Below are 57,671 nucleotides of genomic sequence, written 5' to 3'. Positions count from 1 at the left end.
GTCGCATCGTTGCCGTGGCCGAACCGGCATATGCCGCAAACGGAATACCTCTGCAGGTCGGGCAGCGGGTGGTCTGGTCGGTCACGGTGAGCTGCGGAACCTGCCAGCGCTGCCGTCGCGGCCTGCCCCAGAAATGCCTGGAGCTGGCCAAATACGGCCATGAGCGGATGCGGCGGGGCTGGGAACTCAGCGGCGGATTCGCCACCCACGTGCAGGTGCGTACTGGCACGGCCGTCGTGGTCGTCGACGAACAGGTTCCGGCGACGGTCCTGGCGCCGGCGTCCTGCGCGACGGCCACCGTCGTCGCCGCGCTGGGGGCGGCATCCGCTCTCGTGCCGCTGGCCGGCGCGACCGTGCTGGTGGCCGGCGCCGGAATGCTCGGCGTCACGGCCTGCGCGATGGCGACGGATGCCGGCGCTTTCGTCGTCGTCAGCGACCCGGATGCCGCTCGCCGGCAGCGTGCGCTGGCCTTCGGGGCCGCGGCCGTGGCTGACCCGGGTGCCCCGTATGATTCACCGACCGGGGTGGCGAGCGTGCTCACCGCGCTGCAGCAGGCCGGTGCCGCCGAGCCGACCATCGCCCTCGAACTGAGCGGCGCCCGACCGGCCGTGCGCACCGCTCTCGACGTGATCGGCGTCGGCGGGGTGATCGTGCTCGTTGGAACGGTCTCGCCGGGAGAGGCCGTGCCGCTCGACCCGGAGTTGATCGTGCGACGCCTGCTCACCGTGCGTGGTGTGCACAACTACACCCCGGACGACCTGGCGCAGGCCGTGACCTATCTGAGCGGAGCCTGGCACCGGTATCCGTTCTCGGCCCTGGTCGGTGCGACCTTCGACCTCACACAAGCGGATGCCGCCCTCGCACTGGCCGCCACGGCCCGCCACCCCCGCGTCGGCCTCACCCCGCAACTGCCGGCGACCCTCGGCTGACCGCCCCGGAGTCTCGCTCTACCTCTTCGGACGGGGCCCAGGCCCCGTCCACGGGCCCAGCTTATAAACTGGGCCTAGGGCCCGGGCCCGGGCCCCGTCCGCATTGAGTCCGCATTGAGTCCGCATTGCGGGGGAGGCTAGCTGGCACCGCCGGGCGGGCCGATCGTGAGCAGCGTGGCCATGATCGATACCAGAGCGACGCCCATGATTGCGGCGAGCAGCGCCGGGCGAGCCAGCATCCAGCGGAGCACGGCACTCACCCGGGTGTGATCGCGGGGATCGTCGGTGCGGGCATGCCGCCAGCCACCGTCGAGCAGCCCGTTCTTTTCGAGCCGGCGGTCGAGCGGGACCGTGCCGAACGGAATGATCGCGGTGACCATGGCGATCAGGGTGAGGCGCACGCTCCAGTGCTGGTTCACGCCCACGAGCAGGGCCGTGATGCCGAAGGCGATGAAGACGAGGCCGTGCACGAAGCCACCGATCTGCACCCCGAGCTCACCGACCTCGAGCACATATTTCATCACCATTCCGGCGATCAACAGCGCCCAGGTGATGGCTTCGGCAATGGCAACGGAACGAAACAGCAGGCGCGGGGTCATGGTGACTTTCGACTCATGGCGGGGCAGGGAAACTTCATCCTCGCAGCCCCACCTGAACAAACTCCGCTGGCCTGAACAAACCCCGCTGGCCTGAACGTTCGCCGAGAAAACTGCATCACTGTAAGTTTGCAGTTGCGCAAAAACGCAGTGTGCGCAAGAATTGGCGTTGTGATAGTCGAACCGAACCTGGGCCTGCGTGACCGCAAACGCCTCGAAACTCGCCTGCGGCTCGAAGATGCCGCGGTCACCCTCGTGCTTCAGGAGGGACTCGAGCACACCACGATCGATGCGATCAGCGAACTCGCCGACGTGTCGCCGCGCACCTTCTTCAACTACTTTGAGAGCAAGGATGCCGCGATCCTCGGCCTGCGTCAGGCCAGGATCGAGGCTGTCGAGCTCGCCGCGCACTGCGACCGCGTCGCCGCGCACGGACTGATCGACTCGGTTATTCACCTGCTGTTGACCGTCATCGGTCCGCCGTCGACCCGTCCGACCATGCGCGAGGACCGGCTGGAGATTTTGCGCCGACACCCGCAGCTGCTCACCACCCAGCTCGCCCAGTTCACCCAGCTCACCACGGAGGTCACCGAAGCCGTCGCGGCGCTGGCGGCGCGGGACGTGCGCTTCGCGAGCGACGCACCGGCCGAGCTTGCGGCATCCGCTGAACTGGTGCTTGCCCTCTGCGGCGGCGCGGTGCGGGTGGCCGTCAAGGAATGGGCCGAAATGAACCCGACCGACGCCGACGGTGCGGCCGAACAACTTGAATCACGAGCAATTTCGCTCGCCAGAGAGGTAACCGAAAAACTTTCATGACCACCACACTTTCCCCGCGCGAGGCCCCGGCCGAAGCCATCCCCGGCAAGCGTCACATTTTGTTGGTCTTCGCCGGGCTCATGGTCACCATGCTGCTCGCCTCGCTCGACCAGACCATCTTCAGTACCGCCCTGCCGACAATCGTCGGCGAGCTCAACGGCGTCGACCACATGCTGTGGGTGACGACCGCGTATATTCTGGCGTCGACCATCATGCTGCCGGTCTACGGCAAACTCGGCGACCTGATCGGCCGTAAGGGCCTGTTCATCGGCGCCATCAGCATCTTCATTCTCGGCTCGATCGTCGGCGGCCTCGCCCCCGACATGACCTGGCTCATCATCGGTCGCGCCGTGCAGGGCCTCGGCGGCGGCGGGCTGATGATCCTCTCGCAGGCCATCATCGCCGACGTCGTTCCGGCCCGCGAGCGTGGCAAGTACATGGGCATCATGGGTGGCGTGTTTGCACTGTCCTCCGTGGCCGGCCCGCTTCTCGGCGGCTGGTTCACCGAAGGCATCGGCTGGCGCTGGGCGTTCTGGATGAACATCCCCCTCGGCGCCCTCGCCATCGTCACCGCGCTATTCTTCTTGCGCCTGCCCAAGGTCGACCATGCCGTACCGAAGCTCGATGTGGCCGGCATGGGGCTGCTCGCCCTGGCCTCCACCGGGCTCGTACTCACGACCACCTGGGGCGGCACCACCTACGACTGGGATTCCCTGCTGATCCTGTCGCTGATTACCGCGACCATCGTCGCTGCCGTAGCCTTCGTCGCGGTCGAGCGCCGAGCCGCCGAGCCGATCATGCCGCTGCACCTGTTCACAGACCGCAACTTCAACCTCACCACCATCGCCGGCCTGATCACCGGTATCGCGATGTTCGGCGCCCTCGCCTACCTGCCCACCTACCTGCAGATGGTGACCGGCGCGAACGCCACGGAGGCGGGGTTCCTGATGATCCCGATGATGGCCGCGCTGCTGATCAGCTCGATCGGTTCCGGCTGGCTGGTCAGCAAATTCGGCCGCTACAAGTGGATGCCCATCGCCGGCACGGTCATCGTCGGCGTCGCCCTCATGCTGCTCTCGACCATGACGCCCACCCTGGCAATCTGGGTACTCTGCAGCTACCTCGCCGTCATGGGCGTCGGTCTGGGACTCAGCATGCAGATCCTCATTCTGATCGTGCAAAACTCCTTTCCGAACTCGCAGGTCGGAACGGCCACTGCCTCGAACAACTACTTCCGCCAGATCGGGGCCTCGATCGGCTCCGCCGTGGTCGGCAGCCTGTTCGCCGCCCGCCTGACCGAGCTGCTCAGCGAGCGGATGCCCGCCGGCGGAGCCGGCGCCGCGAACTCCTTCACCCCGGCCATGGTGCGCGATCTGCCAGAGGCCGCCCGCCAGGTCATCATCAGCGGCTACAACGACGCGCTCACCCCGGTGTTCCTCTATATGGTGCCGCTCGTGATCGTGGCCGTCATCCTGCTCTGCTTCGTGACCGAGAAGCCGCTCGCCACCACAATCGAGCGCGATATCCTTCCCGAAACCCTCGAAACGGATGGTGCCACCTACGTTCGCCTCGAGAGCTTCCCCGGCCGCGCAACGAACACTCCGGCTGAGACGAACAGGCAGGCGGAGCCGGCAGCATCCGCTCGACCGGCCGCCGCGAACTGATGCGCGTACGGTCGATCTGACCTGGCCTCCGCGGATCATGGGTGCTTTGCCACCCGTAACCCGCGGGGCCATCTGGGCACTAGGGGGCTAGGTAGCGACGGTCGAGCAGTCGCTGCTGGGCGATCGAGCCGGTGAGGCCGCGCGCTCGAGCCGCGGCGACCGCAGCCTCTGGCTCGCGACCGAGGCGGCGCAGAAGTTCGGCCAGGGTGGCGTGCAGCCAGAAGTAGTCGTCGAGACCCTCGAGCGTCTCAACCGCGTCGAGGGCCGCACGAACGTCGCCACGCTCGGCCAGCGCCGCCGCCCGGTTGAGCAGCACGACCGGGCTCGGATCCAGCCGCGCCAGCACGTCATACCAGGCCACGATGGCGTCCCAGTCGGTGTTTTGTGCCGTGCCAGCGATCGCGTGGCAGGCGGCGATCGCCGCGACGACCGCGAAGCGTTCGGGGCTGTTCTGGCTGCGGCGAATGGCACTCGCCGCCAGCTCAACGCCCTCGGTGGCCAGCACGTGGTCCCAGCGTGCGCGGTCCTGGTCGGCGAGCAGAACGATGTCGCCGGCGGCGTCGAAGCGCGCGTGGCGCCGCGAATGTTGCAGCAGCATGGTCGCGAGCAGGCCTTCCAGTACGGCTTCACCGGGTAACAACTGCACCAGCAGCCGGCCGAGCCGCACGGCTTCTTCGGCGAGGGACCGCCTCTCGTGCGTCCCCGCGGAGCGTGAGGCGTACCCCTCGGTGAACAGCAGAAAAACGGTCGTCGCGACCACGCGCATCCGATCGGGCAGGTCGGCGTCGTCGGGTACCCGATAGTGGACGCCAGCGGCCGCGATTTTCTGCCGCGCCCGGGTGAGGCGCTTGGCCATCGTGGCCTCGGGCACGAGCAGGGCCCGAGCCACCTCGGCCACGCTGAGGCCGCACAGCACCCGCAGACTGAGCGCGACCTGTGCCTCGGCGGCGAGTGCCGGATGGCAGCAGGTGAAGATGAGGCGCAGTTGGTCGTCGCGCAGCACGCCGACCGTAAAGTCGTCGGGAGCCTGGTGAAGTTGCATCAGGGCCGCCTCCCTCTCTTTGGCCCAGCGCGACCCCTCACGGCGCAGCACGTCGATCGCTCGGTGTTTCGCCGTCACGATCAGCCAGGCCCGGGGGTTTTGCGGAATGCCGGTGCGCGGCCACGCCTGCAGGGCGCTGATCGCGGCGTCCTGCACGGCGTCCTCGGCGATGCCGAGGTCGCCCGTCAGCCGGGTGAGCGAGGCCAGGACCTGGCGCCGTTCCGCCAGCAGAATATCGGTGAGCGCCACGGTGAGCTCGGCAGAGGCCGCGCGGGGCACAGCCGCGCGGTCTCCGCCGAACCCGCCCTGGCTCATTGCGTGACGGTGTCTGCCGTCTCGAGCGTGGGAATCTTCACGGTCATCGGCAGCGCTGGACGAATCTCGACGGCCCCGTTCCATGCCCCCGGAATCATGGACGCGACCCGGATCGCTTCGTCGAGGTCGGTGCATTCGAGCAGGTAGAAGCCGGTGAGGGCTTCCTTCGTCTCGGCGTACGGTCCGTCGCTGAGCACGACATCACCACCCTTGCCACCGGTCACCCGCACGGTGGTCGCCGTGGGCGTGTGGTACAGCGCGGCGCCTCCGCGGATGACGCTCGCGGCGTCCTCACCGAACTTCTGATACTCGGCCATGCCGTCGGCGAACTCGGGCTGGCTCCAATCGACATCGGGCGAGTAGATCAATGCGACATAGCTGGTCATGGTGCGCTCCTTCTCGGTATGAACCCATCCGTTGATGGATCTACCTTAGGAACGAACCCGCTGCCGTGAATAGGACAGCCGCAGAAAAACTCGTGAAGAATTTTCCGGAATTCTTCGACAGCGCGGGCGTTTGGGGCTGGCGCGCCCGGCCGGTCAGGCACGCCAGCAGAACAGCTCCGCGCGTGCAGCAAACGGCAGCGCAGTGGCACCACGACGAGGGCGTCCCGGCGGATGCCGACGCTGCTACCGAGCGATGAGCGCCTGGGTGATGACCGAGGTGAAGAAGGTAAGGCCGTCGGTGCCGCTGGCCATGGCGTCGTCGGTATCGGGTCCGAAACCGGCCTCGACGGCGTGCTCCGGGTGCGGCATGAGGCCGACGACGTTGCCGCGCGCGTTGGTGACGCCGGCGATATCGTTTAGCGAACCGTTCGGGTTGCCGCCGATGTAGCGAGCCGCAACGCGGCCTTCACCCTCAAGCGCCTTGAGCGTCTCGGCGGAGGCCATGAACGAGCCCTCACCGTTCTTGAGCGGAATGACGATCTCGGCATTCGGAGCGAACCCGCTGGTCCAGGCGCTCGCGTTGTTCTCGATGCGCAGGCCCTGGTCACGGCAGATGAAGCGGCCCTGGTCGTTTCGAATGAGGCCGCCCTCGAGCAGGTGGGCCTCGGTGAGCATCTGGAATCCGTTGCAGATGCCGAGCACGGGCATGCCCTGATTCGCCGCGTCGATGACCTCGGTCATAATCGGCGAGAGGCTCGCGATGGCGCCGGCGCGCAGGTAGTCGCCGTAGCTGAACCCGCCGGGCAGTACGAGGGCGTCGACGCCGTGCAGGTCGTGGTCGCCGTGCCAGAGGGCTACGGCGTCGGCGCCGGCCAGGCGGATCGCGCGTGCAGCGTCACGATCGTCGAGCGAGCCAGGAAAGGTAACGACGCCGATGCGCATCAGACGACCGCTGACGAGGGAGCATCCTGCACGTGGATGCCAACGACATCCTCGATCACGGAGTTCGACAACACGGTGTCGGCGAGTTCGCGCACTGCGGTTAAGACGTCGGCATCCGCTTCACCATCGATGGCGATCTCGAATCGCTTGCCGACGCGCACGCCGGTCACGTTGGCCAGCGCTGACCGGGTCTGACCGAGGCGACCGAGGGCGCCGGCGACGGCCTTTCCCTGGGGGTCAAGCAACTCGGCCTTGGGCATTACTTCGACGACGATCGTTGGCACAGGGCACTCCGCATACAGTCTGGGGCTTATAGTCGTGGCAAATCACTGTAATTCTACAGGCCGGGTGCGGCCCTGCCCGCCGTTCTACCGGCTCACGCCGTTCTGGCCGAGCAGGATGCCGCGCAGCACGTCGCGCACGGCGGCGACGCCGTCGTAGGTCTCGACGAAACTGGTACTCAGCGGGGCCAGGCCGAGCCGCAGCCCGCTCGGTGCTCGAAAATCGGGAATCACGTCGTTGTCCCACAGAATTTTCGTCACCTGCCGCATGAGCGGATGGTTGATGGTCACGTGCCCGCCGCGATGGGTTTGTTCCCGCGGCGAGGCCACGGTGACCCCCATTGGCGCGAGCCACTCATCAACGAGGGTGATCGCGAACTCGGTCAGCGCGACCGACTTGGCGCGCACCGATTCGATGGTGGCTTCATTCAGCATGGCGATCGTGTCCTGCACGGCGAGCATGCCCAGCACGGCGGGGGTGCCGCTCATGAAACGACGGATGCCGGTGGCCGGCTGATACCCCGGTCCCATCTCGAAGATGGCCTGGGCTCCCATCCAGCCCTGGATCGGCTGGGTGAGCGCCTCGTGCAGGTCGCTCCTGACGTAGCCGAATGCCGGCGCGCCCGGCCCGCCGCTGAGATATTTGTACGAGCAGCCGACCGCGAGGTCCACGTCGCAGCGGTCGAGATTGATCGGAACCGACCCCACCGAGTGGCTCAAATCCCACAGCACGAGGGCGTCGTGCTCGTGGGCGGCAGCGGTGATGGCCTGCATATCGGCGAGGTAGCCAGAGCGGTAGGCCACGTGGCTCAGCAGCACGAGGGAGGTCTCTGGGCCGACCACCTGGCGCACCTGCTCGGCGGATACCCCACCTTCGGTGTCGGAGTCAATCCAGCGCAGGGTCAGACCGCGCTCCCGCGCGATGCCCTCCAGGATGTACCGGTCGGTGGGAAAATTATCGCTGTCGAGCACGATCTCGGTGCGCTGCGGACGTGAATCCACGGCGGCGCGGGCCAGCTTGTAGAGCAGCACGCTGGTGGAGTCGCCGACGAACACCTGGCCGGGAGCGGCGCCGAGGCACGTGCGGCCGAGGTCATCGCCGATCTGCAGCGGCAGTTCCATCCACTGCTCATCCCAGCCGCGAATGAGCCGGGTGCCCCAGTCGTGTTGCAGAAAATTGGCGATGCGGTCGGCGCTCGCCCGCAGCGGACGCCCGAGCGAGTTGCCGTCGAGATAGGAGCGCGGGTTGGCCGTGTCGGCGTCGGCGTCAGTACCGAGAAACCGGGCGCGATAGTGGGCCAGGCCGTCGATGCGGTCCATCCGGCGGGCGAAGGCGAGGTGCGCGTCCAGGCCGATCGTGTTGTCTATGGTGGGCGTCATGCGAGTACCTCAAGTTCGGGTCGGGTGAGGGCGCGAGCGGCGACGAGCCAGTCGGCAAAATCTTCGGGGTCACGTGGCCGTTCGCCCGGAACAAAAGTAACCCGGGTGTCGGCCACGGTCAGTTTGAGCGGTGTCGAAGAGCAGAGGGCCGCCAGCACGTCGTCGGGGGTCAGGCCGGCGCCGAGCAGCGCCACGATTTCGCGGTGGTTGACGCCGAGGGGCAGCGGCCCATTGCCGAGGTCGGTGCCGTACAACACCCGACCGCCGTTGCGGTGAAACCGGCGCAGGTTGTCGCTCGCGATCTCGAAGGCAGCGGTGGGGTAGCCCCAGCCGTGAATATCGAGGGTGCTGATCCAGGTCATTCGGGCCGCCATCGCGGTGAGCAGCCCGTCGGGGAGGCGTTCCGAAAACGGAGTGTGGGCGAAGGCATCGACCCCGGCCGTGAACGCGCGCTCGGCCTGGCCGGCGCCCTCGGCGTGCGCAACGACGGGCAGGCCACGGTTGTGGGCCCGACCAACCAGTGCCACCAGAGCGTCCGCACCGAGCACCGGTCCGGCCACCGCGTTCAGTGTGATCTTCAAAACGGATGCCCCAGCCGCGACCTGCAGGTCCACCGCCCTGGCGGCATCCGCTGCGGAGTCGACCGGGCAGCTCCACCCCGGCTCGGCCCAGACGGCACGGCTGGGATAGCCGCCGGGGGCGGTAACAAATTGATACGCATATGCCAGATCAGGCATGGACGGGCTTGGGTCGCGGGGAAGCCAGCCGCCAAGGTCGAGTATCCGGGCGATGCCGCCGCGGTGCAGCATGGTCGGGTCGATCAGGGCGAGGTGAACGTGCGCGTCCAGAAATCCCGGATAGACGGTGCCGCGCCCGTGAAGAAAGTGGGAAGTCACGTTCCGATCTCCGTGCGCACCGCAAACAGCTCCGGAAAGAAGGTCAGCTCGAGGGCTTTCTGCAGAAAGGCTGCACCGCTCGACCCGCCGGTGCCGTGCTTCATGCCGATGATGCGTTGCACGGTCTTGAGGTGGCGAAAACGCCACAGTTGAAAGTTGTCTTCGAGGTCGACGAGTTCTTCGCAGGCCTCGTAGGCGGCCCAGTGCTCACTGGCATTCTCGTATATCCCCCGGAAGGTATGCACGAGTTCTGGGTGGAACGTCCAGGCTTCGGTCACGTCGCGCTCGAGCACCGCGGTCGGAATGTCGTAGCCGGCTCGGTGCAGGTGGCGCAGGAATTCGTCGTAGAGGCTGGGCGCTTCAAACGTAGCGGTGAGCAGGCCGTGGGCTGTGGCATCCGCTTCGAAGACGGTGAGCATGCGGCGGTTCTTGTTGCCGAGCGCGAACTCGACCGCACGGTATTGGTACGACTGAAACCCGCTCGAATTGCCCAGAAAATGGCGGAACTGGGCGTACTCGGTGGGGGTGAGCGTGGCGAGCACCGACCACTGCTCGGTGAGGGTGCGCTGGATGTGTTTAACCCGGGCGATGCCTTTCAGGGCCGGCGCGAGCTGGTCTTGGCGCAGGGCTTCGCTGGCGGCCTGTAGCTCGTGCAGTACGAGTTTGAGCCAGAGTTCGGTGGTCTGGTGCTGAATGATGAAGAGCAGCTCATCGTGGTGTTCGGGAACACTCACCGGCTTCTGCGCGTCGAGCAGGGTGGGCAGATCAAGGTAGGCACCGTAGCTCATCTTCTCGCGAAAATCGGTGACGATCTCGGGGTCGAATTCGCGGGTGTTGTTCTTGAGGGTCATCGGGTTCCGTTCGGCTTGTTCAAATTGTGCGCAGGTTGCGGCTGTGGGCGCAACACCGCACTCTGGGTGCAGGTCAAAGTTCTAGACTGGAGCGTATGACCTCGCCGACCCGAAAGCCCCAGGATGGCGTGCCGGCTCCGTCTGTTCTGCAGAAAACCGCGGCCGACCGCGCCGCGCCGGTGCCGCCCCGTCGCCGCGACGCCAGACTTAACCGCGATCGCCTGATCCGAAGCGCACGCACCCTGCTCGCTCAGCACGGCGTGGACGCATCCCTCGAGGCCATCGCCCGTCAGGCCGACGTCGGCGTGGCCACCCTGTATCGCAACTTTCCGACCCGCGACGACCTGGTGCGCGCGCTCTACGACATCGCCCTCGCGCAGCTGCATGCCGTGCGCGGGGAGATCGAGGCCGCGCCCACCCCGTGGGACGCGCTCGTCGTCTACACCGAACGGGTCGCTGAATGGCTCGTCGCTGACCCCTCGCTGCCGCCGATCCTGCGGCGCATGGCTCAGCTCGACCCGTCGGCGCGGCCGGCGGCGGAGTTCGATGGTTTCATCGCGAGCCTCGTGGCCCGCGCAAAAAAAGACGGCACGCTGCGCCGCGATGTTGACGCGATCGACCTCGCCGTACTAGTTACCATGGTCGGGTCGCTCGGCAGCCTCGGCACCGGCTATGCCGGCCAATGGCGACGTCAGCTCTCGATCGTGCTCGACGGCCTGCGTGCGGCCGATGCGCCGCGGCCCAAGCTGCCCGGCCGGCCGCTCGACGTGAAGGACTATCAGGCCACCGTGCACGGCCTCACCCGCCGGGCGGCTCGCGCGGCGCGCTGAGCCGCCCGGCGGCGCCGTGCGCTGCTAAATCGTTTGGACCGGGTCCGCAGCGCTCACCTGGATGCGGTTGGCCCACGGGTCGTCGAAGCTGAGGGTCTGCCCGTCGTGACGGGTGTCGACGTTGTAGTGGCTCATCCGTTCGCCCAGGGCGCCGACATCGTCGGTGCTCGGCACGATAATGCTGACTTCGCCGAGGCCCAGCGCCAGGCGGCGTTTGCCGCTGCCCGAACTCTCCCAGGTGTTCATGGCCATGTGGTGGTGGTAGCCGCCGGCCGAGACGAACAGGGCCGAGGGACCGAAGTTCGCGGTGGCCTCGAAGCCGAGACGGTTCACGTAGAACTCGCGGGCGCTCGCAACGTCACCAACCGAGAGGTGCACGTGGCCGACGACGGCGTGGCCGGCGCTGGGTTCCTGCGACATATGCTCAGAAATGAATGCGTTCGGGTCGAGGTAGAGCGTGGCCATTTCGACCTGGCCGTGGGTCCAGCTCCACAGCGTGCGATCACGGTCCCAGTACAGCTCGATGCCGTTGCCCTCTGGGTCGGTGAAGTAGAAGGCCTGGCTGACCAGGTGATCGGCGCTGCCGGTGAAGGTCCCCGGTGATTTCGTGCCGATCGAATAGACGGCGGCGGCGAGGTCGGCCTGCGTGTCGAACAGAATGGCGGTGTGGTACAACCCGGCCGAGCGCGGTTCGGCGGCCGCGAGCTCGGGGGCGTGCTGCAAAATTACGAGCGGTACCTGGCCGCGGCCGAGCACGGCGATCGGCCCATCATGGCTTTGCAGTTCGAGCGTCACGATGTCGCGGTAGTAGGCGATCATGGCGTCGAGGTTGCCCACGCGCAGGGTCACCGCGCCCATTCCGGTGTCGGCGGCCAGCAGGTCTTTCGCAGTTAGAGTCACAGCAGGCACAACTCGGGGGCCGCCCCGGCTATTCCGCGATTCACCGGGATGCGCTCCCCCCGTTTGCGCGCCGCGGTGTTGTTGTGCTCAGGCGCTGGTGAGGCGCTCAAGCAGTTCGCGGTAACGGGCAGCGGTCTGCTCGACGATCTCGGTCGGCAGCTCGGGCGGGATGCCAGCGCCGTCCCAGTGTGCGGAGAGCCAGTTGCGCACGATCTGCTTGTCGAAGCTCGCCATGCGGGTCTCCGGGGTGGTGCCGGTACGCCAGGCTTCGGCATCCCAGTAGCGGCTGGAATCGCTCGTGAGCACCTCGTCGGCGAGCACGGTCACGCCGGTCTGCCGGTCGGCGCCGAACTCGAACTTGGTGTCGGCGAGAATGACGCCGGCCTGCTCGGCGATCGCGCCGGCGGCCTGGAACAGAGCGAGGGAAAGACTGCGCAGTTCGGCGGCGATGGTCGGCCCGACCAGTTCGACCGTGCGCTCGAACGAGATGTTCTCGTCGTGCTGGCCCATCGGGGCCTTCCACGCCGGGGTGTAGATGGGTTCGGGCAGCCGGTCGCCATTCTGCAGCCCGGCGGGCAGTTTGAGGCCGCACACCGACTGGGATTCGAGGTATTCCTTCCAGCCGCTGCCGGTCAGGTATCCGCGCACCACGCACTCGATCGGGAACATGTCCAGGGTGCGGCAGAGCATCGCCCGCCCGGAGACGCTTGCCGGAATGATCTCCCGTACGGTGCCGCCGACCTGTTCGTGGTCGGCGACGAGGTGGTTGGGAACGTCGGTCAACCGGTCGAACCACCACAGGCTCAGGGTGGTGAGCAGCTCGCCCTTTCCGGGAATGCCGGGCTCGAGTACGTGGTCGAACGCGCTGACCCGGTCGCTCGCGACCACGAGTACGCGGGCCGCGGTGGCGAGGGAGGGGGCGGCATCCGTTCTCTCGACGTAGAGGTCGCGCACCTTGCCCGAGTAGACGGGCGTCCACCCGTCGAGGGGGGCGGCGGATGCGGGGGACTCGTGCTCAGATTGGCTCACCCTTGTATTCTCCCGCATCAGCACCGTGCATAACTCCTGCAAAAAAACTGCTCGACACGAAGTGCCCGCGAATTCACGGGGAAGCTCTGGCGCGAGTGAGCAGATTGCAGGAGTTATGCGCAGGGAGATGCCGGTGCCGGCCTGGGGCGAGAGAGGTCAGGCGACCCGGGCGGCGATGTCGCTGCGAAAGTGGGCGCCGGCCAGAGAAACGTGCCCGAGGGCCTTGTAGGCGCGAGCGCGGGCCTCGGCGAAGGAGTCGCCGACGGCGACGACGCTGAGCACGCGCCCGCCGGTCGACACCAGCCTGCCGCCGTCAACCCGGGTCGCGGCATGGGCGATCGTCACGCCGTCCACGGTGAGGGCAGCGTCGAGCCCGGTGATCTCGCGGCCCACGAGCGGTTCTTGCGGGTAGTTCTCGCTCGCCAGCACGACGGTGACCGCCACCTCGGCGGAGAAGACCGGGCGGGGCAGCCCGCCGAGCGCTCCCGTCGCGGCGGCGACTAGCAGGCCGGACAGCGGCGTGACCAGGCGGGGCAGCACGACCTGCGTCTCTGGGTCTCCGAAGCGCGCGTTGAATTCGATGACGCGGATGCCGGCATCCGTCAGAATGAGCCCGCAGTAGAGCAGCCCGACGAACGGGGTGCCCTCGGCGGCGAGCCGGCGAACCGTGGGGAGGGCGACGGTCTCGATGATCTCGTCGACGAACGCGTTCTCGCTGCCGAACTGAGCGTCGAGCCACGGCAACGGTGAGTAGGCACCCATGCCGCCGGTGTTGGGGCCAGCGTCATTGTCAAGGGCCCGCTTGTAGTCCTGGGCGGGCGAGAGCGGCAGCACGTGCTCGCCGTCGCTGAGCAGAAAGAGCGAGATCTCCTGGCCGTCGAGGAATTCTTCGATCAACACGCTGCCGTGTTCAAGCCAGAAGGCGGCGTGGCCGACGGCGGCAACGCGGTCCGTGGTCACCAGCACGCCCTTGCCGGCGGCGAGGCCGTCAGCCTTGACCACGTAGGGGGCGCCGAACTCGTCGAGGGCGGCTTCAGCCTCTGCAAGGTTGCCGGCGCGCACGGCGCGGCCGGTGGGAACCCCGGCCTCATCCATGATGCGTTTGGCGAAGGTTTTGCTGCCCTCGAGCGCGGCGGCGGCTTTATCCGGTCCGAAAACGGCCACGCCGCGCGTGCGCAGGGCGTCGGCGACGCCGGCTACGAGCGGTGCCTCTGGCCCGATCACGACGAGCTCGATGTCGTGCAGCATCGCGTAGTCGGTTACGGCCACCGGGTCGTTCGGATCGAGCGCGACGACGGGAACCTCGGCGGCGATGCCGGCATTGCCGGGGGCGCACTCCACGCTCGGGCGCGGTTCCTCACGAAGCAGCGCGGTGATGATGGCGTGCTCGCGGGCACCGGAACCAAGGACCAGAATTTTCACCGTTTCAGGCTACCCGATGCCTCGGGCCCGGCCGATCGGGCAGACTGGAACAATGGCCAGAGCACGCATCGACGACGGAGCCGGGCGGGTTGCCGTGCGGGCGGCGCTGGCCGCGTTCGAAGGCGGAACCACCGCGAGCCGAGATATCCGCGCGCAGGCGGTGCGCTACACCCTTCAGCTGCTCGCTGAACAAGCCGAGGGAAACACCCTCGAAGTGCGCGTGCCCCCATTCGGCGCCGTGCAGTGCGTCGCCGGTCCGCGTCACACCCGCGGCACCCCGCCGAACGTCATCGAAACGGATGCCGCCACCTGGCTCGCACTCGCGACCGGTGCCCTTCCGTGGGCGGACGGCCTGGCGAGCGGCGCCATCCACGCCTCCGGCGCCCGTGCCGATCTCACCGGGCATGTGCCGGTGCTGCTCCTGCACTAGGGAGTACCGAACTGCGGAGATGCCGGACAACTCCTCCGAATTCAGCTGTTGAGAACACGGTTTTCCTGTCATCTCCGCAGTTATGAGCCGCACCTCGCGTACGCAGGAGTGATTCGCTGCAGCCCCGTTCGTTCACCGGGAAGTCACAGGCCAGACCTTCGACGCCCCTAACTTGAGCGAGACCGCCCATGAAACAAAGGCCTGCTCAGTGCGCATTCTCTCCCGTTCCTTTCGTAATTCTCTGACCGCACTCGGCCTCGTGCTGCTGATCGGCGCAGCGGGTGTCATCGCACCGGCATATTCGGCCACGGCAGCCATCGAGGTTTCGATGCCGCCACTTCTGGTCACCGAAACCGCTGATACCTCCACGGCGACCCCCTCGGCTCCTTCCAACGCCGACACCGCCCCGCTGCAGATCACGGAGATCACGCCCGACACGACCAATGTCGGGTCGGCCGACGGCTACGAGTTCATCGAGGTCTACAACGCCACCGCCAGCCCTATCAATTTCGCGGACTACACGCTCAATTACCTGTATCCGCTCGCCGACCTCACCAACAGCGGGGCGGTGCGCTGGCCGAGCACCCCGACCGACGCGGTCATCACCCCCGGCGGCAGCCTCGTGTTATGGATTAAGAATGGTCAAAATGACGCTCTGACCGCTACCGAATTCAACGCAGAATTCGGGTCCAGCCTGGCCATCGGCACCGACCTGATCGAGGTCTTCAGCGGCGGAATGGCCAACGGCCCGGCCCGAGGCATCGAGATTCTGACCAACACCGGTTTCAGCGTCAACACGGCGTACTACAACCTCGCCGGCGCTGACGACGTCGATCGGAAGCTGGGTATCCAGTTTGGAAACGACAGCAGCAACCCAGGGCGCCAGCTCAACCTCGCCAAGGTCGCGGCCACGCCCGGTACGGTCTTCGCGGCGCAGGTTGCCGGCGACCTCAAGAGCGTCAGCAGCGACACGACACCGCCGGTGATAGTCGATCACACCCTGGCCGAAATTGATCCCGCACAAGACTTCGCCCTGTTCGCCACCATCACCGACGACGTACAGGCGCGCACCGTCGAGGTGCACCTCAAGAGCAATATCGACACCGAATTCATGACGACAAACCTGTCGACGGACGGCGCTGACGGCTACCAGTACAACCTGCAAAGGGTCGACCTGACCGGCAAACGCTGGTACGAGTATTACTTCACGGCCAGCGACGGCAGCAGCGACGGCAGCACCGACGCCAGCAGCCCGGTCGTGCGGGTCGAGCTCATCGGGGTCGACAATTCGCCGGTGCGGCTGAACGTCACCGATGACCAGTTCGTCGCTGGCAGCACCATGCTGTCGGCCGCCGGCGACAGCAGCGCCGAGGGCATGACCCTCAGCATCGACGACCAGACCGTGCCGACGAACCCCGAGCTGGAATTCGCCCCCCAGTTCGTGTTCGAAGTCACCGCGGTGAACACCTTCTTTCAGAACGGTGTGTTGGTGGGCACCGACGTACTGCGCATCTTCGACGACGGCATCCCCGAGGGCTGGGAGACCCTCGCGACGCCGGTGCCGCTTACCTATCTGACCCAGGGGGAGAACCTCGTCGTCAGCGTCTGGGCGGGCTCCAAGGTTGCCCCCGAAATCAACCAGAGCGAGAACAACGACGACTTCCAGATTCGTAACCCGCGCCTCGTGCTCCCCGACGGCCGCAGCCTGCAGCCTGACGGGTACAGCGACCCGGCTGAAGTGCTGAACATGGGGGACAGCGCCGGCAAGCTCGACTTTTACGCCGCGACCTTCACCATTCCGATCGACGCATACATGGCCGTCGCCCATTCCTGGGACACCACCGCGGTCGCCGACGGCTCGCACACCGTACTGGCGAGCAACGGCGTCGCCTCGGCGACCCGCACGGTGAGGGTCGACAACACGGCTCCCGCCGTCACGACATCCGCCATCGCCGGAGCGCTCTACCAGGGCGAGTTCATGATCGAAGGTGCGGCGACGGATGCCGGCGCCGGCTTCGACACGCTCGTCGCGACCCTCGACGGCCAGCCCATCGAACTGCCCTATGCCACCTCGTCGATCACGCTGGCTGACGGCGAGCACACCCTGCTGCTGACTGCCAGGGATAACGTCGCCAACGTCACAGAACTCAGAACCGTCTTCTCCACCCCGGTCGAGGAACCCGGCAACGAACTGATCACGCCGCTTGACGGTGCGGTGGTCGAGGAGGGACCGCTCGACCTCACCGCCCGGGCGACCGACCCGACCGGTGACCAGTTGGAGGTCACCCTGCGGCGGGGATTCACGGCATCCGCTGCCGAGAGCAGTGTGCGCGGGTATTCGGGCAGTGCCGCCATCGCCAACGGCACCGATCGGGCCGCCAAAACGCTGCTGACCGGCGAACAGGTCACCGCCATGGCGCGACTGGACGGCGCGACCGAGCCGGTCGCATCCGACTCGCAGTTTCCCTACCAACTGTTCGAGGTGGACGTTCCGGCCGAGGCCGGCGCCGATTTCACCGCGCGGGTGCGCTGGGACGGCACGGCGAACGCCGACGCCAAGGTGCTGCTCTACGTGCAGAACGTGGCGACGGGAGTGTGGGAAGAATTCGACCGGCACGTGACCATCGGCGAGGGTGAGACCGAGTTCACCCTCGACGCCATGGTGCCCGCCCTGGATCACGTGCAGAACCAGGTCATCACGGTACTGATCCAGCACTCAGAAGGCTTCGCCGGCGCCGACCTCTCCGACCGGTCGAGCACGCTGCCGGTCAACAACGTGAACGACACCGCCCGGGCGAACTACGACTTCACGCTCGCCGTGGAATCCGACACGCAGTACTACAACGACACGTTCTACCAGCGCCAGCTCGACATCCACGACTACCTGCTCGAGCAGCGCGCCGCCGTCAACCTGCAGTACCTGTTCCACACCGGAGATATCGTCGACAACTTCGAAGACGGTCGCCAGTGGTCCAATGCCAACGAGGCCTACAGCATGCTCGACGACGCCCAGCTGCCCTACGGTGTGCTGGCCGGCAACCACGATGTCGGCCAGAAGGACGCCGACTACGCCGCGTACAAGGCCAATTTCGGAGCCGAACGCTACGAAGCCAACCCGTGGTACGGCGGCAGCTTCGAAGACAACCGCGGCCACTACGACCTGATCACGGCCGGCGGCATCGACTTCATCATGCTTTATCTAGGCTGGGCGCCGAGCACCGAGGGCATCGCCTGGCTCAACGAGGTTCTCGCCCAGTACCCCGAGCGCACAGCCATCCTCAACCTGCACGAATACATGCTCACCACCGGCGGTCTCGGGGCGGTGCCGCAGCAGATCTACGATGAGGTCATCGCACCTAACGCCAACGTGGCGATGATCTTCTCAGGGCACTACCACGACGCGTTCACCCGCATCGATCAGTTCGACGACAACGGTGATGGCACCCCCGACCGCTCGGTCTACCAGATGCTGTTCGACTATCAGGGCCTGCCGGAAGGCGGCCAGTCCTTTCTACGGCTGCTGCACTTTGACAACGCCGCCGAGCAGATCAGCGTGCGTACCTACTCGCCCTATCTCGATGTCTACAACTCCGACGACCCCACCCTCGAGCTGGAGCACCAGGAATTCACGGTTCCCTACGCCGCGTTCGGTTTGACGTCGATGCAGAAATCGCTCGCAACGGATGCCTTCACCGTCGACATCTTAACGACCACCACGATCGCCGCCTTCGACACGGTGACCAGCGGCGCGACGGTGAGCGCCAGCTGGAACCCCGGCGTCGGCACCCACGGCTGGTTCGCGTTCTCCGAAGATCCCTACGGCGCTACCGCCTACTCCGAGGTGCGTAGTTTGACCGTCACGGCGCCGGTTGTGATCCCCGAGGCGGCAGTACCCGAGGCGGCAGTACCCGAGGTGACGACGCCCAGCGTTTCGGAGTCCACCGAATCGAAGTCCTCGACGCGGGTCGTCGTTTCGGCCGGGCTCACGGCTGCCTCGCAGGCCCTCGCCGATACCGCCAGCGCGGCGCTCGCAGCCGAGATCGCGGCTGCACCGACGGATGCCGCCGCCCCGCATCCCGCCGCCCCGCACACAGCCGACGGCACCGACGACCTGGGCGATCATGTCGCTTCCCTGAACATTTGGAATCTGGCGCTGGTCCTGTTCGGTGCAGTAGCTGCAGCAGCACTCGCCCTGGTGACCATTCATATTCTCCGCGCCCGCCAGTAACCGGCCGCTTTCGCGGACCTATTCGTTCAGAATTGCAGCTACTTCGTTCTTGCTGGGCATCGAGGTAGTGGCTCCGGCGCGAGTCACCGCGATTGACGACGCTACAGTGGCGTAGCGCACGGCCTCGATCATCTGATCGGAGGTCACCGCGGTGCCGCGCACGTCCCCCGCGGCCAGGCGCGCCACGAGGGCCCCGACGAAGGTGTCGCCCGCCGCGGTCGTATCAACGGCCGTCACCGGTCGGGCCGGCGCAAGGCCGAGGGCCTCGCCGTCGAAGGCCACGACCGCCCCTTCCGATCCCAGCGTCACGATAGCCCAGGTGCCCCCGGCACTGAGCACCTCCGCCGCGCGCACCGGGTCGCTCTCCCCGGTGAGTTCGGCCGCTTCACCCTGGTTCGGAACGATGAGGTCGACCGAGGCGAGAAAACCGGCCGGCAGCGGCACCACCGGAGCCGGTGTCAGCACGGTGAATACCCCGGCCGCGCGAGCGAGCGCGATCCCCTCGACCAATACCCGGGTCGGCAGCTCGCACTGCATCACGAGAAAGGCCGCATCGGCAACGACCGCTCGCTGCTCCACACTCAGGGTCGTGACGGTGGCATTGGCCCCCGACACCACGACGATCGAATTCTCGCCGGTGTCCACCACGGAGATGTGGGCGGTGCCGGTGGGGGCATCCGCTGTGGCGAGTTCGGCAGAGCGGATGCCCTCGCCCGCCAGCAGCGCACGCAGCTCGGTTCCGTAGGCGTCCGCTCCTACTGCTCCGAGAAACGTGACATCGGCGCCGAGTCGGGCCGCGGCGACCGCCTGGTTCAGGCCCTTGCCGCCCGGAACGGTGCTGAAAGCGACCCCGAAAATCGTTTCGCCGGGCCGGGGGAGGCGTGCCTGGCGCACGACGAGATCCATGTTGGCGCTTCCGAGTACCGCAATCGTGTTCATAGGGCCAGTCTCTCATCCGCCCATGGGACAATAAGTGGGTGAGTTCTTCTGAGCAGCCTCAGGCTGAGCAACCCCAAGACCCGTCAGCGGACAGCGTCGCCGATAACGCGACGGTCGGGGAGACCCTGATGGCGGAGACGACCGTGACCGTGCATCGCGCTCCGCGATACCGCAACTTCATGCTGCTCGGAGCCATTGTCGGAGTACTGCTCGCCCTGATTCTCACGATTTCGTTCCCGGAGAACGACGAGTACGACCGGGTGCAAATTTTCGGCTTCCTGCTGCTCGGCGGTCTCGCCATCGGCACGACCCTGGGCGCGGTCGTTGCCCTCGTGATCGACCGCGTCATCGGTCGATCGCACGTGTCGGTCGTCGCCGATAGACTGGGGGCGAACGAACTCAGTACCAACGAACTGCGTGCCGCTGAGCCTGGCTCCGGCACCCCCAACGATGATTTCCAAGCGTTCAACGAGAAGTAAAGAGGCTGCGGCTTGCCCGGTGGCGACGGACTGTTAAATCATGATCTTCTTCAAGGCGAGAAGGGCCCACAAGATGCTTGTGGGGTTTTCGGTGTCTGGGCTCCCGGCGAAGAGGTAGCCAAACTCAGCTACTTCGGCCTTTACGCCCTGCAACACCGCGGTCAGGAATCGGCTGGAATCGCCACGAGCGACGGCAGCAAGATTCTCATCTACAAAGACATGGGGCTCGTCTCCCAGGTCTTCAATGAGGCCTCGCTGAGTACCCTGCTCGGGCACATCGCTGTCGGGCACACCCGGTATTCCACGACCGGTTCGTCGAGCTGGCAGAACGCCCAGCCGACCCTCGGCCGCACCGCCAGCGGAACGGTGGCCCTCGGCCACAACGGCAATCTCACCAACACCGCCGAACTGCTCCAGCTCGTGCGGGACCGCTATCCGCAGGTTGACGGAGAACTCGCGCGCGGCAACACGACCGATACCGCCGTCGTCACCGCCCTGCTCACCGGCGACCTCGACCACACCCTCGAAGCGACCGCGCTCGAGGTGCTGCCGCGCCTCCGCGGCGCCTACTGCCTCGTCTTCATGGATGAGACCACCCTGTATGCGGCCCGTGATCCCCAGGGCGTGCGGCCGCTCGTGCTCGGACGCCTCGAACGTGGCTGGGTCGTCGCATCTGAGACCGCAGCCCTCGACATCGTCGGCGCGAGCTTCGTGCGCGAGGTTGAACCGGGCGAGCTCATCACCATCGACGAAAACGGACTGCGCACGCAACGCTTCGCGAAGGCCGAGCCCAAGGGCTGCGTTTTCGAATACGTCTACCTCGCCCGGCCCGACACCACGATCGCTGGTCGCGGCGTGCACGAGGCCAGGGTCGAGATGGGCCGCAAGCTCGCCGCGGAGTACCCGGTCGAGGCTGACCTCGTCATCCCCACCCCGGAATCCGGCACGCCCGCCGCTATCGGCTACGCGCAGGCGTCGGGCATTCCGTTCGGCCAGGGGCTCGTCAAGAACTCCTACGTGGGGCGCACCTTCATTGCACCGTCGCAGACCATCCGGCAGCGCGGCATCCGTTTGAAACTGAACCCGCTCAAGAACGTCATCAAGGGTAAACGGCTCATCGTCGTCGACGACTCGATCGTGCGCGGCAACACCCAGCGCGCGCTCGTGAGCATGCTGCGTGAGGCCGGAGCGGCCGAAGTGCACGTGCGCATCTCGAGTCCGCCGATCACCTGGCCGTGTTTTTACGGCATCGACTTCGCCAGCCGCGCCGAACTCATTGCGACCGGCCTCGAGATCGACGAGGTGCGCCAGTCGATCGGAGCAGACAGTCTCGGCTACCTCTCCGAAAACGGCATGATCGAAGCCACCGAGCAGCCACGTGAACGCCTCTGCACCGCCTGCTTCACCGGCGTCTACCCGATTGCGCTGCCGGAATCGCAGCACCTCGGCAAGAACCTGCTGGAGCGACCGACGACGTCGAACGGATGCGACCCCGGCCCGGATTCCGAGCTGGAAGTCGTGCTTGCTCCCGCTGCACGCAAAGAAGAAGCCCTCGCCCGCCTGGGTCAGGTACCGTTCGGTGACCCGGGAAGACCAGAATGAGCCACACCAGCACGAGTTCCAACGCAACGTATGCAGCAGCCGGAGTTGACACCCGGGCTGGTGACCTCGCGGTTGAACTCATGAAATCTGCGGTCTCCAAGACCCACGGCCCCGAGGTTTGGGGCGGAGTCGGCGGCTTCGCCGGGCTGTTCGACGTGTCGTTCCTCACCAAGTTTCGCCAGCCTCTGCTGGCCACCTCGACCGACGGCGTCGGCACCAAGGTCGCCCTCGCCCAGGCGATCGACAAGCACGACACCATCGGGCAAGATCTGGTCGGTATGGTCGTCGACGACATCATCGTCGTCGGCGCTCGCCCCCTCTTCATGACCGACTACATCGCCTGCGGCAAGGTCGTGCCCGAACGCATCGCCCAGGTCGTCGCCGGTATCGCCCGCGCCTGCTCCGAGACCGGAACCGCCCTCGTCGGCGGCGAAACTGCTGAGCACCCGGGCCTTCTCGGCCCCGACGACTATGACGTCGCGGGCGCGGCCACCGGTGTGGTCGAAGCCGACCAGGTGCTGGGCGCCGACAAAGTCGTCTCCGGCGACGTCGTCATCGCGATGGCATCCAGCGGCCTGCACTCCAACGGCTACTCGCTCGTGCGTCATATTTTGGCGCAGCGCGGCATCGGCTACACCGACACGTCGGCCGATCTCGGAGGCATGGTCGGTGAGGTGCTGCTGGAGCCGACCCGCCTGTACACCGGTCCGCTGCTCGACGTGCTCGGTGATCCCGAACTGGCCGGTGCCATCCACTCGCTCAGCCACGTGACCGGCGGTGGCATCGCGGCGAACCTTGCCCGCGTGCTGCCTGTCGGGTCATGGGTGGAGGTGGATCGGTCCACCTGGTCGCCCGCGCCGGTATTTCGCGTGCTCGGCGACATGGCCGGCTCCACGCTGGAAAGCGCGGAGGGAACCTGGAACCTGGGAGTGGGCATGTTCGCGGTCGTCGACGCGGCATCCGCTTCGTCGGTCATTGCCCGACTCGCTACGAGTGGCATTCCCGCCTGGGTTACCGGTCGGGTTTCTCGGGCGCCGCACGACCTGGCCGGGTTTGAGCAGGGCGCCAAGGGTGTCAACGGCGGCGCTGTTCGCCTCGTTGGGGCCTACGCCAGCTAACCGCTTGCCGCCCCCGGCTCCCTTACAGATTCACCGACTCGGTTGCGGTCAGGGGAAGGCCCACCAGCACGAGTCCGAGCGGGTCGGCCTGCACCAAGGCCAGACCACGCTGGATGGCGCCAAGCACGACGGCGTCAGCACCGAGTTCCGAGGCGGCAATCTCGGGAATCGGTGCGTAGAAGTTTTCGGCCAGAACGGTGCGAGCCCGGTCGATGATGGGGCCGGCGGCCACCGCGATTGCGCCGACCAGGATGACCCGTTCCACGTCCAGCAGGCTGGCGAGAACAAAACAGACCCGCGCGAGTCGATCGCCCAGCCGGTCCACGATGGCCAGACTCGTCTCGTCACCATTCCGGGCTGCCGTAAGCACTGATTCTGCGGTGACGTCGACCCGAGGAAGTTCGGCCATCGGCGAAGCGGCACCCCCCGCATCCGTCAGTTTTGATTCTTGAGCCCAGTCGCGGGCGAGTGCGGCCAGTCCGGTCGCCGAACCCACCCCATCCACCAAGTCAAGCACCCTCATCTCGCCGGCGCCGCCGTGTTGGCCGCGAATAAGTACGCCGTCCATGATGAGGCCGGCGCCAAATCGTTCGCCAGAAAGTAGGGCGGCAAACGACCGTGTGCCCTGGCCAATACCTACGGACTGCTCGGCGATCGCAGCCAAGTTTGCGTCGTTCTCCACGACGACCCGACCATAGGTGACAAAGGCGTCAGAGAGCCCCGGATTCATACTGGCCCAGTAGCCGTCCTGACCGACCGGGGAGTGGCCGTCAGAGTCTGTGGGGGAGGGGATGCCGAAGACCGACGCCAGAACTTTTTCGATCGGTACTGCGCAGTCGGCTAACACCGTATCGATGGCGTCGCACGTGACGCTCAGGCGCACCGCAGAATCGAACCGCTGGTCGCCATAGGACCGGCGCACCCGGCCAAGCACCTCGCCGCGCAGATTGGCGACGGCGGCGGTGATGCTGTGCTCACCCGCATCGACCCCAATGACAAATCCAGCGTCTGAGCGAAGTGCAAACCGTCTGGCCGGCCGACCCTTGCTGTATTCGGGATCCGCACGGGCATCCTCTGGCTGGTGGATCCAGCCAAGCTCGATGAGGTAGTCGCAGAGACCGATGACCGTGGAGCGCGTGAGGCCGGTGGCTTCAATGACATTACTGGCGTTGAAGACGGAGTGGCCCACAGCGAAGCGCAGCACGGCCTGGGCGTTCATGCGTCGCAGAAGCTGGGTCGATGGGGTTGCCTGGTCCACTCTCATAGATTGACGATACCGCGAAACCAATCTCTTCCGAATTGATGCAGGATCTAAATTTAGGATGTATATTATCTGACATAGCGAGTAGCCGACCATACGGTTGCTCGCTTTCAAAGGAGACAATGACGTGCATCCTCAACGATCTACCCCACTTCCCGCGCTGAGCCGGCGTTCGTTTCTGGTCGGCGCCGGAGCAATCGGTGCCGGACTCGCCTTGGCGGGTTGTGCCGCACCCGGCGGCGCGGCCGGTGCCACCGAGATCAGCTTCTACGTTTCCAAGCCCGAAGTCATCGGGTATTTCGATACCCTCATTGCGGAGTTCCATAAAACTCAGTCCACGGTGCGGGTTATTCGAGACTCCACGTCGAACATGTCGGCCGACTTTGTTCGCAACCGGCCGCCGGATCTCGGCTGTTGGAACTACAACTTCTCCATGGTGCAGTTCGTTGAGCGGGGCGCGCTGAGCGATCTCTCTGACATATCGGAGGCCGACCGTATCAATCCCGATATTAAACCGCTCCTGGCCGCAACCGCCGACTATCCGGGTCGCACCAGCGTCATCCCCTACTCGTTGACCGCCGCATCGGTGCTCTACAACCGGGACCTGTTCGAGCAGTACGGTGTGGCTGTCCCCACGACCTGGGACGAACTCGTTCGCGTCTGCGAGGTGTTTCTGGCCGCCGGAATCTCACCTTTTTTCAACACCTACAAAGACACCTGGACCGTGGCCCAGGGCCTATTCGACTACACCGTGGGCGGAATGCTCGATGTGTCGGCCTTCTTCACAAAGCTAAAAACCGAAGGCACGGCGGTAGACGCCCGCTCGGCCGTTTCTTTCCAAAAAGACTTCGAAGAGCCGATGACACGTTTGGGGGAGCTGGCGAAGTATGCAAACTCGAACGCCGCCAGTCGCGGGTACGGTGACGGCAACCTCGCTTTCGCGCAGGGAAAGGCCGCCATGTACCTTCAGGGCCCATGGGCGCTGAACGAGTTCGCCAAAACCAATCCCGCCATGAAGGTGGGCACCTTTCCGCTCCCGGTTACCAACGACCCTGGCGACCTCAAAGTGCGGGTCAACGTTGACCTCGCACTCTGGATTCCGGAGGTGTCGACCAAAAAAGATGCCGCCCGCCAGTTTCTTTCCTTCCTCATGCAGCCGGAGATCCAGAACAAGTACAACGCCGATAACAACGCGTTCGGAACAACAAAGGATGCGCCGCCGACGACCAACCCGGCCCTCGTCGGTATGCAGCAGTACTACGACGATGCCGCGTTCTACCTGGGAGCCTCGCAATTGATTCCCTCCGGTATTCCCGTGGCTAACTATGCGCAGTCCATCGCGTTGGGCAGCAGCCCCATCCCGGTGCTGAAGCAGATTGACGGCGACTGGGCGCGACTGGCATTGCGCTCCTAGCCCAACGCACCGTTCACATCCCTATCCACATCGACAGAAACGAGTACGACATGGCCGTCGTTACACCGAGTCAGGTCAGCCGAAAGGTTCACAAACCCCAGCGGGTCGGTGCCACCTACTACGCTTTTCTCCTCCCGGTACTGGTTCTTTTTAGCCTCGCGATCACCCTGCCCGCGATCATGGGCATTTTCTACAGCTTTACCAATTCTGTAGGTTTTGGCGACTACTATTTCATCGGCGTCATCAACTACATCGCCCTGTTCTCCGACCCGACGATCCTCGGAGCCTATGGCTTTACCATCGGCTTCTCACTCGTCACGGTGGCCGTCGTTAACGTGGCCGCCTTCCTTCTGGCCATCGGTCTCACTTCGCGAATCAGGGGCAAGGTGGCGCTTCGAGCGCTGTACGTCTTGCCCATGGTCGTCTCGGGTATCGTCATCGCCTACGTTTTCAACTTTCTGTTTTCCAATTCGTTGCCGGAGCTGGCGTCCGCTTTGGGAATCGCACCGCTGGAAAAGAGCCTGCTGGCCAACCCTGACCTCGCGTGGGTTGCGATCGTTATCGTGACCGCCTGGCAGGCGATCCCGTCGACAATCCTCATTTACATCGCCGGAATCCTAGCGATTCCCTCCGACGTCTATGAGGCCGCAGCGCTCGATGGTGCCTCAGGCGCTCGGCAGCTTTGGTCGATCACGGTGCCGCTCACTGCCGGATACATCCTCATCAACGTGATCATCGGCTTTAAAAACTTTCTGAACTCCTACGACATCATCGTCGGCCTCACCAACGGCGGCCCCGGAACCTCCACAACAAGCATTGCCATGTCCATCTTCAACGGCTTCACGAACGGTGACTACTCGTACCAGATGGCCAATGCCACCATCTTCTTCTTTATCGCCATCGCGATTGCACTACTTCAACTGCGTGTCACGCGCGGAAAGGCAAGTGTCTGATGACCTCGCAGATCTCCCTGGCACCGCCTTCCACCGGCGGGGAACGGACGCCCGTCAACGGTGACTCTGCGCACCCCCGCGCCCGCACCCGCGGTGAGCGATTCAACTGGCCGGTGACCATTGCTCTCCTCGTCTGCACCCTCGCGGTGTTGATCCCCCTCTACGTGACCCTGACGATGGCCTTCAAGACCACCGCGCAGGCCGTAGACGGTAACGCGTTCTCACTTCCTGCACCGTTCAGCGTGGATGGGTTCGTGCAGGCCTGGACCCTCACCGATTTTCCCCGCAGCTTCGCCATCTCCATCGGTGTTTCAGTAATCAGTGTTGTCGGCACGATCATCCTCAGCGCTTTTGCTGCTTTTGCCATTTCCCGCAACTGGAACCGGCGCTTCTTTCGCTGGTCGTTCTACTACCTGTTGGCGGCAATTTTTCTGCCGTTCCCGGTGCTCGCCCTGTCTCAGGTTAAGCTGACCGGTTTGCTTCACCTTGATAACCCCATCGGCGTCGCCATTCTGCACATCACGTTTCAGCTCGGATTCAGCGTGCTGCTGTTCACGGCATTCTTGCGCTCGATCCCCGAAGAGTTGGAGGAGAGCGCTCGTCTGGATGGTGCTAGTACTGCACAGGTTTTCTGGCAGCTGATTTTTCCGCTGCTTGCACCGATGAGCGCCACCGTAGGCATCTTCGCCTTTTTGGCCTCCTGGAACGACTTCGTGATGCCATCGCTCATCACCTCGAATCCGGCGTTGCAGACCCTGCCCGTGCTCCAGCAAATCTTCCAGACCCAGTTCAGTAACAACTATAACGTCTCCTTCGCCTCCTACCTCATGGCCATGGCCCCGGCAATCATCGTCTACCTCTTTACCCAGCGTTGGGTCATGTCTGGCGTCACCCAGGGCGCCATTAAATAAGCACCTGATCACCCCGTTCCAACCGTTGAAAGGCACCAATCACACAATGACTGACACTCTGCACTCGGCTGATACCGCTACTCCACGCAACGACGAGAACTGGTGGCGCGACGCCGTCGTCTACCAGATCTACCCGCGGTCATTTGCCGATTCCGATGGCGACGGCCTTGGCGACATCCCGGGGATCACGTCGCGAGTCCCCTACCTTCGCACGCTAGGGGTGGATGCCGTCTGGCTGAGCCCGTTCTATCCCTCGGCGCTCGCTGATGGTGGTTACGACGTTGACGACTACCGTGCCGTTGACCCCAGACTGGGCACCCTCGATGACTTCGATGCCATGATCGTCGCACTCGATGAGGCCGGCATCCGGTGCATCGTTGACATCGTTCCAAATCACACCTCGAACCGGCACGTCTGGTTTCAGGAGGCCCTGGCCAGCCCCCGCGGCTCGGCGGCACGAGACCGTTACATTTTTCGTGATGGCCTGGGCGACCGGCAGGAACTGGCACCCGCCGACTGGACCTCGGCGTTCGGCGGTCCATCCTGGGCGCCGGTCGGGGACGGCCAGTGGTACTTGCACTATTTCGCCACCGAGCAGCCCGACCTTAACTGGAAAAACCGTGAGGTTCGGGACGACTTTCTGCACACACTTCGTTTCTGGTCAGATCGCGGCGTAGCCGGGTTTCGAATTGATGTTGCCCATGGCCTCGCCAAGGAATTGCCGCTCGTTCTGCCGAGCCAAGCGGAGCTCGATGCTTTGCCGATTGACGGCACACATCCCATCTGGGACCGCGATGATGTGCACGAGATCTACGCCGAATGGCGCACGGTTTTCAACTCCTACACACCCGCCAGAACGGCCGTCGCCGAGGCCTGGGTGAAGGCCGATCGACGTGCTCGCTATGCCAGCGCGGATGGCCTCGGGCAGGCTTTCAACTTTGACCTGTTGGAAGCCGACTTCGATGCAGACCAGTTTCGACGAATCATTGACTTTAATCTGGCCCAGAGCGATCTGAGCGGCTCATCGTCGACCTGGGTATTCTCGAACCACGATGTCGTGCGTCATGCGACCAGGTATGGTCTGCCCGCACTGCACGGGCGCGACGTGAAACAGGGCGCAGAGTGGCTTCTCTCCGGCGGGCGCAGCCCGATCGTTGACGTAACCCTCGGCCTCCGACGTGCTCGGGCAGCGACACTGTTGGAATTCGCCCTGCCGGGTTCGGCCTACCTCTATCAGGGAGAAGAGCTGGGACTGCCCGAAGTTGCCGCCATTCCCGATGCCGAACGGCAGGATCCAGCATTCTTCCGTAATCACGGCACCGACATCGGCCGAGATGGTTGCCGGGTTCCCATACCGTGGACGAACAACGGCGTGTCTTTCGGCTTTGGTTCGGCCCTGCCGCACCTGCCCCAGCCGACTTCGTTTGGCCAGCTTTCGGTCGAGGCGGCCGAGAACGATCCCTCCTCCACCCTCCACCTCTACCGTGATGCCCTTTCGATTCGAGGAAGGCTGCAGGTTCGAGGAAAGCTACAAGGCGGTGGGCTGGAGTGGATGGAGACCGGTGACGCGGCCGTTCTCGCGTTTCGGCGCCCGAACGGCTGGATCACGGTGACGAACTTTGGTGACACACCCTACGAGCTGCCAGCGGGGGAGGTCTTGCTCAGCAGCAGTCCCTTAAGCAACCGGGTGCTGCCCGGCGCCGCGACTGCTTGGCTGCAAGAATAACCGCGACTGTCGACCAAGGAACCAAACCGAGGATGCCCAGAAAAAGGGCGTCCTCGGTTACGACCCGTGCAAGAACGAGGCGATGCCGTTTAGGCGCGCTTCTTCTCGTCTTCGGTGGCGTAGTGATCGACATAACGGTCATCGTCACCGTCGGGATCGTCGTCATCGTCAGCGGAATCTCCGGCTCCGTCGCTGGCGGACTTCCGGGCCTTGTCGGCTTCGTACTCAGGCCACTTGGCGAGGTCTTCGTCGAGGCGCGGGTCGGACGGATGCCCGGTGAGCTCGCGTTCGAGCGCGTTGTAGTTGGTATCCGGACTGAAATATTTCAGCTCCCGAGCTACCTTGGTGTGCTTTGCTTTTTGACGGCCGCGCCCCATGCGTGACCCCCTTACGATGCCAGGCCGAGCAAGTCGCGAGACCCTCGGGATTTGCCGAACGGAATGTGTAAAAACTAGAGTTTAGTTTAGCATGATGGGCCTTGCGACCCGCGGACGTCGTTCGCAAGGCTAATCCGTAGGAATGGGGTGGCATGACGGGCAGTGTCAGCGTGCCCATCGTCATAATCGGAGCCGGCCAGGCCGGGCTGTCCGTCGCCTACTACCTGCGCCGGTTCGAGCTGGTGGCCGGCCGTGACTTCATCATCTTCGACCGCGGTCCGGGCACCGGCGGTGCCTGGCAGCACCGCTGGCAGGCACTGCACCTCGGGTCGGCACACCGGGTCAACGACCTTCCCGGCATGCAAGAACTCGGTCTGAGCTTCGACACGGCCGATCACGATCTACCGGCCCGCGACGTTGTCAGCGACTATTACCGCGACTACGAACAGCACTACGAGTTGAACGTGGTGCGCCCGGTGGTCGTGACGAGTGTGGTGCCGATTCAGGCCACACTGGTGGTGGCCACGAGTTCGACCGTTTTCGGCGACCAGAAGACCAACGCGGGCCTGATCGTCAACGCGACCGGCACTTGGGGAGCGCCTTTCGTGCCGCACTACCCTGGCGCGAATACCTTCCTGGGCGTGCAGGTGCACACGGCGAGCTACGTGTCCAGCGACGCGTTCGCCGGTCAACGGGTGATCGTGGTGGGCGGCGGCACCTCGGCGATCGGCTTCCTGCTCGAGCTCGAGGGTGTCGCGAGCGAACTGACCTGGGCGTCCCGGCGACCGATCGACTTCAGCTACACCGACCAGCTCGCCGAGGTGACCGCCGTGGCGGCCGTTATGCAGCAGGATCGCGCGGCCCGCGCCGGCAACGCCCTCCCCAGCATTGTTAGCGGAACCGGGGTGCCCGTCACGCGCCGCATCGCGGCCGGCATCGACCGGGGACTGCTCGTGGCCCGCCCCATGTTCTCGAGCATCGAGCCGACCGGAGTGCGCTGGAGCGACGGGTCCTTCACCGAGGCAGACGCGATCGTGTGGGCATCCGGTTTTCGGCCGGAATTGCGACACCTGGCCCCACTCAAACTGCGGGACAAGGCCGGCGGCGTCGCGGTCGGCTCCGGTGTGTCTTTCACCGATCCACGCATCTTCTTCGCCGGGTACGGCCCGCAGGCGAGCACGGTCGGTGCCAATCGGGCCGGTCGTATCATCGCCCGTCAGATCATGGCCCAGCTGTAGCCTTCGAACGGATGCCCGCCGCTATTTGCGCTTGCGTCGACGGGATGCCGACGGGCGCGACTGTGCGGGGACCGTTCCGACGATCGTGGTCCCCTTCGTCGTCGTGTCGATCGTTCCCGAGGGCGGCGCGAGCGGCCGGCGCGAAACCGGCCGCGAGCGCACCGGCTCGCCGCGACGGTCCTGACCGGGGATGGGCCGGGAACGGCGGCCGTAGATGAGTTCTGAGGAGTCAAGCAGCCACGGCACGAGGGCAATGGTGACGCCGTGCACGAGCATCAGTTTCTGACGCAATCGGCGGGCCTTGTGGTTGTGCAGCAGGCCTTCCCACCAGTGGCCAACAATATAAATTGGCGTGTATACGGTGATGACCTCTGAGCCGTGATCGTCTCGACGCCCGCGAATGTAGTTGATCAGCGGCCAGCTGATGTCCCGGTAGGGAGAAGAGAGGATGCGCAGCGGTACCTGAATGTTCTGCTTTACCCAGGCTCGTTTGAGCTCCTTGGTCTCGGCATTGTCAATCGATACGTGCACCGCCTCGAGGCTCACATGGCGGGCGGCGATGGCATAGTCCAGAGCCTTCAACACCGGCTTCTGCATCTTGCCGACCAGCACGATGGCATGGTCTCCCTGCGACCCGAACGTCGTGATCGGGTCGACCTCGATCTCCTTGGCAACGTCCCGGTAGTACCGGTTCACCCCCATCATGAGAAAGAACAACACCGGCATCATCACGAAGACCAGCCACGCCCCATGAGTGAATTTGGTAATGGTGACGACGATCAGTACAACACCGGTGAGGGCGGCACCGAACCCGTTGATCGAGAGGCTGAGCAGGATCGAACCGCGGTTCGGTGGGTTCTTTTTGAGCAGTTTGATCCAGTGCCGCACCATGCCGGTCTGGCCGAGCGTGAAAGACACAAATACGCCGATGATGTACAGCTGGATGAGCACGGTGAGGTTGGCCCGGTAGACCACCATGATCACGCACGCTGCGAGGGCCAGCAACACGACGCCGTTCGAGTAGATCAGGCGGTCGCCTCGGGTGCTGAGTGATTTCGGCGCGTACTTGTCCTGCGCGAGCACGGAGCCGAGCAGTGGGAAACCGTTGAAAGCCGTGTTCGCGGCGAGCAGCAGCACGGCGGCGGTGGCCGCCTGCAGTACAAAGAACATGATCGAGAAGTTGCCAAAGGTAGCCGCCGCGACCTGGGCAATCAGGCTGCGCTGCGGAGCGGTCGCGCACTCATCCCAGCCGATCAGGTCACACGGATTCTCCGAGTAGTGCACCTTCGAAACCAGGGCGAGAATTGTCAGCCCGACGAACAGCACGATGGCGATGCCGCCCATCAGGGTCAGCGTGCGCTGCGCGTTCTTGACCTTGGGATGTTTGAACGCGGGCACGCCGTTGGCGATGGCTTCCACGCCGGTCAGGGCGGAGCATCCGCTCGCGAAGGAACGCAGCAGCAGCAGGATGAACGCGGACTGGGCGAGGTTGTGTGATTCAACGTCGAACCCGGCCGACTCGGCAGTTGGCGCGTCCCCGAGAGCGACCCGCACCAGGCCGACCACGATCATGAGCAGCACGCTCGCGACGAAGAGATAGGTGGGGATGGCGAACGCTTTGCTCGATTCACGCACCCCCCGCAGGTTGACCGCTGCGAGCAGAATGACGAAGAAGACGGCGAATTCCACGCGTAACGGCGCGAGAAACGGCAGGGCCGAGATGATGTTGTCCACCCCGCTCGCCACCGACACGACCACCGTCATCACGTAGTCCACCAGCAGAGCGGAGGCGACGACCAGACCGGCCTTCTCGCCCAGGTTCTTGTGGGCGACCTCATAGTCGCCGCCGCCCGAGGGGTAGGCCTTGATCAGCTGACGGTACGACGCGACCACGACCACGAGCAGCACGACGACCACCGCGGCCACCCACGGCGCGAAGCTCAAAAAGGCGAGCCCGCCGAGGGTGAGAATCATGAGGAGTTCTTGCGGCGCGTAGGCCACGCTCGACAGCGGGTCGCTCGCGAAGATGGGTAGGGCGAGGTGCTTGGGCAGCAGCTGACCGTCCAAATGCTCGGTGGGGAGCGGATCGCCGATGATCCACCGCTTGGGGGAACGACTTTCCGGTACTGGGGCGTTCGCCTCGGGTGTCACGAGGGACGACACTACACCTAAGGGGGGCCCTGTCAAATAGGGCTGCTACATAGAGCGGATGCGGGTCCATCCGCTGGTCGAGCTTGCTGAGACCGCCATCGACGTGTTCTGGCGGTCTCAGGAGGCCGTGAGCTACGAGTTCAGGGTGGCCAGGATGTTCGCGCGCACCTCGGCGAGTTGCCGGCGCAGCGCTGGAACGGTGTCGCTTGGAATGACCGACCTGGCCGCCCGCGTGCGCAGGTCCGTGCGAAGCTGCTGCCGGAACTCGTTGAGCACCATGTCGGCTTCGTGCAGGGCGAGGCGGGAGTCCACCCGAGCAGACGTGTCAGTGTCGCTGGATGGCTCGGCACCGGAGGGCGCCGCGGACCGTTGTTCGGCTGGCGACTCGCGCTCCCAGGTCGACGAGCCGGTGGGATCCCACGACTCGGCCGTGCCGTCGTAGCCGCGCGGTTCCGGGGCGGCTACGACGCGGGCCTGGCGGGCGGCAGAGGCGAGGTCGGCGCGCAGGGTCTTCATGGCGGAGTTGACGCCGGTGCGAACCTGGGCGGCGAGCCTTTGCACCGAGTCGGTCACTTCGTCTTCGATCGCGCCGAGTTCGCCGTCGCGGGCGAGTAGCTCGGCGCGGCCGGCCTCGGTGATCTCGTAGACGGTCTTGCGTCCGTCGGCCTGTTTGGTGACGAGGCCCTCCTCCTCGAGCTTGGCCAGCCGCGGGTAGATCGTTCCGGCGCTCGGACTGTAGGTGCCGCCGAAGCGGTCGCTGAGCGCCTGGATCAGTTCGTAGCCGTGCCGGGGCCGCTCGGCGAGCAGGCTCAGCAGGTACAGGCGCAGGCTGCCGTGGGCGAACATGGCGCTCATGCCGGGTCTGTCTGGGAAGCTTGGGCGGTGTCTGCGGGAGCCGGCGCTGCGTCATCCGCTTGACTCGTGGCTTCGCTGCGAACCACCGAGATATCGCCAGACACCGAGTTGGAGCGCACGTCGACCCAGCTGCCGTCGAGGGCGCCGGTGGACCCTTCGTAGCCCTTGCCGAACGCGGTGCGCACGGTGTGGTCGTCGAGTTGGAGCGTGCCGGAGAGGGTATTGAGGTGGTAGCGCGCGGCGACGTCGGGCGCGAGCCGCACGGTGAGGTTTCCGCTGACCGAGTTCGTGACGATCTGGTCTGGGGCGCCGGCCAGGTCGAGGAAGACGTTGCTCGAGACCCCGTCAAGCGTGAATTGACGAATGCTGCCGCTCGCCGTGATATCGCCAGACACGGTGTGCACGACCAGCGCTCCCACGTGGTTGCGCACCGAAATTTCGCCGTTCACCGCGTTGAGTTCAAGGTCGCCCTGCACGTCGTCGATGATGAGATCGCCGGAGACGGTGCTGAGCTTGGCGTCATTGCGGAGGCCCGAGACGAGGGCGTCGGCCGAGACGACGCCGAAACGCAGCGCCACGTCGCGGGGAACGGAAATGCTCACCTCGGCGCGAGCGGTGCCTCGGAACGAGGCGAACACCTCGATGAAATTGTCCCAGCGCAGCTGTGGGTGGTCGATCTCGAGGCGGTCGCCGTCCATGGAGATTTTCAGGTCTTTACCGGTGACGCCGTGCACTTCGATGCGAGCTCCGGGTTCGTCATGGCCGATGATGTCGACCGTGCCGGCGATGAGGCCGACCTTCAGCTGGCGCACCAGTTCAACGTCGATAATCTTGGTCTGCCCGGGGGCGACCAGCCATTTTTCCAGTGACACTGGGTTGTCCTTTCAGAAAGATGAACTCGCGCTATATCGCGTGTTCTGAAAGAACACGATATATCGCGTTTCTGAAAGGTGCAAGAGTCTCAGTACAGAAATATGTCGAGCCATGCGCGATTGTGGGCGTGCACGAGCACGAGGAAGACCACCACGTCGAACAGAAGGTGCACGCAGACGACGTAGGTCAGCGATCGGGTGCGGGCGAAGGTGTAGCCCTGCAGCAGTGCGAACGGCACGGTGAGCAGCGGCCCCCACGACTGGTAGCCGAGCTCCCAGAGAAACGACGCGAAGATCACCGCCTGCAGAATATTGGCCTGCCAAACGACAAAGTGCCTGCGAAGCAGGGCGAACGCGACGCAGATGAAGAACAATTCATCCCAGATGCCCACAAAGCCTACGCCCACGAACAGTCGGGCAATCTCATCGGGAGCGGTCACCGCCGGCCAATTCTGGTACGCGCCGCTACCGATGAAGTAGCTCGGAAGAATCAGGTACCCGAGCAGTACTACGATCGGCAAATAGGCCCGTTCGAGCCTGGTCCAGCGCTGCCCGGTGCGAATCGGAAACCGAATGGCGTGGCCCGTGAAGTAGAACCGGGACAGCAGGTAAGGCACGAGTACCGACAGGCTCAGTACCGTGCCCATGAGCGCGATATTCGGGTAGCTGATGTTCGCCTCGACCGAGATCGTGCTGATAATGGCCAGGCCAACGGCGATGAGTACCAGGTCGCGAAACAGGGCTCGGTTGATCGAAAAGGCGAGCACGAGCGCCGCGGCCAGCACGGCATAGCCGGCAACCGGTATCCGCAACGCAAAGAGCAGCACAGCGGATGCGCTCACCAGCGCCGCCGGAATTAGCCCCCACTGCGCCGTTTTGTTCATGCTGCACCCTATCCAGCACAGTGCCCGATTCCGCGAAAGCGGGAGAAGTATTGCTTCAACCCTCGGCAGTGCCGATTTACCCCCGCTCGTGGGAGGGCTTAGATTTTAGGGATGACTCGTCTACCCTCCGAGAGCGACCCCGTCACGATTCTGCAGCAGCTCGTGCGCATCGATTCGGTCAACCCGGACCTTGTGCCGGGCGCCGCGGGTGAGGCTGAGATAGCGGCCTGGTGCGGTGAATGGCTGATGGATCAGGGTTTCGATGTTGCGGTGTTGGAGCAAACTGCCGGGCGCCCGTCGGTCATTGGCACGAAGCGTGGCAGCGGCAAAGGCCGCTCGCTCATGCTCAACGCCCACCTCGATACGGTCGGCGTCGCGACCTACCAGGGCGATCCCTTCAGCGGCGACCTCATTGACGGCAAGGTGTACGGACGCGGGGCCGTCGACACCAAGAGCGGGCTCGCGGCCATTCTCGTGGCCGCGGCGCGGGCATCCACTGGGGAGCTGGCCGGTGATGTGATTGTGACGCTGGTCTCCGACGAAGAATTCGGCAGCATCGGCACCGAGGAGGTGCTGCGCAGCTTTCGCGCCGACGCCGCCGTGGTGGTCGAGCCGAGCAGCCTCGAACTCACCACCGCCCACCGCGGCTTCGCCTGGTTCGAGCTCGAGCTCATCGGCCTGGCCGCGCACGGCTCGCAGCCCGAGCTCGGCGTCGACGCCATCTGGCACGCCGGCCGGGCCCTCGCCGCCCTCGACGGCCTGCGCCAGCGGCTGAATGCCGCCCCGGCCCATCCCACGCTCGGTCACGGCGCCGTGCGAGTGTCACAGATCGTCGGCGGCGATGACGCGGCCACGGTCGCGGCCCGCTGCGTGCTCACCCTCGAACGACGGATGCTGCCGGGCCAGTCCCCCGACAGCGTCGAGGCGGAATTGCGTGCCCTGTTCACCGAGTTGGGCGAGGTGGAGCCCGAGTTTCAGTTCGCCTTGACCCGGCTGGTGGCGCGCGCCGCCTTCGAGGCCGAGCCGCACTGGCCCATTGTGCGAGCGCTGACCTCCAACGCCGAACGGGTGCTCGGGCACACAGCGGTCACGCGCGGCGAACCGTTCTGGACCGATGCCGGACTCATTCTCGAAGCCGGAATTCCGTGCGTCGTGTTCGGTGCCGACGGCGAAGGCCTGCACGCCGACACCGAGTGGGCCGACGCCGAGTCGGTGCGCGCGCTCGCGAAGGTTCTCGAGGGCACGATCACCGAATTCTGCGGGCCTACAGCCGGCTGATTCGCTTCCACCCCCTGCCCTCGTGCCAGGACTCGATAATGAGGTGCGTGTTGTCGGGGTCGATGTAGGTGAGCACGACTTCGTGCACCTGCACCTCGAAGCTCGAGGAACCCGGCGGATCGGCCGGGTTCGGCGCGATCGGGACGAGCGCCCCGGCCAGTTTTGCGTCGCCGGCCCAGTCCGACGGTTGCCCGGCCGGGGGTTCGAGGGTCGGCGAGTGGATTGCCACCCGCGGGTCTCGCAGCACGTCGTGCAGCTTGAGCGAATCGGGCATCATGCCCAGCGTGATGCGTTCGGGCTCGAACACGAGCTCTGTGCCGCTGATTCTCGGCGAGCCGTCCCGGCGCAGGGAGGCCATCGTCTTGTTGGTGCCAGCGTCGAATCGCTCCCGCACCCGGGCCGCGAACTGCGGCGCATCTTCTTCGACTTCCTGCCACGTTGCCATGCCCTAAACGGTACCCTGGGTCACCGACATTCGCTCTTGACCTTGACGCAGCGTCAAGTTCTATTGTGGTAGTCACAGGGGCGAACGGAGCGTGAGATGGACTGGTCCATTCAGGATGTGGCACGGCTGTCCGGGGCGACGAGCCGCACCCTGCGTCACTACGGCGACCTGGGGCTGCTCCCGCCGAGCCGCATCGGCAGCAACGGCTATCGCTTCTACGACGAGGTCTCGCTCGTGCGGCTGCAGCGCATCCTGATGCTGCGCGCGCTCGGCCTCGGACTGCCGGCGATCGGGGATGTGCTCGCACAGCAGCGGGGCGAAGGCGAGGCCCTGCAGCATCACCTCGACTGGCTCCGGCAGGAGCAACAGCGACTGGCCAGACAGATACGGTCGGTCGAAAACACGATTGACACGCTGAACGGAGAAGAGCAACTCATGGCAGAGAACATGTTTGACGGGTTCGACCACACGCAGTATCGCGAGGAGGTCGAACAGCGCTGGGGAGCGGATGCCTACCGCCGGAGCGACGACTGGTGGCGCAGCATGTCGCCAGCCGAGAAAGCCGCGTGGAAACAGAGCCAGCAGGCCCTCGGCGCCGATTGGCAGGCGGCCGCGGCGCGGGGCGTCGACCCGGCTGGTGACGAGGCGCAAGGCTTGGCCAAGCGGCAGTTCGAGTGGTTGCGCGGTATTCCGGGGACGCACGGTGGGGAAGGAGCCGGGCCGACCCGGGAGTACTTCGTGGGCCTCGCGGAGATGTACGTGGCGGATGAGCGATTCGCGGCGAATTATGGCGGGGTGGCGGGGGCTGAATTCGTGCGGGATGCCATGGTGATCTTTGCAGAGCAGGACCTGTAGTGGACCAGTTCAGTTTCGTTTTGTAGGCGGCCCGCGAGTCGGCTGGGTCACCTGCTCCTCGCTCAAGACTCGCAACCCCGCAGGCAACCCAACCGCCTTGCTCCTTGCTCCTCAAGAATGCCAGGGGCTCAGGGCCGGAGTTGCGTCGGCGGCCGGCTCCGGGCTAGGGGGTGGGGGCGAGGACGGGCTGGGCGGGAGCAGGGGCGGCGGGAGCGGGGCGCTTGATCGCGAAGAAGGGGATCGTGCGCTGGCAGAGCGGGCCGATCAGTACGGCGAAGAGCACGGTTCCGATTCCCACGTTACCGCCGAGGACCCAGCCGATGCCGAGCACGGTCACCTCGATGCCGGTACGCACGATCCAGATCTTCCAGCCGGTGCGCTTGTGCAGGCCGGTCATCAGGCCGTCGCGCGGGCCGGGACCGAAGTGTGCCCCGATGTAGAGGCCGGTGGCGACGGCCACGGCCAGTAGGCCAGCTGTGAACAGCACGATGCGCGCCCAGAGGTCGAGGTCGGCGGGAATCAGCCACAGGCCCACATCGGCCGACGGGCCAACGAGCAGGGCATTGAGCAGTGTTCCGGCGCCGGGCTTCTGCCGAATCGGAATCCACAGCAGCAGCACCACCCCGCTCAGCACAATCGTGATCAGCCCGAAGCCGAGGTGGGTGTGGTTGTCGATGCCCTGGGTGAGCACGTCCCACGGGGCCACGCCAATGCCGCCGCGCACGATCAATGCGATGCCGATTCCGTACAGGAAGAGGCCAATAAGCAGCTGAGTGAGGCGACGTGTCATAGTAGCCAATCCAATTGCATAACTGGCCTGTTATCAAGAGGCCAATCTGACTAGAGTGGCCTCATGAGCGAGAACCACGTCAGTGCGCGGGGCCTCGACGCCCTGTTGGGCGAGTGGCGCGGCGGAGCGAGCGCGTATCGAGCCTTGAGCGATCGCATCCGCTTATTGACCCTCGATGGGCGCATTCCCACCGACAGCCGCCTGCCGGCCGAGCGTGACCTGAGCGAGCGCCTCGGCGTGAGTCGAACCACGGTGACGGCCGCCTATCGCGAGCTGCGCGACGCGGGTTACCTGCTCAGTGTGCGCGGGTCGGGCAGCGTCGTGCGTTTGCCGGGGGCTGGCGCCGCGAGCCCGACTCCCGACGCCGAGGGAATCCTCGACTTCAGTAAGGCCACGATGCCGGCCCTGCCCGGGCTGGCGGATGCCGCGGTGCACGCCGCCGTCGAATTGCCGCGCCACCTCGGCGACTCGGGTTTCGACCCCGTGGGTATTCCCGAGCTGCGGGCAGCCATCGCCGATCGCTACGCCGCCCGCGGCCTGCCGACCGCGCCGGAGCAGATCATGGTGACCCTCGGCGCCCAGCACGCCATCGCCCTGCTGGCCCGCGTGCTCGTGGGCCGGGGAGATCGCGCCCTGATCGAAACGCCGACGTATCCGCACGCGGCCGAGGCGCTGCGGGCGGCCGGTGCTCGCCTCGCCGCCGTGAACGTGTCGGCCGGCGCGCCCGGCGATGACCCAGCCACCCGGGGTTGGGATGAAGCGGCGCTGCTGCAGACCCTGCAGCGCAGCAGCCCCGTGGTCGGCTACCTCATGCCCGACTTTCACAATCCCACCGGCCGGAGTATGCCGGCCGGGCAACGCGAGAGGGTAGCCTCCGCCGCTGCGGACGCCTGCACGACGCTCATCATCGACGAGACCATCGCCGAGCTTGACATCGACCGTGTGGGCGAGTTTCCACCGTTCGCGGCCTGCGCCGACGCGCGGTCGGCTCCGCGGGTAGTGAGTGTCGGGTCGGTGGGAAAAACCGTCTGGGGCGGGGTTCGTATCGGCTGGATCCGCGCGGAACCCGCGCTCATCAGCAAGCTCGTGGCCGCCCGCTCCGCCAGCGACCTTGGCACCCCCATTCTCGAGCAGCTCATCGTGACGCGGCTACTGGCCGAGATGCCCGCCATTCTGGCCGGACGCCGCGGGCTGTTGCGGCTGGGTCGCGACCATTTGGAACGCCGCCTCGCCGAGACCTTCCCGAAGTGGCAGGTGCCGCACGTCGACGGCGGCATCACCGCCTGGGTCAACCTCGGCAGCCCGGTGAGCTCCCAGCTCGCGCTCGCCGCGCGCAGCCATGGCCTGCTCGTTCCGGCCGGCCCACGATTCGGCCTCGACGGGGCCTTCGAGCGGTTCCTGCGACTGCCGTTCTCGCACTCCGTCGAGGAAACCGACCGGGCCGTCGGCGCATTGGAGGCCGCTTGGGGGTCTCTGCTGCGGCATCCGTTCACCGATACCGGGTACCTGGCCGAGGTGGTTTGACCCGGTCGTTATTCAGCGGCCTGCGCGCACTGGCATACTGAGCGGGTGCATTTTCTCGCGGTAGTGAGCATGAAGAATCGGGCGCTGATCGCCCTCATCACCATTGTGGCGGCCGTGTTCGGCAGCCTGGCTCTGACCGGGCTCAAACAGGAGCTGATTCCGTCCTTGCAGCTGCCACAGCTGCTCGTGTCGACCAGCTACCCGGGAGCGTCGCCGCAGGTCGTCAACGACGACGTATCCACCCCGATCGAGACCGCGATCCAGGGCCTGGTCGGGCTGGAGACGACGTCGACGACGAGCAGTACCAACTCCTCGCTGGTGAGCGCCACCTTCACCTACGATACCGACCTGGTCAAGGCCGAATCCCGCATCGACCAGGCGATCAACCGCATCACGAACGTTCTGCCGGCCGACGTCGACCCGCAGGTCATCAGTGGCAGCATCGACGACTTTCCGGTGATCTCGCTCGCGGTCGCGTCGAGCGACACCGTGGCGCTCGCCGACCAGCTCAAACGCAGCGTGCTCGGCGACATCCGCGATGTGACTGGCGTGCGCGACGCCGCCCTGGTCGGTGACATCGGCCGCCGCGTCACGATCACGCCCAACGCCGATGAGTTCGCCGCCCGCGGCTTCAACACGCAGAACCTGCGCGACGCGCTCCGGCAGAACGGGGCGCTCATTCCGGCCGGCGCCATCACCGAAGGTGACACCACGCTGTCGGTGCAGGCCGGCTCGAAGCTCGGCTCCGTTGATGACATCGCAGCCCTGCCCATGGTGGTAAGCCCGGCCGGTTTCACCGGCACGTCCACAGCGGATGCCGGCCCCACGACCATCGGCGACGTCGCCACGGTCGCACTCGTCGAAAACCCGGTCACGAGCATCTCCCGGGTGAACGGCGAAAGCGCCCTCACCATCGCCGTCACCAAGGTGCCCGCTGCGAACACCGTCGACGTGTCGACGGCGGTACGCGCGCTTGTGCCGCAGCTCGAAGCGGCCGTCGCGCCCGCGACCTTCACGGTCGTGTTCGACCAGGCGCCATTCATCCAGCAGTCGATCGACGCGCTCACCCAGGAGGGCCTGCTCGGCCTCGGGTTCGCGGTGATCGTGATTTTGCTGTTCCTGCTCTCGGTGCGGGCCACCCTCGTCACGGCCATCTCGATTCCGACCTCGGTACTGATCACCTTCATCGGGCTGCAGAGCGTGGGTTATTCACTCAATATCCTCACCCTCGGCGCCCTCACGATCGCCATCGGCCGGGTCGTCGACGATTCGATCGTGGTGATCGAGAACATTAAGCGCCACCTCGTGGCCGGCGCCGACCGCGCCGCCACGATCGTCTTCGCCGTGCGCGAAGTTGCCGGCGCCATCACGGCGTCGACCGTCACGACGGTCACCGTGTTCCTGCCGATCTCATTCGTCGGTGGATCAACCGGCGAGCTGTTTCGGCCGTTCGCGCTCACCGTGACCATCGCCCTGCTCGCGTCGTTGCTCGTGTCGCTCACCATCGTGCCGGTGCTCGCCTACTGGTTTTTGCGGGCGCCGAAAGCCGTCACGGCCGCCGAGGAACGCCCCGCCGACCGGGCAGGCGAGATCAGGCCGAACGGTGCGACCGCGTCCGGTGCGACCGCGGTGCCCGCGACCGTGGCGGTGCCGGCAGCGCACTCGCGGCACGCGGCCGCGGCATCCGCTTCGACCGGCCCGGCCACGGGGCTGTCGGCGGCAGCCGAGGTCGGCGAGAACCCCGGACGGCTGCAAAAGGGATATCTGCCGGTCATTCGGTTCACCCTGAAACACGCCGTGGCGACGCTGCTGCTCGCCGTCTTCGTGCTCGGCGGAACGGCCGCGCTGGTGCCCTTCATGAAGGTGAACTTTCTCGGATCAACCGGGCAGAACACGTTCCGGGTGACTCAAACCCTGCCGGTAGGCAGCAGTCTGGCCGCGCAGGATGCGGCATCCGCTTCGGTCGAGACCGCGCTGCGTGACCTCGACGGTATCGACATCGTGCAGCTCTCGATCGGCGGAGGAAACGCGGCGAGCGCCTTCCGCGGCGGCGCGCCCACCTCGAGCGCCGTTTCCTATTCGATCACCACTGCCGACGGCGTCGACGCCGACGCGGTACAAAATCAGGCGCGCACGGTCCTGGCCAAACTGGGTAATGTGGGCGAGATCTCGGTGGCCGCGGCGAGCGGGTTTGGAGCCTCCTCCGACATCGCCGTTGATATCACCGCGGCTACGGATGCCGATCTGCAGGCCGCGACCACGTCCATTCTCGGCGCGGTGCAGAAACTCGGGGCGATCAAGGAGAGTGCGAGCACCCTCGCCGCCTCGCTGCCCTATCTGGCCGTCACCGTCAATCGGGAGGCGGCGGCCGCTGCTGGTCTAAGCGAACTTGCCCTCGGAACCCTCGTGTCACAGGCCATGCAGCCGAGCGCGATCGGGTCAATCGTGATCGACGAGACCAACCTCACCGTGTACCTGTCGGCGCAGTCGCCGCCGACGACGAGCGCCGAACTCGCCGCCCTGCAGATTCCGACGCGCACCGGATCGGTGGCTCTTGCCACCCTCGCGACAGTGGACCAGGTCGACGGCCCGAGCACGCTCACCACGGCGAAGGGGCTGCGAACGGCGACCGTCTCGGCGACGCCCGCGAGCGACGATCTGGGCACGGCGAACGCGCAGCTGAACCAGATGCTGGCCGACACGACACTGCCGACCGGGGCTACCGCAACCCTCGGTGGGGTCAGCGCCGACCAGGCAGAGGCCTTCCAGCAGCTCGGGGTCGCGATGCTCGTGGCTATTCTCATCGTGTACATCGTGATGGTGGCCACGTTCCGGTCGCTGCTGCAGCCCCTGCTGCTGCTCGTGTCGGTGCCGTTCGCGGCTACCGGGGCCATTGCGCTGCAGGTCGTGACCGGCATCCCGCTCGGGGTTCCGTCTTTGATCGGCGTGCTCATGCTCATTGGAATCGTCGTGACCAATGCGATCGTGCTCGTCGACCTGGTCAACCAGTACCGGCGGCGTGGGCTGGCGGTGCGCGACGCCCTCGTTGCGGGGGCGAGCCGCCGGCTGCGCCCCATTCTGATGACTGCGCTCGCCACGATCTTCGCCTTGCTGCCGATGGCCATCGGCCTCACCGGCCACGGCGGCTTCATCTCGCAGCCGCTAGCCCTCGTGGTCATCGGTGGGCTGGTTTCGTCGACGGTGCTGACGCTGATCGTGCTTCCCGTTCTGTATCTGCTGGTCGAGGGCACCCGTGAGCGACGTGCGTTGCGTCGGGCCGCGTCCAATTTGGTCGAATCGAGCCCGGACGGGCGCGTCTACTCGGGGCGTCGTTCATAAGTGCGGAGATTCCGCGCGATCCGCCGCGATTTCATCCCCGGGTTGCAGTTGATTAAGATTTTCTCCGCGGTTATGCACGGCACCCGCGATACGCGCAGCGAGATGGGCCCGCCTCAGCGGTAAAACGCTGCCGTCAGCGGCCGAGAACGACGCCGCGGTTCAGAAAAAACGATTGCGGGTCGATGCGCACGCCGTCGACCCGAACCTCGACGTGCGTGTGGCAGCCGGTGGACAGTCCGGTGCTGCCCACCCGGCCGATCTGTTGGCCCGCGGCGACCCGATCACCGACAGCGACCAGGGTCTCGCCGGTGGCGAGGTGGGCGTAGCCCGTCTGCACGCCCTTGCCGTGGTCGAGAAGGACCCAGTTGCCGTAACTACCAACGGAGCCGGCGGCCCGCACGGTGCCGGTCGTCGCTGCAAAAACGTTCATTCCGCAGCCGGCCCCGATATCGGTGCCGTAGTGGAACGCGCCGACCCCGGGGATCGGGCGAACCGGGCGCGGGCCGTAGGCATCCGTGATGGGCCCATGCGCGGGGTTGGCCCAGCCCTGATCACTCAGCTGGCCTACGTCGGTGCGAATGATCGGGCGCACGTCGAGGGCGGCGAGGGTTGCGGTAGCGGTCGCGGCCTCAGCTGCGGCGACGACGAGGGCCAGACCCGCAACCTCGAAGTTGCTCTCGGCGGCGTCGAGTGCTGCTTGACTGGCATCGACCGGCAGCGCGCTCGCGGCAATGCGCGTCTCGGCGTCCTGCTGGTCCAGCTTGATCGCTCGAGCTTGGTCGGCCTCGGCGCGAGCCTGGATCGCCTCGATGTTGTCGGTGCCGCGGTCTAACTGGTCGAGCGTGCTGAGCTGGTCGAGCACGTTGCCGAGGGAGTGACCGCCGAGAAAGACGTCCGCGACGATGGCGCCGCTCTGTTGCTGGGCCAGCTTGCGTGCGAGCACGGCGAAACTGATACTTGACTCTGCGGCCTGACGGGAGGCATCCGCGGCCAAGCGGTGCACGAGAGCGGCACGGCCCAGTGCGATCGTCTGGCTCGCCAGCGTTGATTCCAGATCGTCACGAGCGGTGTTCAGTACGGCCTGGGCGGTTTGCGAGCGGGTGAGGGCTCCTGCCAGTGCCGCGCCGCGCTGCCCGGCGAGTTCCTGCGCTGTGGCGCGCGCGGCTGCGATTCGTTGGGCGGTGGCTCGCTGGGCGGTGATCGCGTCGGCGGCAGCCGCGCGGGTCGCGACGGCCGTTTGAACGGATGCCGCGGCTGCGACCATCGCGCGACCATCGACGGGTGCGACCGGGCTTGGGTCAATGGTCGGCTCTGGGATGATCTCTGGGTTTGGTTCGGGTTCAGTCACCGGTGGGATGGGGCCGTCGCTCGGTTCCGGGGTGGGTTCCTCGGTCGGAGTCGGTTCTGGTGTAACCGTTGGTTCCGGTACGGGCTCGGCGATCGGTTCCGGGGTGGGGCTGACCGCGGGTTCAGGTGTGGGTTCAGGCGCGGGCGGCGCGGTGGGTTCGGGGGTCGCGTCGACGGTCGGTTCCGGCACGGGGTCGCTGGGGGCCGACTCCGACGGGATGCTGGCGATCGGGGTCGCCGCGATCGGTGTTGCGGTGGCCGGTGACCCGGCGGGCAGCTCGTCGGCGCTCGCCGCGACCGGTGCACCGAATAGGACGATCGCCGTGATCACGGCCACAGCCAGCCAGCCGTCGCGTGGCGCTAGTGCGCGATCCCGTTGTGGTGATCGTTCGAGACGCCCGAGCCCCCCGGTGCGTCGGCGCTTTGCGGGTGGCAACATTGCAGGACCTGTTCCATTCGGGTAATGGAGTTTCGCGGCTCGGGCGGGCCAACGTGGCGCAAGTATGGCACGGCACCGCGCAGGTCACAACGGGGCAAAGCGACCCTTCAAGGTCGCTCCAAGGTCGGCCGAGCGCTAGGCCAGATCTGCGCCCGCGGCGTCTCGCACCGCACCCGATGCCACGAGGTGCACGACCCCTTCGATTTCCGGGGAGAGAAAGCGATCGTGACCGGGGCCGGGAGTCACCGTGCGCACGAGATCACGCACCGCTCCGGTCGCTGCTGCGGGAATGAGCGGCGCGCGCAGATCGAGCGAACGCGCTGCGGTCATGATCTCGATCGCGAGCACCCGGCCGAGTCCGTCGAGTGAGCGGCGCAGTTTACGGGCGGCGTGCCAGCCCATCGACACGTGGTCTTCCTGCATCGCCGAGGAGGGGATCGAATCAACGGATGCCGGTGCGGCGAGTCTCTTGAGCTCCGACACGATGCCGGCTGCGGTGTACTGCGCGATCATGAGCCCGGAGTCCACGCCGACCTCGTGGGCGAGAAACGGCGGCAAACCCTTGCTGCGGCTCGCGTCGAGGTGCCGGTCGGTGCGTCGCTCACTCATGCTGGCAACATCCGCTGATGCGATGGCGAGAAAGTCGAGCACATAGCCGAGCGGGGCGCCGTGAAAATTACCGTTGGACATCACCCGACCGTCCACGGTGACGACCGGGTTGTCGATTGCGCTGGCCAGTTCGCGGCTGGCGATGAGGGCGGCATGGGCGACGGTGTCGCGCGCGGCGCCGTGCACCTGAGGGGCGCAGCGCAGGGAGTAGGCATCCTGCACCGACGTGTCCTCCGGGCCGGCGTGACTCGCCAGCAGGCCGGAGCCGTGCAGCAGCCGGCGCAGGTTGGCGGCACTGTCGGCCTGGCCGAGCTGGGGCCGCAGCTGCTGCAGGTCCGCCGCGAAGACAGCATCCGTTCCGAGCAGGGCTTCGACGCTCATCGCCGCAGCGATATCGGCGGTCACGAGTAGGCGGGCCAGGTCGTCGAGGGCGAGCACGAGCATGCCGAGCATGCCGTCGGTACCGTTGATCAGGGCGAGGCCCTCCTTCTCGGCGAGTACGACCGGTGTGATGCCGGCAGGGTGAAGGGCGTCGCCGCCCTCGACCAGGGCACCGGCCGCGTCGCGGGCCCGGCCTTCGCCCATCACGACGAGGGCGCAGTGCGCGAGGGGGGCAAGGTCGCCGGAGCAGCCGAGGGAGCCGTATTCGTGCACTACCGGGGTGATCTGCGCGTTCAGCACCGCCGCATAGGTTTCGGCGGTGGTGGGCCGAACGCCGGTTCGACCGGTCATCAGGGTGCTCAGTCGCAGCAGCATGAGGGCGCGCACAACCTCGCGTTCCACCTCGGGGCCGCTGCCGGCGGCGTGTGAGCGCACAAGGCTCGCCTGTAGCTGAGCCCGCCGGTCGGGGGTAATGAACGTGGTAGCGAGGGCTCCGAACCCGGTGGAGATACCGTAATGCGGCTCGGTGTCGGCCGCGAGCCCATCGATGATGGTGCGGGTTGCGGCGACCTGCGTGAGGCTGGCCGGGTCGAGGGTAACGCGCGCATTGTGCCGGGAGACGGCGATCACGTCGGCGAAGGAGAGTGCCGCGCTGCCGACGACGACGCTGTTGGCAGCGCACGCCCCGCTCGGGTCGTGCGCGAATGTGCTGGGGGAGGTAGCAATGGTCATTCTTCGATTGCACACCCTCGCCGCTCCCGGCGACAGCACGATACGCTGGCTGGTGTCCGGTATACCGGACACCAGCCCGGAGGAGAAGTATGGCATCGAAGGTTCCGGCCGCGCAGAACACCCTGCGGGTGCTCACGCACCTCGCCGCTCAGCGGGGACCAATCCCGGCGGCCGCCCTGGCGCACTCCCTCGATTTGCCGCGCTCGACCGTCTATCAACTGCTCGACGTGCTCGCGGCTGAGGGTTTCGTGGTGCACCTGCCAGAGGAACACCGCTACGGCCTCGGCATCGCCGCCTTCGAGCTGAGCTCCGGGTTCAGCCGACAGGAACCGCTTTCTCGCCTCGGCCGCCCCCTGATCGCCCAGCTCGTCGACCGGTTGGGGGAGAGCGCGCACCTCGTCGTGCTGCACGGGCGCGATGTGATTTACCTGGTCGAGGAACGCGCCGCGCACCGCCCCTCTCTCGTCTCCGACGTGGGGGTGCGACTGCCCGCCCACCTCACGGCCAGCGGTCGCGCCCTGCTTGCGGGCCTGCCCGCCGCGCAATTGCGTGCGCTCTACCCGAACCAAGCGTCGCTTGAACAACGCGATGGCCGCGGCCCGCGTACGAGGCTAGAGCTGCGGGCCGTGCTCGATCGCGTGAGAACGGATGCCTACGCCACCGAGAACGGCGAGATCACGCCCGGAATCGCTTCGGTCGCGCTCGCCGTGCGCGATCATGCCGGCTGGCCGGCCGCCGCCATCGCCGTGACGTTCGCCCACGATCGGTTCGCCCACGATCGCTGGCCGGCGCTCGCCGCCACCGTGGCGGAGACCGCGGCGGAGCTATCCCGACGGATCGGCGGCCGGCCGTGCTGAGCCGGCCGTGCTGAGCCGGCCGTGCTGAGCCGGCCGTGCTGAGCCGGCCGTGCTGAGCCGGCCACGCTGAGCCGGCCGTGCCGCCTGACTTACAGGCTCTTGGCGAAGCAGACGCTGAGCTCTTCGCCAATGTACTGGCCGAACAGCTCGATCTGCTCATAGCCGCGACCGCGGTACAGCGCCATGGCGGCGTGCTGCAGTGTGCCGGTTTCCAACGCGAGAGAGCGGATGCCGCGACCGGCGGCATCCGCTTCGATGCGGTCGAGCAGGCGGCCGGCGACGCCGCGCCCGCGAGCAGCCGAGTGCACGAACAGGCGTTTCAGTTCTGCCGTGTCCTCGCGGGAGCTCAACGGCACCAGGGCGGCCATGCCGCAGGCGGCACCGTGCTCGTCCCGGGCTATGTACACGGCGACGCCGGCACGTTCAAGTTCGTCGGTGTCGAGCAGAAAGGTGTCCTCCGCCGGGTAGAGGGAATGCGCGAAAGTGGTACCGGCGGCCAGCAACTCGGCGACGTCGGCCTGCCGGGGCGCCTCGATACTGATCGAAATGGTCATGTATCCAGAATAGGGCGAGTCAATCTGCGCCCCTCTGCGTGACTTTTCAAGCAGTATCCGGTAGCGTAGACAAGTCGGCTCTTGACACCGCGCTGTGCGCGGATGGGTTTGTAAGTCAAGTTGGGCCGGTTTCCCAGTAATCCGCTGGTGAAAAATCACTGTATGTGAACGGCCCCGACCACAGATTGCTCGGGTTCTCAGTTACGTCGCATGTGCGATGTTGTTCTGCCATGTACTGAACACAACCCAGAGATATCTTTATGCCTCAAGGCAATTCGCACAATTCCACCGTCGGTCGTAACGGTAAGAACTTCGATCCCAAGTATGCCGCCAAAGGCGGATCGGGCCACGGCGGTTCCAACAACGCCGGCAGCAAGAGCCCCGGGCACCGCGGCTACCGCGCTGACGATAGCGCCCCCAAGAAGCAGCGCTGGAACGCCGACGAGCGCGCCGCGCGTGCGAACGAGCGTCCCTCGAGCGAACGCCCGGCCTACGGCTCGCGCTCCGTTCGCCCCGAGAACGGCGGCCGCACCAACAGCGAGCGCAATGAGCGCCCGGCCTATAACAACGACCGTCCCCGCACCGACCGCCCCGCCTATAACAACGACCGTCCGGCCCGCACCGAGCGTCCCTCGTACGGTGACCGTGCGCCGCGCACCGACCGTCCGGCCTATAACAACGACCGCCCGTCGTACAACAACGACCGTCCGGCCCGCACCGAGCGTCCCTCGTACGGTGACCGTGCCCCGCGCACCGATCGCCCCGCCTATAACAACGACCGCCCGTCGTACAACAACGACCGTCCGGCCCGCACCGAGCGTCCCTCGTACGGTGACCGTGCCCCGCGCACCGATCGCCCCGCCTACAACAACGACCGTCCGTCCTACGGGGACCGCAACAGTGCTGCCCGCACCGAGCGTCCGTCCTACGGCGACCGTGCCCCCCGCACGGACCGTCCGGCCTACAACAACGACCGTCCGGCTCGTACCGAGCGTCCGTCTTACGGCGACCGTGCGCCGCGCAACGACCGTCCTGACTACGCGGACCGCGCCCCGCGTCGCTCCAACGACGACCGCCCGCCCCGCCGCGATTTCGGTAGCGACCGTCCCAGCGACGGCGACAGCAAGTTTTACCCGAAGCGCAGCGAAAACGGCGCCAAGCCCAGCTTCGCCGGTGGCGACGACGTCGTACTCGAACGTCTCGAAGCCATCGCGACGACGGCCTCCGATGTCGTCGGTGTGACCTTCGGCGACCTGGGCCTCGGCGAGAACATCGTGCGGGAGCTCGCCGCCCTCGGCGCACCGTCCCCATTCCCGATCCAGGCTGCGACCATCCCCGACGTTCTCGCCGGGCGCGACGTGCTCGGCCGCGGCAAGACCGGATCCGGCAAGACCATCGCCTTCGGTGCTCCGCTGGTTGAAAAGCTCATGGAGAACAACGGCGCCAAGGACCGCAAGATGGCCCGCAAGCCCCGCGCGCTCATCCTGGCCCCGACCCGTGAGCTCGCGCTGCAGATCGACCGCACCATTCAGCCCATCGCCCGCAGCGTCGGCCTCTTCACCACCCAGATCTACGGCGGCGTTCCCCAATACCGCCAGGTCAGCGCCCTCCAGCGCGGCGTCGACATCATCATCGGCACCGCCGGCCGCATCGAAGACCTCATCGACCAGGGTCGCCTCGACCTGTCCGAAGTCGTCGTCACCGTGCTCGACGAGGCCGACTACATGTGCGACCTCGGGTTCCTCGAGCCGGTCCAGCGCATCCTGCGCCAGACCAAGGCCGGCGGCCAGAAGCTGCTCTTCTCCGCCACCCTCGACAAGGGCGTTGCCTCGCTGGTCAAGGAATTCCTGACCAACCCGGCCGTGCACGAGGTCGCCGGTGAAGACCAGGCCTCGTCAACGATCGACCACCGCGTACTCGTCATCGAGCACCGCGACAAGAGCCGCATCATCGAGGAACTCGTCAACCGCCAGGGCAAGACACTCATCTTCAGCCGCACCCGTGCCTATGCAGAGCAGCTCGCCGACCAGCTCGAAGACGCCGGAGTCAAGGCCACCAGCCTGCACGGTGACCTCAACCAGGCTCGTCGTACCCGCAACCTGCAGATGCTCACCAGCGGCCGGGTCAACGTGCTCGTCGCAACGGATGTCGCTGCTCGCGGAATTCACGTCGACGACATCGACCTGGTGATCCAGGCCGACGCCCCCGACGAGTACAAGACCTACCTGCACCGTGCCGGTCGTACCGGTCGCGCGGGAAAGTCCGGAACCGTCGTGACGCTCATCCCCAAGCAGCGTCAGCGCCGCATGAATGAGCTGCTCGACCGTGCCGAGATCGACGCGAGCTACACCCCCGCCACCCCCGGTGGCGCGGCAGTGCGTGAACTCGCCAACATCTAGCATCCGCTTGACCTAAAAGGGGCACTCACCGTTTGGTGGGTGCCTCTTTCTGCGCGTCGACAGGTCGTGCGGGTTGCCGAACCTTCCCACATCTGCCAGAATTACTTTCCGAACGATCGGTAACTTATTCCGCGTTCCCGCACGCCCAAGCAGACACCGTCGTCAGGAGAGAACATGGCTGAGGCCTACCTCGTTGGAGGAGCACGCACCCCCGTAGGTCGTTACGGCGGGGCGCTGGCCACCGTTCGTCCCGATGACCTCGCGGCGCTCGTCGTCGGCGAAGCCGTGCGCCGCGCCGGTATCGACCCTGGCCTGATCGAAGAGATCATCTTCGGCGCCGCCACCCAGGCCGGCGAAGACAACCGCAACGTTGCCCGCATGGCCGGGTTGCTCGCTGGACTGCCCGATCATGTGCCGGGAATCACGGTCAACCGGCTCTGTGCCTCCGGCATGTCGGCCATCACCATGGCCGCCCAGGCCATTCGGGCCGGCGACGCCGACCTCATGATTGCCGGCGGAGTCGAGTCCATGACCCGTGCCCCCTGGGTGCAGGCCAAACCCGACCGCGCCTGGGCCAAACCCGGCGCCCAGTTCGATACCTCCATCGGCTGGCGGTTCGTTAACCCCAAGCTGGCCACCCGCGACAAGGCCACATTCTCGATGTCGGAGACGGCCGAAGAGGTCGCCCGGCTCGACGGCATCACCCGCTCCGAAGCGGATGCCTTCGCTCTCCGCAGCCATCAACGTGCCGCTGCCGCCATCGATGCCGGCCACTTCGTCGATGAGATCGTCGGCGTGCCCACCAAGAAGGGCGAGGTTCTCGTCGACGAGGGCCTGCGTCGTGACACCACCCTCGAAGGGCTCGCCGCCCTCCGCCCCATCGTCGCCGGCGGCTCCGTCGTCACGGCCGGCAACGCGAGCTCGCTCAACGACGGCGCGTCGGCGATTCTCGTGGCGAGCGGCGAGGCCGTGAAAAAGTACGGCCTCACGCCGCGTGCCCGCATCGTGGTCGGCGCAAGCGTCGGCCTGGCCCCTGAGATCATGGGCCTTGGCCCCGTCGCTGCCACCCAGCGCGCCCTCGATAAGAGCGGCCTGAGCATCGCCGACCTCGGTGCGATCGAGCTCAATGAGGCTTTTGCCACCCAGTCCATCGCGTGCATCCGTCGCCTCGGGCTCGATGACGAGATCGTCAACCGCGACGGCGGGGCTATCGCGCTCGGGCATCCGCTCGGGTCCAGCGGAGCACGTCTCGTCGTCACCCTGCTCGCCCGCATGGAGCGGGAAAACGCCCAGCACGGCCTTGCCACAATGTGTGTCGGCGTCGGCCAGGGCTCGGCCCTCATTTTGGAGCGTGTCTGATGTCTGTTTCTGAACTCGAACTCGGCGACCGCGGCGAATCCGGTGTTCCCGACCGAGTGGGCGTGCTCGGCGGCGGGCGCATGGGCGCCGGCATTGCGCACGCTTTTCTGCTCGCCGGAGCCCACGTCACCCTCGTCGAGCGCAACGACACCGAGGCTGCGGCCGCCCGAGAACGCGTGCTGCGCGCCGTCGACGCGAGCATCACCCGCGGCGCCACCGGTGAAACCCGCCCGGAACTCGAGGCCCGTCTCGCCGTCGGCGCCGACTTTGGCCTGTTTGGCGACCGGGAACTCGTCGTCGAAGCCGTTCCCGAGGTGCGAGCCCTCAAAATCGAGGCCCTGCAGAAGGTCGAGGCGCAGCTTCCCGCCGATGCCGCCCTCGCCAGCAACACCTCGTCAATCTCGATCGACGACCTCGCCGACGAACTGGCACGCCCGGCACGTTTTCTCGGACTGCACTTTTTCAACCCGGTGCCCGCCTCGAACCTGGTTGAACTGGTCACCGGCAGCGCTACCTCGCCCGAATTGGTAGCGGATGCCCAGAGCTGGGTTTTGGCACTCGGCAAGACTCCGATCACCGTCAGCGACGCGCCCGGATTTGCCTCCTCCCGGCTCGGAGTTGCCCTTGGGCTCGAGGCCATCCGCATGCTCGAGGAGGGAGTCGCGAGCGCCTCGGATATCGACGCCGCGATGATGCTCGGCTACAAGCATCCGGTTGGACCGTTGAAACTGACCGACCTGGTCGGGCTCGATGTGCGCCTCGGCATCGCCGAATACCTGCACAAACAGCTCGGCGCCCGCTTCGAACCACCGGCCCTGCTGCGCCGGCTCGTCGCCGAGGGCAAGCTCGGCCGCAAGTCAGGCCAGGGCTTCTACCGCTGGGACGAAGCCTGATGGCCGCCCACGCCGACACCGCACCCCGCACCCAGCTTGAAGGAGACCCCATGACGACCATTCTGCCCAGCTACGTTCAGGGCGCCTGGTGGAGCCCGGCCGACGATGTTACCGGCACCGACGTCTGTGACGCCTCGACCGGTGAGGTCGTCACCCGCGTGAGCACGCAGGGACTCGACCTCGCCGCCGCGCTCGAGCATGCCCGCACCGTCGGTCAGAAATCGCTTGGCGAGCTCACCTTTCACCAGCGTGCCGTGCTGCTCAAGCAGATGGCGCTGGTGCTGACCGAACACAAACAGGAGCTGTACGTGCGCTCCAGCCGCACTGGCGCCACCAAGGTCGACTCCTGGGTCGACATCGACGGTGGCATCGGCGTGCTGTTCAGCTACTCCTCGAAGGGGCGTCGCGAACTGCCCAACGCCCGCGTCTACGTCGACGGGCCGGTCGAGCCGCTCTCCAAGGACGGCTCCTTCATCGCCCGGCACATTTACTCGCGCCTGCCCGGCGTTGCCGTGCAGATCAACGCGTTCAACTTTCCGGTCTGGGGTGCACTGGAGAAGTTCGCGCCGGCGTTCCTGGCCGGCGTGCCCACCCTGGTGAAGCCCGCGACTCCTTCCGGCTACCTCGCCGAGGCGTTCGTGCGTATCCTGACCGACTCGGGCCTGCTGCCAGAGGGATCGCTACAGCTTGTCTCCGGCAGCGTGCCGACCCTGTTCGACGACGTGCGCCTCGGCGACCTCGTCGCCTTCACCGGGTCGGCCTCCACCGCCGAGAAGCTGCGCGCTAGCGACTCGGTGCAGACCGGGGGAGTGCGCTTCACCAACGAAACCGACTCGATCAACGCCTCGATTCTCGGAGAGGATGCCGTCACCGGCACCCCCGAATTCGACGCTTTCGTCAAGCAGGTCGTCACCGAGATGACGGTCAAGGCCGGCCAGAAGTGCACCGCCATCCGCCGCGTCATCGTGCCGCGCGCGACCATGGACGACGTCGTTGCAGCCGTACAGGCGCGCATCAGCGAACGTATTGTGCTCGGCGATCCCCGAGCCGAAGGCGTCACCATGGGCCCGCTCGCCTCCACCGCGCAGCGCCTCGAGGTGCTCAAGCAGGTTGCTCGCCTGCAGGCCGCCGGCGGCGACCTGGTCGTCGGCAGAACGGATGCCCCCGCCGTGCTGCACGTCGACGGCACGACCGCGCTCGCTCCCGAGGGCGCATTCGTCGAGCCGCTGCTGCTGCGTTTCGACGATGCCTCTGCCGATGCCGTGCACGAGGTCGAGGCCTTCGGCCCGGTGTCCAGCGTGCTCGGCTACGACACTATCGATGAGGCCATCGCCCTCGTGCGTCGGGGCGGAGGGTCCCTCGTGACGAGCATCGCCACGCACGACCCAGCCATAGCTGTCGCCTTGATGACCGGAATCTCCGCCTTCAACGGCCGCGTGCTCGTGCTCGACCGTGACGACGCTCGCACCTCGACCGGGCACGGTTCGCCGGTGCCGCAGCTCGTGCACGGCGGCCCGGGCCGGGCCGGCGGCGGCGAAGAGCTCGGCGGCATCCGTGCGGTGCTGCACCACATGCAGCGCACGGCCATTCAGGGCTCGCCCGAGATGCTCACTGCCATCACCGGAATCTGGCACCAGGGCGCGGCGGCGCAAGCCGGCAGCACGCATCCGTTTAGAAAAAGTCTGGCCGAACTGGTGATCGGCGACCAGATCGTCTCGGACTCCCGCACGGTGACGCTGGAAGACATCGAAACCTTCGCCCAGTTCACCGGGGACACCTTCTACGCCCACATGGACGAAGCGGCCGCCGCTGCGAACCCATTCTTCCCTGGCCGGGTGGCCCATGGGTATCTGCTCGTCTCCTGGGCCGCCGGCTTGTTCGTCGATCCGGCACCCGGGCCGGTGCTGGCCAACTCGGGGCTGGAGAACTTGCGTTTCGTCACGCCGGTCTCGCCCGGCGACAGTATCCGGGTTGCCCTCACCGCTAAGCAGATCACCCCGCGGGAGACCGATGAGTACGGCGAGGTGCGCTGGGACGCCGTGCTGACCAACCAGAACGACGAACTCGTCGCGTCCTACGACGTGCTCACCCTGGTCGCGAAGCACTAAGCCCACCGAGCCTTACCGGCAACGAGGGGCCAGCGCACAGAGCGCTGGCCCCTCTCGCGGTGGCGGTCGATTCAGGCGTACGGCCCTACACGGTCTTAATGAGCCCCGTGGCGGTGCGCGCGATCGTTTTGGCATCGACAGCGGACTTCGGCCGCGCCGCCACCGTGCTCACCGGCAGTGATCCGACCTCGCTGACAATGACGAGTCCCGGAGCGCTGTTGGCTGATCGGCTGAGGTCTTCGATCCACTGTCGGTTGAGCGTGGCGGCGCGTCCGCTGGCGAACTTGAAATACAGCGGGATGGCCGGATTGAGCCAGATCGAACTGCGCCCGGAACCGACCGCTGCACCATCCTGCCACGACAGCAGAAAACTCTCGCCCCGGCGTAACTTCTGCACGATGACGAGCTGCAGGTGAGCGAGAGTGCGATCATCGATTTCAACGACGACGCGGTCATACGTGAGGGAACCCATGATTGTCTTTCTGATCGATGAAACGTAGTCGCTCCGATCAGTATCTCGGCTGCACAGCCGGAGCACCAGAGTCCAACGTCCCATTCTCCCCGCATTGGGGTCGGGGCCCGGGCCCCGTCCCCGGGCCCAGTTTCTAAACTGGGCCCGGGGCCACAAGGTGGGCCCGGCATTCGCTCAACCGGCGTCGTCGTCGGTCGTGCCGGCGCGAACACGCGCAATCGTCTCCCACGCCGCGACGATGACCAGAATGAGGGAGGTCGCGGCGCCCAACCCGAGCGGAGTCGTGAGGGCTCCCGCGGTGCCGGTCAGGGCGAGCAGCCCGATACCGACGACGTGGGAGACGAGCAACGTGCGGGTGACGATCCAGCGAAACAACAGCAGCCCGGCGAGGTAGAACAGAGGCCCGCCCACGATGGTCACGGCCACCGGAAGCGTCATGGCATCGTCCGGATGCTCCAGCACCGACTTGTCGGCGACCGAGGTGAGCACGATGCCCGCGATGATGACGGCGTGCACGTAGGTGTACGCCAGCCGAGCGATCCGACCCGGCTCGCTCGATGCCGAAATAGCCCTGCTCCCGGCGCGCTCTCCGTGATCGAAATAGAGCCACCACATGGCGACGCCGGTCGCAAAGGCGAGGAACAACCCCAAAATTCCAGCAGCGGATGCCTCCTGGTCGACGAACGCGAACCCGGTCACCAGAAAAGACTCACCGACGGCAATGATCACGAAGAGGGCGCTGCGCTCCGCGATGTGGGGCCCTGAGACGTCCCAGTCATCGACCCCCGGCGCTTTCAGCCCGGGAATGCGAAACCCGAGACTCGCTGAGCCGTACTCAATCGCGAGGGCGATCAGCCAGGTCGGCAATCGCAGCGACAACGGTAAGAGGGCCCCGACAATCCAGAACGCGCTGGCGACAGAGAGCCACAACAGGATGCGAAGAAAAGTCGCGTGCAGCGCGGGATCATGCCGGGCGAGGGCGAGCACCATGAAAACCGTGCGTCCGAGCTGAAGGGCAACGTAGGCGATGGCGAAGACCAGGCCCTGGTCGCCGAACGCGTCGTAGATCGACGTGCTGATGACGAGGCCCACAAGGGAGAGCCCGATGACGACGCCGCGCACGGGGAGCCTGGCCGGGTCGAGCCAGTTGGTCACCCAGGTGGTGTACACCCAGACCCACCACAGAGCGAGCACGAGGATGATCGACTCGAGGGCACCGACCCAGGATGAGTTGGCGTAGAGGTACCGCGATAGCTGGGTAAGTGCAAAGACAAAGATGAGATCGAAGAACAACTCGATGTAGGTGACCCGGTCGCTCCGCTCGGAACCACTGGGCCGCAGCAGGTTTTGCCGAAATCCCAGGCGCAAAATCCACGCGCGATGCTCAAGCGGATGCTGCTGGGGTGTCTTCTCTGATCGGCTCACGTTCCTAGTCTCCATCGCACTCCGGTGCGACACGCCCGGGTGGGGGGCGTTTTGACGGGTGGGTGTGGTGGCCGTAATGTATCTATACGTACCCCAAAGGTGCGGAAAGCCGCAGTGCTTTTCGGCCTCACGTGGGACCGTCTTCTAG

The 57,671-nt window shown here is 66.0% G+C and carries 48 protein-coding genes (1 of these 48 running past the window's edge); 23 read left to right on the top strand and 25 right to left on the bottom strand.

The window, feature by feature from the left end; all coding sequences use genetic code 11:
• A protein-coding gene (locus QMK31_RS15580) for an alcohol dehydrogenase catalytic domain-containing protein (RefSeq protein ID WP_283501868.1) crosses the window boundary here: on the top strand, positions 1-929 show its 3' portion. It extends 238 nt beyond the left edge of the window; 929 of the gene's 1,167 nt are visible here — the last part of the coding sequence; the start codon falls outside the window, past its left edge; the stop codon is at positions 927-929.
• Positions 930-1,066: 137 nt separating this feature from the next.
• On the opposite strand, the gene QMK31_RS15575 is transcribed toward QMK31_RS15580, so the two are convergent.
• Positions 1,067-1,528 carry a DUF3817 domain-containing protein gene (locus tag QMK31_RS15575; RefSeq protein WP_283501867.1) on the bottom strand — a complete coding sequence of 154 codons (462 nt, stop codon included), beginning with the start codon at positions 1,526-1,528 and terminating at the stop codon, positions 1,067-1,069.
• Positions 1,529-1,696: 168 nt separating this feature from the next.
• On the opposite strand from QMK31_RS15575, the gene QMK31_RS15570 reads away from it, so the two are divergent.
• Together QMK31_RS15570 and QMK31_RS15565 are read left to right on the top strand one after the other, a co-directional pair.
• Entirely contained in the window at positions 1,697-2,341 is a 645-nt protein-coding gene (locus QMK31_RS15570) for a TetR/AcrR family transcriptional regulator (protein WP_283501866.1), read from the top strand.
• Positions 2,338-4,005, top strand: coding sequence for an MDR family MFS transporter (locus QMK31_RS15565; protein ID WP_283501865.1), 1,668 nt, complete (start codon positions 2,338-2,340; stop codon positions 4,003-4,005). Before QMK31_RS15570 ends, QMK31_RS15565 begins: the two co-directional genes overlap by 4 nt.
• A 79-nt stretch (positions 4,006-4,084) precedes the next feature.
• On the opposite strand, the gene QMK31_RS15560 is transcribed toward QMK31_RS15565, so the two are convergent.
• The 7 genes from QMK31_RS15560 to kynA form a co-directional block, all read right to left on the bottom strand.
• Positions 4,085-5,362, bottom strand: a complete 1,278-nt coding sequence (locus QMK31_RS15560; protein ID WP_283501864.1) for an RNA polymerase sigma factor — start codon at positions 5,360-5,362, stop codon at positions 4,085-4,087.
• A complete protein-coding gene (locus tag QMK31_RS15555; protein WP_283501863.1) occupies positions 5,359-5,748 on the bottom strand; it encodes a YciI family protein in 390 nt (129 codons plus the stop codon). Before QMK31_RS15555 ends, QMK31_RS15560 begins: the two co-directional genes overlap by 4 nt.
• 243 nt (positions 5,749-5,991) lie before the next feature.
• The gene (gene purQ, locus QMK31_RS15550) at positions 5,992-6,690 is read right to left on the bottom strand and encodes a phosphoribosylformylglycinamidine synthase subunit PurQ (RefSeq protein WP_283501862.1); all 699 of its coding nucleotides are present in this window, start codon (positions 6,688-6,690) and stop codon (positions 5,992-5,994) included.
• Positions 6,690-6,974: a phosphoribosylformylglycinamidine synthase subunit PurS gene (locus tag QMK31_RS15545; protein WP_283501861.1), complete on the bottom strand. Its 285-nt coding sequence runs from the start codon at positions 6,972-6,974 to the stop codon at positions 6,690-6,692. The genes purQ and QMK31_RS15545 overlap by 1 nt, the downstream gene beginning before the upstream one ends.
• A gap of 84 nt (positions 6,975-7,058) precedes the next feature.
• On the bottom strand, positions 7,059-8,351 hold the full coding sequence (locus tag QMK31_RS15540; RefSeq protein ID WP_283501860.1) for a kynureninase: 1,293 nt from the start codon (positions 8,349-8,351) through the stop codon (positions 7,059-7,061).
• Positions 8,348-9,247 (bottom strand): amidohydrolase family protein, encoded by a 900-nt coding sequence (locus QMK31_RS15535; RefSeq protein ID WP_283501859.1) that lies wholly within the window; start codon positions 9,245-9,247, stop codon positions 8,348-8,350. The genes QMK31_RS15540 and QMK31_RS15535 overlap by 4 nt, the downstream gene beginning before the upstream one ends.
• A complete protein-coding gene (gene kynA, locus QMK31_RS15530) occupies positions 9,244-10,098 on the bottom strand; it encodes a tryptophan 2,3-dioxygenase (protein WP_283501858.1) in 855 nt (284 codons plus the stop codon). The genes QMK31_RS15535 and kynA overlap by 4 nt, the downstream gene beginning before the upstream one ends.
• Before the next feature lie 95 nt (positions 10,099-10,193).
• Here kynA and QMK31_RS15525 point away from each other — a divergent pair, with 95 nt between their 5' ends.
• Entirely contained in the window at positions 10,194-10,928 is a 735-nt protein-coding gene (locus tag QMK31_RS15525) for a TetR/AcrR family transcriptional regulator (protein WP_283501857.1), read from the top strand.
• 24 nt (positions 10,929-10,952) lie between these two features.
• Here QMK31_RS15525 and QMK31_RS15520 read toward each other — a convergent pair whose 3' ends face one another.
• From QMK31_RS15520 to purD, 3 genes are all read right to left on the bottom strand, one after another.
• Positions 10,953-11,786 carry a VOC family protein gene (locus QMK31_RS15520; protein ID WP_283502030.1) on the bottom strand — a complete coding sequence of 278 codons (834 nt, stop codon included), beginning with the start codon at positions 11,784-11,786 and terminating at the stop codon, positions 10,953-10,955.
• A gap of 129 nt (positions 11,787-11,915) precedes the next feature.
• Positions 11,916-12,857: a phosphoribosylaminoimidazolesuccinocarboxamide synthase gene (locus QMK31_RS15515; protein ID WP_502853359.1), complete on the bottom strand. Its 942-nt coding sequence runs from the start codon at positions 12,855-12,857 to the stop codon at positions 11,916-11,918.
• Positions 12,858-13,013: 156 nt separating this feature from the next.
• Positions 13,014-14,279 carry a phosphoribosylamine--glycine ligase gene (gene purD, locus QMK31_RS15510; RefSeq protein WP_283501855.1) on the bottom strand — a complete coding sequence of 422 codons (1,266 nt, stop codon included), beginning with the start codon at positions 14,277-14,279 and terminating at the stop codon, positions 13,014-13,016.
• Positions 14,280-14,331: 52 nt separating this feature from the next.
• Between purD and QMK31_RS15505 the strand changes: the two genes are divergently transcribed.
• Both QMK31_RS15505 and QMK31_RS15500 read left to right on the top strand, forming a co-directional pair.
• A complete protein-coding gene (locus QMK31_RS15505) occupies positions 14,332-14,709 on the top strand; it encodes a sterol carrier family protein (protein WP_283501854.1) in 378 nt (125 codons plus the stop codon).
• Positions 14,710-14,917: 208 nt separating this feature from the next.
• The gene (locus tag QMK31_RS15500) at positions 14,918-18,937 is read left to right on the top strand and encodes a lamin tail domain-containing metallophosphoesterase family protein (RefSeq protein ID WP_283501853.1); all 4,020 of its coding nucleotides are present in this window, start codon (positions 14,918-14,920) and stop codon (positions 18,935-18,937) included.
• 18 nt (positions 18,938-18,955) lie between these two features.
• Here QMK31_RS15500 and QMK31_RS15495 read toward each other — a convergent pair whose 3' ends face one another.
• A complete protein-coding gene (locus QMK31_RS15495) occupies positions 18,956-19,876 on the bottom strand; it encodes a ribokinase (protein WP_283501852.1) in 921 nt (306 codons plus the stop codon).
• 38 nt (positions 19,877-19,914) lie between these two features.
• On the opposite strand from QMK31_RS15495, the gene QMK31_RS15490 reads away from it, so the two are divergent.
• The 3 genes from QMK31_RS15490 to purM are packed head-to-tail and all read left to right on the top strand — an operon-like array spanning position 19,915 to position 23,075.
• Positions 19,915-20,355 (top strand): MFS transporter, encoded by a 441-nt coding sequence (locus tag QMK31_RS15490; RefSeq protein WP_283501851.1) that lies wholly within the window; start codon positions 19,915-19,917, stop codon positions 20,353-20,355.
• 12 nt (positions 20,356-20,367) lie between these two features.
• A complete protein-coding gene (purF, locus tag QMK31_RS15485) occupies positions 20,368-21,957 on the top strand; it encodes an amidophosphoribosyltransferase (RefSeq protein ID WP_283501850.1) in 1,590 nt (529 codons plus the stop codon).
• Entirely contained in the window at positions 21,954-23,075 is a 1,122-nt protein-coding gene (purM, locus tag QMK31_RS15480) for a phosphoribosylformylglycinamidine cyclo-ligase (protein ID WP_283501849.1), read from the top strand. The genes purF and purM overlap by 4 nt, the downstream gene beginning before the upstream one ends.
• A gap of 22 nt (positions 23,076-23,097) precedes the next feature.
• Here purM and QMK31_RS15475 read toward each other — a convergent pair whose 3' ends face one another.
• Entirely contained in the window at positions 23,098-24,339 is a 1,242-nt protein-coding gene (locus QMK31_RS15475) for an ROK family protein (RefSeq protein ID WP_283501848.1), read from the bottom strand.
• Positions 24,340-24,463: 124 nt separating this feature from the next.
• Here QMK31_RS15475 and QMK31_RS15470 point away from each other — a divergent pair, with 124 nt between their 5' ends.
• The 4 genes from QMK31_RS15470 to QMK31_RS15455 are packed head-to-tail and all read left to right on the top strand — an operon-like array spanning position 24,464 to position 29,340.
• Entirely contained in the window at positions 24,464-25,750 is a 1,287-nt protein-coding gene (locus tag QMK31_RS15470; RefSeq protein ID WP_283501847.1) for an ABC transporter substrate-binding protein, read from the top strand.
• Positions 25,751-25,800: 50 nt separating this feature from the next.
• Positions 25,801-26,703 (top strand): carbohydrate ABC transporter permease, encoded by a 903-nt coding sequence (locus QMK31_RS15465; RefSeq protein ID WP_283501846.1) that lies wholly within the window; start codon positions 25,801-25,803, stop codon positions 26,701-26,703.
• On the top strand, positions 26,703-27,614 hold the full coding sequence (locus QMK31_RS15460; protein ID WP_283501845.1) for a carbohydrate ABC transporter permease: 912 nt from the start codon (positions 26,703-26,705) through the stop codon (positions 27,612-27,614). The genes QMK31_RS15465 and QMK31_RS15460 overlap by 1 nt, the downstream gene beginning before the upstream one ends.
• A gap of 46 nt (positions 27,615-27,660) precedes the next feature.
• On the top strand, positions 27,661-29,340 hold the full coding sequence (locus QMK31_RS15455) for a glycoside hydrolase family 13 protein (protein ID WP_283501844.1): 1,680 nt from the start codon (positions 27,661-27,663) through the stop codon (positions 29,338-29,340).
• Positions 29,341-29,429: 89 nt separating this feature from the next.
• Here the strand turns inward: QMK31_RS15455 and QMK31_RS15450 are convergent, their stop codons facing one another.
• Complete coding sequence (locus QMK31_RS15450) at positions 29,430-29,717, bottom strand: DUF3073 domain-containing protein (RefSeq protein WP_283501843.1); 288 nt, start codon at positions 29,715-29,717, stop codon at positions 29,430-29,432.
• A 152-nt stretch (positions 29,718-29,869) separates the two neighbouring features.
• On the opposite strand from QMK31_RS15450, the gene QMK31_RS15445 reads away from it, so the two are divergent.
• On the top strand, positions 29,870-30,955 hold the full coding sequence (locus tag QMK31_RS15445; protein ID WP_283501842.1) for an NAD(P)-binding domain-containing protein: 1,086 nt from the start codon (positions 29,870-29,872) through the stop codon (positions 30,953-30,955).
• Positions 30,956-30,976: 21 nt separating this feature from the next.
• On the opposite strand, the gene QMK31_RS15440 is transcribed toward QMK31_RS15445, so the two are convergent.
• The 4 genes from QMK31_RS15440 to QMK31_RS15425 form a co-directional block, all read right to left on the bottom strand.
• Positions 30,977-33,106: an APC family permease gene (locus QMK31_RS15440; RefSeq protein WP_283502029.1), complete on the bottom strand. Its 2,130-nt coding sequence runs from the start codon at positions 33,104-33,106 to the stop codon at positions 30,977-30,979.
• Positions 33,107-33,238: 132 nt separating this feature from the next.
• On the bottom strand, positions 33,239-33,961 hold the full coding sequence (locus tag QMK31_RS15435; RefSeq protein WP_283501841.1) for a PadR family transcriptional regulator: 723 nt from the start codon (positions 33,959-33,961) through the stop codon (positions 33,239-33,241).
• Positions 33,958-34,833: a DUF4097 family beta strand repeat-containing protein gene (locus QMK31_RS15430; protein ID WP_283501840.1), complete on the bottom strand. Its 876-nt coding sequence runs from the start codon at positions 34,831-34,833 to the stop codon at positions 33,958-33,960. The genes QMK31_RS15435 and QMK31_RS15430 overlap by 4 nt, the downstream gene beginning before the upstream one ends.
• Positions 34,834-34,922: 89 nt before the next feature.
• Positions 34,923-35,717: a CPBP family intramembrane glutamic endopeptidase gene (locus tag QMK31_RS15425; RefSeq protein ID WP_283501839.1), complete on the bottom strand. Its 795-nt coding sequence runs from the start codon at positions 35,715-35,717 to the stop codon at positions 34,923-34,925.
• 111 nt (positions 35,718-35,828) lie between these two features.
• Here QMK31_RS15425 and QMK31_RS15420 point away from each other — a divergent pair, with 111 nt between their 5' ends.
• The gene (locus tag QMK31_RS15420) at positions 35,829-36,995 is read left to right on the top strand and encodes a M20/M25/M40 family metallo-hydrolase (protein WP_283501838.1); all 1,167 of its coding nucleotides are present in this window, start codon (positions 35,829-35,831) and stop codon (positions 36,993-36,995) included.
• Here the strand turns inward: QMK31_RS15420 and QMK31_RS15415 are convergent.
• Positions 36,982-37,440 carry a pyridoxamine 5'-phosphate oxidase family protein gene (locus QMK31_RS15415; RefSeq protein WP_283501837.1) on the bottom strand — a complete coding sequence of 153 codons (459 nt, stop codon included), beginning with the start codon at positions 37,438-37,440 and terminating at the stop codon, positions 36,982-36,984. The genes QMK31_RS15420 and QMK31_RS15415 overlap by 14 nt on opposite strands.
• A gap of 96 nt (positions 37,441-37,536) precedes the next feature.
• Here QMK31_RS15415 and QMK31_RS15410 point away from each other — a divergent pair, with 96 nt between their 5' ends.
• On the top strand, positions 37,537-38,295 hold the full coding sequence (locus QMK31_RS15410; RefSeq protein WP_283501836.1) for a MerR family transcriptional regulator: 759 nt from the start codon (positions 37,537-37,539) through the stop codon (positions 38,293-38,295).
• 163 nt (positions 38,296-38,458) lie between these two features.
• On the opposite strand, the gene yczE is transcribed toward QMK31_RS15410, so the two are convergent.
• Entirely contained in the window at positions 38,459-39,085 is a 627-nt protein-coding gene (gene yczE, locus QMK31_RS15405; RefSeq protein WP_283501835.1) for a membrane protein YczE, read from the bottom strand.
• A 63-nt stretch (positions 39,086-39,148) separates the two neighbouring features.
• On the opposite strand from yczE, the gene yczR reads away from it, so the two are divergent.
• Positions 39,149-40,609, top strand: a complete 1,461-nt coding sequence (gene yczR / locus QMK31_RS15400; RefSeq protein ID WP_283501834.1) for a MocR-like transcription factor YczR — start codon at positions 39,149-39,151, stop codon at positions 40,607-40,609.
• A gap of 45 nt (positions 40,610-40,654) precedes the next feature.
• A complete protein-coding gene (locus QMK31_RS15395) occupies positions 40,655-43,948 on the top strand; it encodes an efflux RND transporter permease subunit (protein WP_283501833.1) in 3,294 nt (1,097 codons plus the stop codon).
• Between the two features lie 133 nt (positions 43,949-44,081).
• Here the strand turns inward: QMK31_RS15395 and QMK31_RS15390 are convergent, their stop codons facing one another.
• Both QMK31_RS15390 and hutH read right to left on the bottom strand, forming a co-directional pair.
• Entirely contained in the window at positions 44,082-45,632 is a 1,551-nt protein-coding gene (locus QMK31_RS15390) for a peptidoglycan DD-metalloendopeptidase family protein (RefSeq protein WP_283501832.1), read from the bottom strand.
• A gap of 237 nt (positions 45,633-45,869) precedes the next feature.
• Positions 45,870-47,456, bottom strand: coding sequence for a histidine ammonia-lyase (gene hutH / locus QMK31_RS15385; RefSeq protein WP_283501831.1), 1,587 nt, complete (start codon positions 47,454-47,456; stop codon positions 45,870-45,872).
• An 89-nt stretch (positions 47,457-47,545) separates the two neighbouring features.
• Between hutH and QMK31_RS15380 the strand changes: the two genes are divergently transcribed.
• On the top strand, positions 47,546-48,313 hold the full coding sequence (locus QMK31_RS15380; protein WP_283501830.1) for an IclR family transcriptional regulator: 768 nt from the start codon (positions 47,546-47,548) through the stop codon (positions 48,311-48,313).
• 89 nt (positions 48,314-48,402) lie between these two features.
• Here the strand turns inward: QMK31_RS15380 and QMK31_RS15375 are convergent, their stop codons facing one another.
• A complete protein-coding gene (locus QMK31_RS15375) occupies positions 48,403-48,867 on the bottom strand; it encodes a GNAT family N-acetyltransferase (RefSeq protein ID WP_283501829.1) in 465 nt (154 codons plus the stop codon).
• Positions 48,868-49,127: 260 nt separating this feature from the next.
• Between QMK31_RS15375 and QMK31_RS15370 the strand changes: the two genes are divergently transcribed.
• The 4 genes from QMK31_RS15370 to paaZ all read left to right on the top strand — a co-directional run bounded on the left by QMK31_RS15370 (position 49,128) and on the right by paaZ (position 55,626).
• Positions 49,128-51,266, top strand: a complete 2,139-nt coding sequence (locus QMK31_RS15370) for a DEAD/DEAH box helicase (protein WP_283501828.1) — start codon at positions 49,128-49,130, stop codon at positions 51,264-51,266.
• Between the two features lie 174 nt (positions 51,267-51,440).
• Positions 51,441-52,625 carry a thiolase family protein gene (locus QMK31_RS15365; RefSeq protein ID WP_283501827.1) on the top strand — a complete coding sequence of 395 codons (1,185 nt, stop codon included), beginning with the start codon at positions 51,441-51,443 and terminating at the stop codon, positions 52,623-52,625.
• Positions 52,625-53,518, top strand: coding sequence for a 3-hydroxyacyl-CoA dehydrogenase family protein (locus QMK31_RS15360; RefSeq protein ID WP_283501826.1), 894 nt, complete (start codon positions 52,625-52,627; stop codon positions 53,516-53,518). The genes QMK31_RS15365 and QMK31_RS15360 overlap by 1 nt, the downstream gene beginning before the upstream one ends.
• Positions 53,519-53,568: 50 nt before the next feature.
• A complete protein-coding gene (gene paaZ / locus QMK31_RS15355; RefSeq protein ID WP_283501825.1) occupies positions 53,569-55,626 on the top strand; it encodes a phenylacetic acid degradation bifunctional protein PaaZ in 2,058 nt (685 codons plus the stop codon).
• An 85-nt stretch (positions 55,627-55,711) separates the two neighbouring features.
• Here paaZ and QMK31_RS15350 read toward each other — a convergent pair whose 3' ends face one another.
• Positions 55,712-56,098 (bottom strand): DUF7882 family protein, encoded by a 387-nt coding sequence (locus QMK31_RS15350; protein WP_283501824.1) that lies wholly within the window; start codon positions 56,096-56,098, stop codon positions 55,712-55,714.
• A 174-nt stretch (positions 56,099-56,272) separates the two neighbouring features.
• Positions 56,273-57,523 carry a low temperature requirement protein A gene (locus QMK31_RS15345; RefSeq protein WP_283501823.1) on the bottom strand — a complete coding sequence of 417 codons (1,251 nt, stop codon included), beginning with the start codon at positions 57,521-57,523 and terminating at the stop codon, positions 56,273-56,275.
• Between the last annotated feature and the right edge of the window lie 148 nt (positions 57,524-57,671).

This window comes from Cryobacterium sp. PH31-O1 (assembly GCF_030063455.1).
Lineage (GTDB): Bacteria > Actinomycetota > Actinomycetes > Actinomycetales > Microbacteriaceae > Cryobacterium.
This window is presented reverse-complemented; position numbering and strand designations above follow the sequence as displayed.

Excerpts from the sequence above, each read along its gene's own strand:
- kynA (WP_283501858.1), bottom strand. The coding sequence starts at position 10,098 with ATGACCCTCAAGAACAACACCCGCGAATTCGACCCCGAGATCGTCACC.
- QMK31_RS15415 (WP_283501837.1), bottom strand. The coding sequence starts at position 37,440 with ATGGCAACGTGGCAGGAAGTCGAAGAAGATGCGCCGCAGTTCGCGGCC.
- QMK31_RS15370 (WP_283501828.1), top strand. The coding sequence starts at position 49,128 with ATGCCTCAAGGCAATTCGCACAATTCCACCGTCGGTCGTAACGGTAAG.
- QMK31_RS15560 (WP_283501864.1), bottom strand. The coding sequence starts at position 5,362 with ATGAGCCAGGGCGGGTTCGGCGGAGACCGCGCGGCTGTGCCCCGCGCG.
- purM (WP_283501849.1), top strand. The coding sequence starts at position 21,954 with ATGAGCCACACCAGCACGAGTTCCAACGCAACGTATGCAGCAGCCGGA.
- QMK31_RS15540 (WP_283501860.1), bottom strand. The coding sequence starts at position 8,351 with ATGACGCCCACCATAGACAACACGATCGGCCTGGACGCGCACCTCGCC.
- QMK31_RS15575 (WP_283501867.1), bottom strand. The coding sequence starts at position 1,528 with ATGACCCCGCGCCTGCTGTTTCGTTCCGTTGCCATTGCCGAAGCCATC.
- QMK31_RS15420 (WP_283501838.1), top strand. The coding sequence starts at position 35,829 with ATGACTCGTCTACCCTCCGAGAGCGACCCCGTCACGATTCTGCAGCAG.
- QMK31_RS15460 (WP_283501845.1), top strand. The coding sequence starts at position 26,703 with ATGACCTCGCAGATCTCCCTGGCACCGCCTTCCACCGGCGGGGAACGG.
- QMK31_RS15495 (WP_283501852.1), bottom strand. The coding sequence starts at position 19,876 with ATGAACACGATTGCGGTACTCGGAAGCGCCAACATGGATCTCGTCGTG.
- QMK31_RS15525 (WP_283501857.1), top strand. The coding sequence starts at position 10,194 with ATGACCTCGCCGACCCGAAAGCCCCAGGATGGCGTGCCGGCTCCGTCT.
- QMK31_RS15465 (WP_283501846.1), top strand. The coding sequence starts at position 25,801 with ATGGCCGTCGTTACACCGAGTCAGGTCAGCCGAAAGGTTCACAAACCC.
- QMK31_RS15450 (WP_283501843.1), bottom strand. The coding sequence starts at position 29,717 with ATGGGGCGCGGCCGTCAAAAAGCAAAGCACACCAAGGTAGCTCGGGAG.
- QMK31_RS15375 (WP_283501829.1), bottom strand. The coding sequence starts at position 48,867 with ATGACCATTTCGATCAGTATCGAGGCGCCCCGGCAGGCCGACGTCGCC.
- QMK31_RS15475 (WP_283501848.1), bottom strand. The coding sequence starts at position 24,339 with ATGAGAGTGGACCAGGCAACCCCATCGACCCAGCTTCTGCGACGCATG.
- paaZ (WP_283501825.1), top strand. The coding sequence starts at position 53,569 with ATGACGACCATTCTGCCCAGCTACGTTCAGGGCGCCTGGTGGAGCCCG.
- QMK31_RS15365 (WP_283501827.1), top strand. The coding sequence starts at position 51,441 with ATGGCTGAGGCCTACCTCGTTGGAGGAGCACGCACCCCCGTAGGTCGT.
- QMK31_RS15505 (WP_283501854.1), top strand. The coding sequence starts at position 14,332 with ATGGCCAGAGCACGCATCGACGACGGAGCCGGGCGGGTTGCCGTGCGG.
- QMK31_RS15360 (WP_283501826.1), top strand. The coding sequence starts at position 52,625 with ATGTCTGTTTCTGAACTCGAACTCGGCGACCGCGGCGAATCCGGTGTT.
- QMK31_RS15380 (WP_283501830.1), top strand. The coding sequence starts at position 47,546 with ATGGCATCGAAGGTTCCGGCCGCGCAGAACACCCTGCGGGTGCTCACG.
- QMK31_RS15435 (WP_283501841.1), bottom strand. The coding sequence starts at position 33,961 with ATGAGCGCCATGTTCGCCCACGGCAGCCTGCGCCTGTACCTGCTGAGC.
- QMK31_RS15425 (WP_283501839.1), bottom strand. The coding sequence starts at position 35,717 with ATGAACAAAACGGCGCAGTGGGGGCTAATTCCGGCGGCGCTGGTGAGC.
- QMK31_RS15410 (WP_283501836.1), top strand. The coding sequence starts at position 37,537 with ATGGACTGGTCCATTCAGGATGTGGCACGGCTGTCCGGGGCGACGAGC.
- QMK31_RS15520 (WP_283502030.1), bottom strand. The coding sequence starts at position 11,786 with ATGGGCGCGGTGACCCTGCGCGTGGGCAACCTCGACGCCATGATCGCC.
- QMK31_RS15455 (WP_283501844.1), top strand. The coding sequence starts at position 27,661 with ATGACTGACACTCTGCACTCGGCTGATACCGCTACTCCACGCAACGAC.
- purQ (WP_283501862.1), bottom strand. The coding sequence starts at position 6,690 with ATGCGCATCGGCGTCGTTACCTTTCCTGGCTCGCTCGACGATCGTGAC.
- QMK31_RS15565 (WP_283501865.1), top strand. The coding sequence starts at position 2,338 with ATGACCACCACACTTTCCCCGCGCGAGGCCCCGGCCGAAGCCATCCCC.
- QMK31_RS15445 (WP_283501842.1), top strand. The coding sequence starts at position 29,870 with ATGACGGGCAGTGTCAGCGTGCCCATCGTCATAATCGGAGCCGGCCAG.
- QMK31_RS15555 (WP_283501863.1), bottom strand. The coding sequence starts at position 5,748 with ATGACCAGCTATGTCGCATTGATCTACTCGCCCGATGTCGATTGGAGC.
- yczE (WP_283501835.1), bottom strand. The coding sequence starts at position 39,085 with ATGACACGTCGCCTCACTCAGCTGCTTATTGGCCTCTTCCTGTACGGA.
- yczR (WP_283501834.1), top strand. The coding sequence starts at position 39,149 with ATGAGCGAGAACCACGTCAGTGCGCGGGGCCTCGACGCCCTGTTGGGC.
- hutH (WP_283501831.1), bottom strand. The coding sequence starts at position 47,456 with ATGACCATTGCTACCTCCCCCAGCACATTCGCGCACGACCCGAGCGGG.
- QMK31_RS15350 (WP_283501824.1), bottom strand. The coding sequence starts at position 56,098 with ATGGGTTCCCTCACGTATGACCGCGTCGTCGTTGAAATCGATGATCGC.